Annotated in this window: 34 protein-coding genes and 2 pseudogenes; 26 read left to right on the forward strand and 10 right to left on the reverse strand. The window is 69.7% G+C overall.

Translation table 11 applies throughout. From position 1 onward, the window contains the following. Together ACIBVL_RS39455 and ACIBVL_RS39460 are read left to right on the forward strand one after the other, a co-directional pair. Positions 1-95: pseudogene (locus tag ACIBVL_RS39455) on the forward strand (carbohydrate ABC transporter permease); the annotation flags it as partial. Positions 96-142: 47 nt separating this feature from the next. Beyond that, entirely contained in the window at positions 143-2,158 is a 2,016-nt protein-coding gene (locus ACIBVL_RS39460; RefSeq protein WP_399105424.1) for a beta-galactosidase, read from the forward strand. 75 nt (positions 2,159-2,233) lie between these two features. On the opposite strand, the gene ACIBVL_RS39465 is transcribed toward ACIBVL_RS39460, so the two are convergent. The 4 genes from ACIBVL_RS39465 to ACIBVL_RS39480 form a co-directional block, all read right to left on the reverse strand. Then, entirely contained in the window at positions 2,234-2,665 is a 432-nt protein-coding gene (locus ACIBVL_RS39465) for a hemerythrin domain-containing protein (RefSeq protein WP_399105426.1), read from the reverse strand. Then, a complete protein-coding gene (locus ACIBVL_RS39470; protein WP_399105578.1) occupies positions 2,647-2,775 on the reverse strand; it encodes a hypothetical protein in 129 nt (42 codons plus the stop codon). Before ACIBVL_RS39470 ends, ACIBVL_RS39465 begins: the two co-directional genes overlap by 19 nt. A gap of 201 nt (positions 2,776-2,976) precedes the next feature. Beyond that, on the reverse strand, positions 2,977-4,506 hold the full coding sequence (locus ACIBVL_RS39475; protein WP_399105428.1) for a UDP-N-acetylglucosamine 1-carboxyvinyltransferase: 1,530 nt from the start codon (positions 4,504-4,506) through the stop codon (positions 2,977-2,979). 64 nt (positions 4,507-4,570) lie between these two features. Then, on the reverse strand, positions 4,571-4,771 hold the full coding sequence (locus tag ACIBVL_RS39480; protein ID WP_399105430.1) for a DUF4236 domain-containing protein: 201 nt from the start codon (positions 4,769-4,771) through the stop codon (positions 4,571-4,573). Between the two features lie 274 nt (positions 4,772-5,045). Here ACIBVL_RS39480 and acnA point away from each other — a divergent pair, with 274 nt between their 5' ends. Continuing rightward, the gene (acnA, locus tag ACIBVL_RS39485) at positions 5,046-7,763 is read left to right on the forward strand and encodes an aconitate hydratase AcnA (RefSeq protein WP_399105432.1); all 2,718 of its coding nucleotides are present in this window, start codon (positions 5,046-5,048) and stop codon (positions 7,761-7,763) included. 57 nt (positions 7,764-7,820) lie between these two features. Here the strand turns inward: acnA and ACIBVL_RS39490 are convergent, their stop codons facing one another. Then, positions 7,821-8,822 (reverse strand): response regulator transcription factor, encoded by a 1,002-nt coding sequence (locus ACIBVL_RS39490; protein WP_399105434.1) that lies wholly within the window; start codon positions 8,820-8,822, stop codon positions 7,821-7,823. 71 nt (positions 8,823-8,893) lie between these two features. Then, positions 8,894-12,550 (reverse strand): S8 family serine peptidase, encoded by a 3,657-nt coding sequence (locus ACIBVL_RS39495; protein ID WP_399105436.1) that lies wholly within the window; start codon positions 12,548-12,550, stop codon positions 8,894-8,896. Between the two features lie 258 nt (positions 12,551-12,808). Here ACIBVL_RS39495 and ACIBVL_RS39500 point away from each other — a divergent pair, with 258 nt between their 5' ends. The 3 genes and pseudogenes from ACIBVL_RS39500 to ACIBVL_RS39510 all read left to right on the forward strand — a co-directional run. Continuing rightward, complete coding sequence (locus ACIBVL_RS39500; RefSeq protein WP_399105438.1) at positions 12,809-13,534, forward strand: response regulator transcription factor; 726 nt, start codon at positions 12,809-12,811, stop codon at positions 13,532-13,534. Continuing rightward, complete coding sequence (locus ACIBVL_RS39505) at positions 13,531-15,045, forward strand: ATP-binding protein (protein WP_399105440.1); 1,515 nt, start codon at positions 13,531-13,533, stop codon at positions 15,043-15,045. The genes ACIBVL_RS39500 and ACIBVL_RS39505 overlap by 4 nt, the downstream gene beginning before the upstream one ends. A 120-nt stretch (positions 15,046-15,165) precedes the next feature. Next, positions 15,166-15,744: pseudogene (locus ACIBVL_RS39510) on the forward strand (zinc-binding dehydrogenase); the annotation flags it as partial. 220 nt (positions 15,745-15,964) lie between these two features. Here the strand turns inward: ACIBVL_RS39510 and ACIBVL_RS39515 are convergent. Further along, a complete protein-coding gene (locus ACIBVL_RS39515) occupies positions 15,965-16,933 on the reverse strand; it encodes an NADP-dependent oxidoreductase (protein ID WP_399105442.1) in 969 nt (322 codons plus the stop codon). A 129-nt stretch (positions 16,934-17,062) separates the two neighbouring features. On the opposite strand from ACIBVL_RS39515, the gene ACIBVL_RS39520 reads away from it, so the two are divergent. The 5 genes from ACIBVL_RS39520 to ACIBVL_RS39540 all read left to right on the forward strand — a co-directional run bounded on the left by ACIBVL_RS39520 (position 17,063) and on the right by ACIBVL_RS39540 (position 24,205). Continuing rightward, entirely contained in the window at positions 17,063-18,043 is a 981-nt protein-coding gene (locus tag ACIBVL_RS39520; RefSeq protein ID WP_399105444.1) for a GlxA family transcriptional regulator, read from the forward strand. 290 nt (positions 18,044-18,333) lie between these two features. After that, complete coding sequence (locus tag ACIBVL_RS39525) at positions 18,334-18,825, forward strand: hypothetical protein (RefSeq protein ID WP_399105446.1); 492 nt, start codon at positions 18,334-18,336, stop codon at positions 18,823-18,825. A 53-nt stretch (positions 18,826-18,878) separates the two neighbouring features. Then, positions 18,879-19,343 (forward strand): hypothetical protein, encoded by a 465-nt coding sequence (locus ACIBVL_RS39530; protein WP_399105448.1) that lies wholly within the window; start codon positions 18,879-18,881, stop codon positions 19,341-19,343. A gap of 231 nt (positions 19,344-19,574) precedes the next feature. Beyond that, positions 19,575-20,648 (forward strand): lytic polysaccharide monooxygenase, encoded by a 1,074-nt coding sequence (locus ACIBVL_RS39535; protein WP_399105449.1) that lies wholly within the window; start codon positions 19,575-19,577, stop codon positions 20,646-20,648. A 284-nt stretch (positions 20,649-20,932) separates the two neighbouring features. Beyond that, a complete protein-coding gene (locus tag ACIBVL_RS39540; protein ID WP_399105450.1) occupies positions 20,933-24,205 on the forward strand; it encodes a GH92 family glycosyl hydrolase in 3,273 nt (1,090 codons plus the stop codon). Here the strand turns inward: ACIBVL_RS39540 and ACIBVL_RS39545 are convergent. Beyond that, positions 24,186-25,190 (reverse strand): acetylxylan esterase, encoded by a 1,005-nt coding sequence (locus ACIBVL_RS39545; protein WP_399105451.1) that lies wholly within the window; start codon positions 25,188-25,190, stop codon positions 24,186-24,188. The genes ACIBVL_RS39540 and ACIBVL_RS39545 overlap by 20 nt on opposite strands. A gap of 227 nt (positions 25,191-25,417) precedes the next feature. Between ACIBVL_RS39545 and ACIBVL_RS39550 the strand changes: the two genes are divergently transcribed. The 6 genes from ACIBVL_RS39550 to ACIBVL_RS39575 are packed head-to-tail and all read left to right on the forward strand — an operon-like array spanning position 25,418 to position 33,170. Then, positions 25,418-26,335 carry an ABC transporter permease gene (locus ACIBVL_RS39550; RefSeq protein WP_399105452.1) on the forward strand — a complete coding sequence of 306 codons (918 nt, stop codon included), beginning with the start codon at positions 25,418-25,420 and terminating at the stop codon, positions 26,333-26,335. Beyond that, positions 26,329-27,210, forward strand: coding sequence for a carbohydrate ABC transporter permease (locus ACIBVL_RS39555; protein ID WP_399105454.1), 882 nt, complete (start codon positions 26,329-26,331; stop codon positions 27,208-27,210). The genes ACIBVL_RS39550 and ACIBVL_RS39555 overlap by 7 nt, the downstream gene beginning before the upstream one ends. A 41-nt stretch (positions 27,211-27,251) precedes the next feature. Next, the gene (locus ACIBVL_RS39560) at positions 27,252-28,907 is read left to right on the forward strand and encodes an extracellular solute-binding protein (RefSeq protein ID WP_399105456.1); all 1,656 of its coding nucleotides are present in this window, start codon (positions 27,252-27,254) and stop codon (positions 28,905-28,907) included. Beyond that, a complete protein-coding gene (locus tag ACIBVL_RS39565) occupies positions 28,904-30,415 on the forward strand; it encodes a xylan 1,4-beta-xylosidase (RefSeq protein ID WP_399105458.1) in 1,512 nt (503 codons plus the stop codon). The genes ACIBVL_RS39560 and ACIBVL_RS39565 overlap by 4 nt, the downstream gene beginning before the upstream one ends. Then, the gene (locus ACIBVL_RS39570) at positions 30,412-31,092 is read left to right on the forward strand and encodes a hypothetical protein (protein WP_399105459.1); all 681 of its coding nucleotides are present in this window, start codon (positions 30,412-30,414) and stop codon (positions 31,090-31,092) included. The genes ACIBVL_RS39565 and ACIBVL_RS39570 overlap by 4 nt, the downstream gene beginning before the upstream one ends. Continuing rightward, positions 31,089-33,170 (forward strand): beta-galactosidase, encoded by a 2,082-nt coding sequence (locus tag ACIBVL_RS39575; RefSeq protein WP_399105461.1) that lies wholly within the window; start codon positions 31,089-31,091, stop codon positions 33,168-33,170. The genes ACIBVL_RS39570 and ACIBVL_RS39575 overlap by 4 nt, the downstream gene beginning before the upstream one ends. On the opposite strand, the gene ACIBVL_RS39580 is transcribed toward ACIBVL_RS39575, so the two are convergent. Next, positions 33,116-35,080 (reverse strand): alpha-glucuronidase, encoded by a 1,965-nt coding sequence (locus ACIBVL_RS39580; protein WP_399105463.1) that lies wholly within the window; start codon positions 35,078-35,080, stop codon positions 33,116-33,118. The genes ACIBVL_RS39575 and ACIBVL_RS39580 overlap by 55 nt on opposite strands. Then, positions 35,077-38,850, reverse strand: coding sequence for a GH92 family glycosyl hydrolase (locus ACIBVL_RS39585; protein WP_399105465.1), 3,774 nt, complete (start codon positions 38,848-38,850; stop codon positions 35,077-35,079). The genes ACIBVL_RS39580 and ACIBVL_RS39585 overlap by 4 nt, the downstream gene beginning before the upstream one ends. 353 nt (positions 38,851-39,203) lie before the next feature. Between ACIBVL_RS39585 and ngcE the strand changes: the two genes are divergently transcribed. The 9 genes from ngcE (at position 39,204) to ACIBVL_RS39630 (ending at position 51,592) form a co-directional block, all read left to right on the forward strand. Then, on the forward strand, positions 39,204-40,667 hold the full coding sequence (gene ngcE, locus ACIBVL_RS39590) for an N-acetylglucosamine/diacetylchitobiose ABC transporter substrate-binding protein (RefSeq protein ID WP_399105467.1): 1,464 nt from the start codon (positions 39,204-39,206) through the stop codon (positions 40,665-40,667). 37 nt (positions 40,668-40,704) lie between these two features. After that, positions 40,705-41,631 carry a carbohydrate ABC transporter permease gene (locus ACIBVL_RS39595; protein ID WP_399105469.1) on the forward strand — a complete coding sequence of 309 codons (927 nt, stop codon included), beginning with the start codon at positions 40,705-40,707 and terminating at the stop codon, positions 41,629-41,631. A 2-nt stretch (positions 41,632-41,633) separates the two neighbouring features. Next, positions 41,634-42,548: a carbohydrate ABC transporter permease gene (locus ACIBVL_RS39600; RefSeq protein WP_399105471.1), complete on the forward strand. Its 915-nt coding sequence runs from the start codon at positions 41,634-41,636 to the stop codon at positions 42,546-42,548. A 318-nt stretch (positions 42,549-42,866) separates the two neighbouring features. Then, on the forward strand, positions 42,867-44,066 hold the full coding sequence (locus ACIBVL_RS39605; RefSeq protein WP_399105473.1) for an ROK family protein: 1,200 nt from the start codon (positions 42,867-42,869) through the stop codon (positions 44,064-44,066). 135 nt (positions 44,067-44,201) lie between these two features. Then, positions 44,202-45,287, forward strand: coding sequence for a sugar ABC transporter substrate-binding protein (locus ACIBVL_RS39610; protein ID WP_399105474.1), 1,086 nt, complete (start codon positions 44,202-44,204; stop codon positions 45,285-45,287). Positions 45,288-45,558: 271 nt separating this feature from the next. Continuing rightward, on the forward strand, positions 45,559-46,350 hold the full coding sequence (locus ACIBVL_RS39615; protein ID WP_358999009.1) for an ATP-binding cassette domain-containing protein: 792 nt from the start codon (positions 45,559-45,561) through the stop codon (positions 46,348-46,350). 155 nt (positions 46,351-46,505) lie between these two features. After that, the gene (locus ACIBVL_RS39620) at positions 46,506-47,792 is read left to right on the forward strand and encodes a sugar ABC transporter permease (protein WP_399105574.1); all 1,287 of its coding nucleotides are present in this window, start codon (positions 46,506-46,508) and stop codon (positions 47,790-47,792) included. Between the two features lie 193 nt (positions 47,793-47,985). Next, entirely contained in the window at positions 47,986-49,914 is a 1,929-nt protein-coding gene (dxs, locus tag ACIBVL_RS39625) for a 1-deoxy-D-xylulose-5-phosphate synthase (protein ID WP_399105477.1), read from the forward strand. 154 nt (positions 49,915-50,068) lie between these two features. Further along, positions 50,069-51,592: an amino acid permease gene (locus tag ACIBVL_RS39630; RefSeq protein ID WP_399105479.1), complete on the forward strand. Its 1,524-nt coding sequence runs from the start codon at positions 50,069-50,071 to the stop codon at positions 51,590-51,592. Positions 51,593-51,703 lie beyond the last annotated feature (111 nt).

Raw genomic sequence — 51,703 nt, forward strand, 5'->3', positions numbered from 1 at the left:
GCGCCCTGCTCACCGCGATCCCCACCCTGATCGTGTACTTCACGCTCCAGCGCCAGTTCGTCAGCGGCCTCACCCTGGGCGCCAACAAGGGCTGAGCGCTCTTCCCCTCACCACTTTCCTGCGATCTCCCGGAGCACCACCAGTGAGTACCGAACGCCGCCTTCACCTGCCCGGCATCGCCTACGGGGGCGACTACAACCCCGAGCAGTGGCCCGAGGAGGTGTGGGCCGAGGACATGCGCCTGATGCGCGAGGCCGGGGTGACCATGGTCAGCGTCGGCATCTTCTCCTGGGCGCTGCTCGAACCGGCGGACGGCGTGTACGACTTCTCCCGCATGGACCGGATCCTCGACCTCCTCCACGAGAACGGCGTCGCCGCGGACCTCGCCACCCCGACCGCCGCCCCGCCCGCCTGGTTCTTCAAGGCCCACCCGGAGGCGCTGCCGGTCGATCCCGACGGCCGCACCCTGTCGTACGGCAGCCGCCAGATCTTCTGCCCGTCCAGCCCCGCCTACCGCAAGGCGGCCCTGCGCATCGCGAACGTCCTCGCCGAGCGCTACGCCGACCATCCCGCCGTCGCCATGTGGCACATCCACAACGAATACGGCTGCCACAACGCCGCTTGCTACTGCGACACCAGCGCGGAGGCCTTCCGGGGGTGGCTGCGGGCCAAGTACGGGGATCTGCCGGCGCTGAACCAGGCCTGGGGCACCACCTTCTGGAGCCAGTGGTACTACGACTGGGACGAGATCCTGCCGCCCCGCGCCACCGGGGCTCCTCCCAACCCCACCCATCGACTCGACTGGCGCCGCTTCTGCTCCGACGAACTGCTCTCGCTGTGCACCGCCGAACGCGACGTACTGCGGAAGGCGGCGCCGGGCATCCCCGCCACCACCAACCTCATGGTCCTGCGCACCTTCGACGCGCTCGACTACTGGCGCTGGGCGCCTGAGCTGGACGTCCTCTCCAACGACCACTACCTGATGTCCGACGATCCCGAGCCGGAGGTCGACATCGCGCTCAGCGGCGATCTGATGCGCTCGCTGGCCGGCGGGCACCCCTGGCTGCTGATGGAGCACTCCACGGGGGCCGTCAACTGGCAACCCGTCAACCGTGCCAAGCGGCCCGGAGAGATGCGCCGCAACGCCCTCGCCCATGTTGCCCACGGCGCCGACGGCATCCTCTTCTTCCAGTGGCGCGCGGCCAGGGCGGGCGCCGAGCAGTGGCACTCGGCCATGCTGCCCCACGCGGGCACCGACAGCCGCATCTGGCAGGACGTCGTGCTGCTGGGTGCCGACCTGCAGTCCCTCGCCCAGGTGCGCGGCAGCACCAGCCCCGCGCAGGTCGCCGTCATCTGGGACTGGGACGCCCGCTGGGCCATGGAACTCCCTTCGCAGCCAAGTGCCGAGCTGCGCTACCAGGATCTGGTGCGCGACTGGTACACGCCCCTGTGGCGGGCAGGCGTCGCCGTGGACTTCGTGCGCCCCGACGACCCCGGTATCGACCGCTACAAGCTCCTTCTGGCGCCCAGCCTCTACCTGGTCGACGACACGAGCGCGGCCAACCTGACGGGATTCGTCGAGCGCGGCGGAACCCTGGCCGTGGGTTTCCACAGCGGCGCGGTCGACGAGAACTGCCATGTCCGCCTGGGCGGATACCCCGGCGCCTTCCGGGAGATCCTCGGCGTGCGCGGCGACGAGCTGTTCCCGCTGCTGCCCGGTCAAACGGTGAGCCTCACCGGCGAGGTCCCCCAGGACGCGACGGCCAACCTGTGGACGGAACGCATCCGCCTCACCGGCGCCGAGGCCGTCGCCACATACGCAGAGGGCCCGCTCGCCGGAGTGCCGGCCGTCACCCGGCACCCGTACGGCGCCGGAACCGCCTGGTACGTGGCCACCCGGCCGGATCCCGAAACCCTGGCCGCCCTCATGCGGCGCATCCGCGAGGAGACGGGTGTGCGGCCCGAGTGCGAGGCACCCGAGGGTATCGAGGTCGTCCGGCGCCGTGGCACGGACGCCGACTACCTGTTCCTGATCGACCACGCCGGCCAGGGCGCCGAGATACCCGCGGACGGCGTCGAACTCCTCACGGGCAAGCCGGTCTGCGGCACGGTCACCGTCCCCGCCGGAGGCGCCGCAGTCGTACGTGAGTCGCACTGACGGAGGTGCATCGAGCAGCCCCCCAGGTGTTCACATGGGGGGCTGGGTCGGCCGCCTTGACGGCTCCGGGGAATGTCAGCTCCTTCCCATGGCGTTGCGGACGGCGTCCTTCGTGCGGTCCATGAGTGCGGCCACCGGACCGAGGGCCACGTTGGCGGTGGCCGACTGGACACCGGGGTGCGGCCGGGTGGGAGCCATCGCCTCGGCGGTTTTGACCGCCCCGGCCATGGCGGCGAGGCTGGTGACGTCGGTGCTGCGGCGGATGTGCGAGAACTCGTAGCGTTCCTCCGCCCGCGCGTGCTCCTGCACCTCCGTGCGCAGCCGCATGAGCCCGGGCAGGAACTCGGGGTCGTCGGTGTCCATGTCGTCCAGCGCCGCGAGGGTCTCCTTCGCCGACTTCTCCTCCGCCAGGCGATCCCCGACGACCTGCTCGCCACCCTCGACCGCCCTGCGGACGAAGGGGTGGACCTGACCACCCTCGGCACCGGTTACGTGCGCGAGGCCCACGAACGCTTCGAGCAGCGGTCAGGGTCGATCGGCTGCACGTTCAGCTCCCGCCGGCTGCGCAGCCGGCGGTCCAGCGGGATACCGCGCTGTTCCAAGGGATTGAAGGTCATCGGGAGGCCTCCTGGGCAGGGCTTGTGCGCGGGTAGGTACCCCGCCACCGGCCCACGAGCATGGGTCCAGCTTCGAGTCTCACCGTCGTCGTCGGCTTTCAGCCACCGCTCGCGCCCCGGTGGGGGCGATTCCCCCCACCGGGTCAGCCGAGAGGACAGCGGCTGCGCGCCGTGGCAGTCCCCTTGCCGGGCCGACGTCCCTCAGATGTCCCGGAAGATCTCGATCTGCGCCCCGATCGAGTTCAGCCGCTCCGCGAGGTCCTCGTAACCCCGGTTGATGACGTAAACGTTGCGCAGCACGGACGTGCCCTCCGCCGCCATCATCGCCAGCAGGACGACCACCGCGGGGCGCAGGGCGGGCGGGCACATCATCTCGGCGGCGCGCCAGCGGGTGGGGCCCTCCACGAGAACCCGGTGCGGGTCGAGGAGCTGGAGGCGGGCGCCGAGGCGGTTGAGGTCGGTGAGGTAGATCGCGCGGTTGTCGTACACCCAGTCGTGGATGAGGGTCTTGCCCGAGGCGACGGCCGCGATGGCCGCGAAGAACGGGACGTTGTCGATGTTCAGGCCCGGGAACGGCATCGGGTGGATCTTGTCGATCGGCGCCTCCAGCTTGGAGGGCCGGACGGTGAGGTCCACCAGACGGGTACGGCCGTTGTCGGCGAAGTACTCGGGAGTGCGATCGTGGTCGAGGCCCATCTCCTCCAGGACCGCCAGCTCGATCTCCAGGAACTCGATCGGGACGCGACGCACCGTCAGCTCGGACTCGGTGACGACCGCGGCGGCCAGCAGGCTCATCGCCTCGACCGGGTCCTCGGAGGGGGAGTAGTCCACGTCGGCGTCGATGTCCGGGACGCCGTGCACGGTGAGCGTGGTGGTGCCGATGCCCTCGACCCGCACCCCCAGGGCCTCCAGGAAGAAGCAGAGGTCCTGGACCATGTAGTTGGAGGAGGCGTTGCGGATGACGGTCACCCCGTCGTGCCGGGCGGCGGCCAGCAGCGCGTTCTCGGTGACCGTGTCCCCGCGTTCGGTCAGCACGATCGGCCGGTCCGGGCGGACGGCGCGGTCGACGACGGCGTGGTACTGCCCCTCCGTCGCCGCGATGTCCAGCCCGAACCGGCGCAGCGCGATCATGTGCGGCTCGATGGTGCGCGTCCCCAGGTCGCAGCCGCCCGCGTACGGCAGCTTGAAGGCGTCCATGCGGTGCAGCAGCGGCCCGAAGAACATGATGATGGACCGGGTGCGTACGGCGGCATCGGCGTCGATCGCGCCCATGTCCAGCTCTGCGGGCGGCACGATCTCCAGGTCGACCCCGCCGTTGATCCAGCGGGTGCGGACCCCGATGGAGTTCAGCACCTCGAGCAGCCGGTAGACCTCCTCGATACGGGCGACCCGGCGCAGCACCGTGCGCCCCCGGTTCAGCAGGGAGGCGCACAGCAGCGCCACGCACGCGTTCTTGCTGGTCTTCACGTCGATGGCGCCGGACAGCCGACGGCCGCCCACGACCCGCAGATGCATCGGTCCCGCGTAGCCCAACGAGACGATCTCGCTGTCCAGCGCCTCACCGATGCGAGCGATCATCTCAAGGCTGATGTTCTGGTTGCCGCGCTCGATCCGGTTGACGGCGCTCTGACTGGTGTTGAGCGCCTCGGCCAGCTGCGCCTGTGTCCAGCCCCGGTGCTGCCGGGCGTCACGGATGAGCTTGCCGATGCGTACGAGGTAGTCGTCTGCCATGAGGCTGAGGTTATCTCAGATATGAGATGGCGCCTCTTGGGGGGTCCGTTCGGGTGACTCCCCGTCAATGACGCCTGGTCGTCCGCGTACGGCGCCACCCGAACGGACCGGGCAGGTCGACCGACGTCGTACGACGTCCGGTGCTGCTGTGTGTGTGCTTCGGGCCGTGCCGGCCGCCGCCGGTGGTGATCGACCACGAGTGCCGGTTGATGTTGAGGCGCACCCCCGGGAGGATGCGGAAGCTCTTGCGGAAGGTGAGGGGCATCGGACCTCCTTCGGTTCGGCAGTGTCCGTCCGCAGTCGTCTACCCCCGCTCGGTCACCTCATGGCAGCAGGCCCCCGGCGGCGTCACGGCGAGCCCGGGCATGACCATTCAGCCCCCATGTACTAGAGTTATCTCGACATCGAGATATCTGCCGAGGCGCACCGCAGCCGCCACCCTGGTAAGGGTTACCTAACTTAGCCTGACCTTAGCGGATCGGCCAAGCTCGCGTGGCGCAGGATGCGGTGGTACGCGCACATCAATGAAGGAGACTGTCGTGTCGGCGAACAGCTTCGACGCCCGCAGCACGCTGCAGGTGGGCGACGAGTCGTACGAGATCTTCCGGCTGGACAAGGTGGAAGGCTCGGCTCGCCTTCCGTACAGCCTGAAGGTGCTGCTGGAGAACCTGCTCCGTACCGAGGACGGCGCGAACATCACCGCCGACCACATCCGTGCCCTCGGCGACTGGGACTCGCAGGCCCAGCCCAGCCAGGAGATCCAGTTCACGCCGGCCCGCGTGATCATGCAGGACTTCACCGGCGTGCCCTGTGTCGTCGACCTCGCCACCATGCGCGAGGCCGTCAAGGAGCTCGGCGGCGACCCGGCGAAGGTCAACCCGCTCTCCCCGGCCGAGCTGGTCATCGACCACTCCGTCATCGCCGACAAGTTCGGCACCAACGAGGCGTTCGCCCAGAACGTCGAGCTGGAGTACGGCCGCAACCGCGAGCGCTACCAGTTCCTGCGCTGGGGCCAGACGGCCTTCGACGACTTCAAGGTCGTCCCGCCCGGCACCGGCATCGTCCACCAGGTGAACATCGAGCACCTGGCGCGCACGGTCATGGTCCGAGGCGGCCAGGCGTACCCTGACACCCTGGTCGGCACCGACTCGCACACCACCATGGTCAACGGCCTCGGCGTGCTGGGCTGGGGCGTCGGCGGCATCGAGGCCGAGGCCGCGATGCTGGGCCAGCCGGTCTCCATGCTCATCCCGCGCGTCGTCGGCTTCAAGCTCACCGGTGAGCTCACCCCCGGCACCACCGCCACCGACCTCGTGCTCACCATCACCGAGATGCTGCGCAAGCACGGCGTGGTCGGCAAGTTCGTCGAGTTCTACGGCGAGGGCGTCGCCGCCACCTCCCTCGCGAACCGCGCCACCATCGGCAACATGTCGCCGGAGTTCGGCTCCACCGCCGCGATCTTCCCGATCGACGACGAGACCCTGAACTACCTCAAGCTCACCGGTCGCTCCGAACAGCAGGTCGCGCTCGTCGAGGCGTACGCCAAGGAGCAGGGCCTCTGGCTGGACCCGAAGGCCGAGCCGGACTTCTCCGAGAAGCTCGAACTGGACCTGTCCACGGTCGTCCCGTCGATCGCCGGCCCGAAGCGCCCGCAGGACCGCATCGTCCTCGCGAACGCCGCCGAGCAGTTCAAGGTCGACGTGCGCAACTACGTCGACAGCGTGGACGAGGCGGGCCAGGAGTCCTTCCCGGCCTCCGACGCCCCGGCCGTCGCCCCGAACGGCGCCCCGTCCAACCCGGTCACCGTGACCGCCCCCGACGGCTCGACGTACGAGATCGACCACGGTGCGGTGACGGTCGCGGCCATCACCTCCTGCACCAACACCTCCAACCCGTACGTCATGGTCGCCGCCGCGCTCGTCGCGAAGAAGGCCGTGGAGAAGGGCCTGACCCGCAAGCCGTGGGTCAAGACCACCCTCGCCCCGGGTTCCAAGGTCGTCACCGACTACTTCGACAAGGCGGGCCTGACCCCCTACCTCGACAAGGTCGGCTTCAACCTCGTCGGCTACGGCTGCACCACCTGCATCGGCAACTCCGGCCCGCTGCCGGAGGAGGTCTCCAAGGCCGTCAACGACCACGACCTCGCGGTCACCTCGGTCCTCTCCGGCAACCGGAACTTCGAGGGCCGTATCAACCCCGACGTCAAGATGAACTACCTGGCCTCCCCGCCGCTGGTCGTCGCGTACGCCCTCGCGGGCTCCATGAAGGTGGACATCACGCGCGAGGCCCTGGGCATCGACCAGGACGGCAACCCGGTCTTCCTCAAGGACATCTGGCCCTCCGAGGCCGAGGTCAACGAGGTCGTGGCCAGCGCCATCGGCGAGGACATGTTCAACAAGTCCTACCAGGACGTCTTCGCGGGCGACGCCCAGTGGCAGGCGCTGCCGATCCCGACCGGCAACACCTTCGAGTGGGACGCGGAGTCGACCTACGTCCGCAAGCCCCCGTACTTCGAGGGCATGACGATGGAGACCACCCCGGTCTCCGACATCACCGGCGCCCGCGTCCTGGCCAAGCTCGGCGACTCGGTGACGACGGACCACATCTCGCCCGCCGGCGCCATCAAGGCCGACACCCCGGCCGGCAAGTACCTCACCGAGCACGGTGTGGAGCGTCGTGACTTCAACTCCTACGGCTCGCGCCGAGGCAACCACGAGGTCATGATCCGCGGCACGTTCGCCAACATCCGCCTGCGCAACCAGATCGCGCCGGGCACCGAGGGCGGCTACACCCGCGACTTCACCCAGGACGGCGGTCCGGTGGCGTTCATCTACGACGCCTCCCGCAACTACATCGAGCAGGGCATCCCGCTCGTCGTCCTCGCGGGCAAGGAGTACGGCTCCGGCTCGTCCCGCGACTGGGCCGCCAAGGGCACCGCGCTCCTCGGAGTCAAGGCCGTCATCGCCGAGTCGTACGAGCGCATCCACCGCTCGAACCTCATCGGCATGGGCGTCCTGCCGCTGCAGTTCCCGGAGGGCGCCTCGGCCCAGTCCCTCGGCCTGACCGGCGAGGAGACCTTCTCCTTCACCGGCGTCGAGGAGCTCAACAACGGCACCACCCCGCGTACGGTCAAGGTCACCACCGACACCGGCGTCGAGTTCGACGCGGTCGTCCGTATCGACACCCCCGGTGAGGCCGACTACTACCGCAACGGCGGCATCATGCAGTACGTGCTGCGCAGCCTGATCCGCAAGTAAGCGGTTCGGTACGGCAGTCGGGCCGCACTCCCCGTCCGGGGGTGCGGCCCTTCGCGTTCAGAGCCAGCCTCGTTGCGCCGCCCGCACCCCCAGCTGGAACCTGCTCGCCGCCCCCAGCCGCTCCTGCAGCTCACTCACCCGCCGCCGCAGGGTCCGCAGGCTCACCCCCAGATGGCGGGCCACCGCCTCGTCCTTCATCCCGGCCGCCAGCAGCCGGATCAACGTCCTCTCGCCCTCGGAGAGTTCACCGTCGTCGGCCGCCTGGCCCAGCGGCGTCGCCTGCTGCCAGGCCAGGTCGAAGAGCTTCTGCAGGGCCTCGGTCACCGCCGAGTGCCACACCACGACGGCACAGTAGCCGCCGGCCACGGAGGCGGTCAGCGGCAGCAGCGCCCGGCGTCCGTCGACCACCAGCAGCTTGAGCGGCACGGACGGCAACACCCGGGCCTGCTCGCCGAGTTCGACCATCCTGAGGGCGCGGGACAGGACCTTCGGATCCTCCAGGCCGGTCGCCGCGTAGATCCCGCGGGAGACGATCCCGCGGCTGAGCAGATCGGCCTGGAGATCCACCTGCGGAGCGGCCGGGGCGAGATACGGCGGGGTGTCGAAAAGGCACACCTCGTGCTCTGCGCGCGCGTACATCTCCTCCAGGCGTGCCGCGATGGCGCCCTCACCGGAGGCGACCTCGACCAGCCGGGTCGGCTCCTCGCGCAGCAGCCCCGCCTCGTAAGCGGTCGCCATCTCCTCGGCGGTGGCGGCCAGCAGCTCGGACTCCGTCTCACGCCGCCGGATCAGCCCGCGGATCGCCACCCGAGGGTCCACCGCCCGTAACCCGCCCATGGAGTCGGGCGGTTGCAGCAGCCCGAGGGCGAGCAGCCGGTTGCAGGCCTCGCGGACCCGGGCCGGGGAGGCACCGGTCAGCAACGCCCAGCCGGCCGTGCCGACGTCGGGTTGGTTGAGGACCGCCTGGTACACCAGCTCGTCGAACGCGGAGACCCCCACCGCGGCCCAGGGGCTCGCGGCGGGGGTCTGCCCTGCCGTGTCGTATGCCGTGTTCACCATGGCCCGGCACGGTAGACGATCTTTGTTAAGGATGTTCGTAACGGCCTGGAAGGCCGCGCACTTCAGGTCGTCTACTTCAGGCCGAACGCCCGCAGTACGGTCTGGTCGACCGCGTTGCCGTTCCGGTCGGCGGCCCGCACGCGCAGCGACACGAATTCGGCGCCCTTCGGGTGCTTGAGTTCCAGCTCGCCGTGTTTCACCTTCATCTCCTTCCAGGACGTGCCGTCGTCGTAGGAGACCCATGCCTTCAGGTCACCGGCCGCGACGCTGCCCGACTGGTTGCGTACGGAGAGTCCGATCTCCGACTTGTCCTTTCGGTCGACGCGGTTGAGGAGGTCGAGCCCGTCCACGTCGTAGTCGACCGAGAGCAGCGGCAGCGCCGTCCGCTGGTCCGTGTGCGCCGAGGCGAAGGACCACTCGGTGTGGGTGCCGGTGGAGTACGCGGCCCGGTCGGCCGTGCGCTTGGCGTCGAGCACGAAGCGGTACGAGGCCTTCGCCGCCGGGACGTCGAAGGTGCCGAGTCCGCCGAGCGCGGTGTCGCCGACCAGCTGTCCGTCCGCGTAGAGCTTGCCCTTCGCGGTGTCCTGGACGTTGTCCACCGACCCGTAGTGCCCCGGCGTGGAGTCGCTCAACTCCGGGATCGTGAAGGTGAGTTTGTCGCCGGTGCGCTGGGAGAGGCCGTACTGCTCACTGGTCGCCGGACGGACGACCTGGCGCAGCCAGTCCTCGGTGGGCAGCCTGCCCGCCTTGTCGAAGGTCCGCAGGGAGTTCCACTGCGGCTTGGTGGCGTTCGTGTCGGGATAGACGGCGTGCCAGATCCGGGTGTCGGAGACGTTGTAGTACTCGGTGCGCTCCATGCCGAGTTGCACGTTGTTGACGGTCGCGATGTCGGCGAACTGCCAAGGACGGTACCTGTACACGGCGTCCTTGCCGACCTGACCGGCCTTGGTCCCGTGATAGCGAACCGTCTGCTTCACCGTGTTGGAGCTGTTCAGGTCGTACGTCTGGTCGGCCGAGACGGCGCCAGTCTGCGGGAACATCACGCTGTACACGTACGGGCTGACCGCGGTGCCCTTCAGCTTCAGCTTGACCTTCTTCCCGCTCTTGAGCAGGGCCCCGAGCTTCGCGCCGTCCTCGCCGGTGGCGGTCATCAGCGGGATGGTCGCGCTGTCCACCCAGGAGATCCAGTACCCGGGCGTCTCGTGGTAGGCGAGGACGTAACCCGCCCCTGCCGCCGTCGCGTTGGCCAGCGCCTCGTCCGCCGTCGCACCGGCGCCCACCCGGACGACCGCCACCTTGCCCTTGACGTCGAGCCCCGCGAAGTCGGCCACGGTGCCGCTGCCCGCGTCCACCGCCCGGACCGTGCGCTCACCGTTGATCTTCACCGGGAAACCGCTGTACGTCTGCGCGTAGTCGAGGGGCAGCGCGTACTTCTCGGGGCTGGTGACGCTCGCCGTCAGCTCCTTGGCGTACAGACGGAACTTCGAGGAGAACTCGAACATGCCCTCGGTGACCTTCTCGGTGGGCGCCACGTAGACGTGGTCGGTCCACCAGCCCTGGCTGTAGGTGATGCCCCAGGCGCTGCCCGGGCCCTCCCGGTGCCAGTTGGTGCTGAAGCCCTGGAACTCGGAGTCCTGCTTGGTCTTCGGCTTGATCTCGACCGCCTTGCGGGCGTCGAGGACGACCTCGGTGTTCTTGTCGACCTTGATCTCCGGATCGCCGACGACCGAGGTGTCGACCTGCAGTCCGGCGGCGTCCATCGTCGAGATCCAGGACGCCACGTTGTACGTACCGGCGGGCACCCTGAAGGTGTAGCCCTTGCCGATGTACCCGTATGTGTCCGGGTACGCGCCGTTGATCTCCTGCAGCATGTAGATCGACGCCGAGGTGGACGGCTTGCCGTCCCGGCCCACCAGCGACACCTTCAGGTCGTAGGTCTTCGCCAGCTTCTCGAAGCCGACGGCGGTGGTGACCTGGACGCCGTCGGCGCCCGCGGTGATGTGGCCCGTGTACCGGCCCGCCTTCTCCTCGGCCGGGTCGACGGTGACGCCGATGGTGGCGGTGCCCTTCGCCGGGACGGTCACGGTGTCCGCGTTCAGGGCGGCGTCCGGGAGCGACGAGGAGACCTTCAACTCCACGGCTTTGTCGGTGGTGTTGGTGTAGGTGATGTCCTTGCTGTCGGCCTCGGTGTCGTCGTGCTTGTACGTGCCGAAGCTCAGCGTCGGCGTCGCGAAGACGCCCTGACGGACCGCCCGTACGGCGTCGACCCGGCCGTCGCCCTGCTCGAACACCGAGTTGACGGTGTTCGTCTTCGCGGTGGTCGCCAGCGCCTGCTTGATCTGCTGTCCCGTCCAGTCCGGATGGGCCTGGGCGACCAGCGCCGCGGCGCCCGCGACGTGCGGGGTCGCCATCGAGGTACCGTTCGAGCTCGTGTAGTAGCCGTCGACCGGCGTGCCCATGGAGGTGCCGGCGGCACGGGCCGCCGTGATGTTCACGCCCGGCGCGGTGATCTCCGGCTTGACCGCGGAGTCTCCGAGACGCGGGCCGCGGCTGGAGAACGACGCCAGCTTGTCCGACTTGTCGACCGCGCCCACGGTGAGCGCCGAGTCGGCGATGCCCGGGGTGCCCACGGTCTGCTCGCCCGGACCCGCGTTGCCCGACGCGATCACGAAGAGGGTGCCGGTGGACGCGGACAGCTCGTCGACCGTCTCACTCAGCACGTCCGAGGAGCCCGATGCGGTGCCGCCCAACGACATCGACACGATCTTCGCGCCCGAGTGCGCCGCCCACTCCATGCCCGCGATGATCCAGGAGTCCTGGCCGCGGCCGTCGTTGCCCAGCACCTTGCCGACCAACAGCTCCGCACCGGGCGCCACACCCTTGCGCTTGCCGTCCGAGGCCGCGCCCGAGCCGACGATCGTGGACGCCACATGGGTGCCGTGGCCGTGGCCGTCCTGCACCGACTGGTCCGGCACGAAACTCGTCGACTCCGCGATCCTGCCCGCGAGATCCGGGTGACCGGCGTCCACGCCCGTGTCCAGGACCGCGACCTTGACGCCCTTGCCGTCGTAGCCCGACCCCCAGACCTCGGGTGCGCCGATCTGCGGCACGCTGACGTCGAGCGACGCCTCGACCTTGCCGTCGAGCCAGATCTTGTCGATGCCGTCGCCGAGCTGTTTCGCGGCCTTGCTGGTGGCCCGGGTGCCGAGGGCCGGGGCGACGTCCGTCCAGAAGGCGGTGGACTTCTTCGCGCTGAGCGCGGCGCCGTCGATCCCGGGGAGAGCGAGCGTCCGGCGCGCGCCCTCGGGGATCGCGCCGCCCTTGCTGTAGGTCGCGATCACCGGAGTGGTGCCGGTCTTCGCGTCGCCGTACCCCTGCTTCACCAGCTGGGTGACATTGAACAGGGCCGGGTCGAGCCGGCCCGCCTTGATCAGCGGGATGGCGTCCGAGGGCAGGACGCTGATCTCGCCGTTCTTCTCGCTGGACAGGAAGGTGGCGGCCTCGCGGCCCTTCCCGCGCCGGACGTCGACGGCGTACTTGCCGTCCGGTCCGGTGGTGAGCGACACGGTGTCGCCGGTGATGAGGGTGACGATCTGCGGTGCGGCGGTGCGCGAGCCTGTGGGGGGTGTGGTGGCCGAGGCTCCGAATGCTGCCGTCGCGGACGGGATCGCCCCCGCGAGCAGTCCGGCGGCCGTGGCCACGGACCACAGGGCGTGGAGTCTTCGCATGGGTGGACGTCCTCCCCTGGAACGTGTCAGAGGCCTCCGCAGGTGAGCGGAAGCCGGAGTTCAGCCTGATCGCCGCACTACAGCCGACTCAAGGGAAACCAGTGGCCGAAGCGTGCCAATGCCCCCTTCGGTCACGGCAGTTGTCGAAATCCACACCCGTCCCGGAAGTCCTCCCGTGCCTGCTGGACGGCCGTTTCGCACGGCTGCGGCTCAGCCTGGACACAGCGTTCCCCCAGCCGGCCGGGACAGAATCGGGACATGACTGGCACCCCGGGGTTCGGCAGCGGACGGGTCCGCGTCCTGATCGTCGACGACGAGCCCGCGCTCAACGAAGTGCTGTCCGTGGCCGTCACGGAGGCGGGCCGGCGCCCCTGTCCGGCGCCCGACGGGCACCGCGCGCTGCGCGAGGCACGCCGGTGCGCCCCGCACGCCGTCGTCCTCGACGGCATGCTGCCCGACCTGGACGGCATCCAGGTCCTGCGCCGCCCGCGCTACGAGAGTCCCGTGCTGCCCGTCCTCATGCTCACCGCCCGCGACGCCCCGGAGTACCGCATCGACGGTCTGGCGAACGGCGCCGACGACTACGTCACCAAACCCTTCTCCCTGGAGGAGGTCGTGCTGCGGCTGCGCGGACTGCTGCGCCGCTCCGGCGCCGAACGCACCCGCGCCGACGACTCCGTGCGTGTCCTCGGCGACCTGGTCGTGGCCGCCGAGTTCGGGGAGGTCCACCGCGACGGCGCCCGTATCGCGCTCACCGCCAAGGAGTTCGACCTGCTCAGCCTGGTGATGGCACACCCGCGCCAGGTGCTGAGCAAGGCGCAGATCCTCGACCGCGTCTGGAGCGGCGGGTTCGACGGCGGCGGCAACCTCGTCGAGGTGTACATCTCCAGCCTGCGCCGCAAGCTCGACCGGGGCCGGGCGCCGGTGATCCAGACCGTGCGCGGGCTGGGTTACGCCATCAGGCCGGAGGAGGACGGGAGATGAGCGTCCGCAGGCTCGTGGGCGGTTCCCTGCGCACCCGTCTCCTCCTGTTCATCACCGCCGTCCTGGTCGCCGTCTGCGCCGCGATGGCCCTCACCACCGTCTTCGTCCAGCGCGCGTACCTCCTGGGCAACCTGGACGACCGGGTCACCGACGCCGCCGAGCGCAGCCTGGGCGTGGCCTCGCTCCACCCGGAACTCACCGGTGACCTGACCTTCCTCAGCGAGAGCGGCCACCCGGCCGGGACGCTCGCCGCCCGCCTCGACGCCGACGGCACCGTCCTCGCGGCGGCGACGGTCGGCCAGGACACCCCGCCGCAGAACCTCACCCACGCGCAGACCTCGGCGCTGTCGGGCATCGCCACCGACGGCTCGTTCCACACCAGGACGGTCCCCGGCCTGGGCACCTACCGCATCACCGCCCTCGACGACCACGGTGTCCGGGTCCTCACCGGCCTCCCGATGGGCGACGTACAGGAGATGATCAGCGGTCTGGTGGTCGTCGAGGCGGTCGTCGCGGCGCTGGGCCTGACGGCGGCGGGCTGCGTCTGCGCGGTGGTCATACGACGGCAGCTGCGCCCCCTCGGCCGGGTCGCCGCCACCGCCGTCGAGGTCTCCCGCGCGCCGCTGTGCAAGGGCGAGGTCACCGGCCTGACCCGGGTCCCCGAACGCCACACCGACCCCGGCAGCGAGGCCGGCCAGGTCGGCGCCGCCCTCAACCGCATGATCGACCACGTCGAGTCCTCGCTCGCGGAACGCCGGCGCAGCGAGGAGCGGGTGCGCCGCAGCGAGGAACGCATGCGCCGCTTCCTCGCCGACGCCAGCCACGAACTGCGCACCCCGCTGGCCTCGATCGCCGGTTACGCGGAGCTGATGAACCGCGGCACCGACCGCGTCGAACCCGGCCTGGCCTGGCGCCGGGTGACGGCCGAGTCGGCACGCATGACGGGCCTCGTCGAGGACCTGCTCCTGCTGGCCCGCCTCGACGAGGGCCGGCCGCTGGAGTCCGCCGAGGTGGACCTGGCGGCGCTGGTCGCCGAGGCGGTGTGGGACGCGCGGGCCGCGGGCGGCGGCCACGACTGGGAGCTGGAGCTCCGCCTCGACGCGTCGCCCCTGGTCCTCGGCGACCAGGCCCGCCTCCACCAGGTGGTGGCCAACCTGTTGGCCAACGCGCGGGTGCACACCCCCGTGGGCACCCGGGTGGTGGCGATGGTGGAGACCAGGGACGGCCTGGGCACGATCCGCGTCCGCGACGACGGCCCCGGCATCCCCCCCGACCTGCTCCCCACCGTCTTCGAACGCTTCACCCGGGCCGACGCCTCCCGCGCCCGCGCCACCACGGGCACCGGCTCCGGCCTCGGCCTCGCCATCGTCGCCGCGATCACCGCGGCCCACGGCGGCCGCATCGACGTCCACAGCGAACCGGGCCGCACGGAGTTCACGGTCGAACTCCCCCTGACGGGCGACCTCGGAGCCGACACACTGACGTGGAGCCCACGGGCCTCGCTGCTGTGACGGGGGCGTCGACCAGCCGGTGGACCAGGCGCGGGCCCTTGGGCCGGATCACCTCAGGGCAGCCTGCGACGAGCGGCCTTTCGCAGAGTCTGCGGGGATCCGTAGCGTTCCAGCAGCCAGGTCACCCGCATCGCCCGGCTCCGCGAGGGCGACGACCTCTTCGTCCGCCGGCGGCGTCGGCACCGCCACCGGCCGGTTCGCCCGACTGTTGGGCGTCGGCCGACTCGTGGGCAGCGCGGGCTCGCCGGCCAAGGTCGACCACCTGACCCGGGAGGTGGGCTACGACGCGGCGTTCGACCACCACGACGGCCTCGCCGCTGAACTGCTCGCCAAGGCCGCACCGGACGGCATCGACGTCTTCGTCGACAACGTCGGCGGCGAACAACTGGCCGCCGCGGTGGGCACACTGCGCGAGTTCGGGCGCATCGTCCGGATCGGCACCATCAGCCGCTACAACACCCCGGACGCGCCCCCGCCGCACTTCAACTACTCGGACGTCGTGGAGAAGAGCCTCCGCATCGAGGGCTTCCTGGTCAGCAACCACCGGGAGCTGCAGGACGAGCTGTACGAGTTCGCCGTTCCCCATCTGCAGAGCGGCCGGCTGGCGCTGGACCAGACCGTGGTGGACGGGTTCGAGCACATCGTGGACGCATTCCTGGCATGCTGCACGGCAAGAACACCGGAAAGATCATCGTGCGGGACCGTGCGCAGGCCTGGTCCGGCCGTCGCGCGCGTGCCGCATCACTTCCGGCGGCCGCTCACCGAAGCCAGGCATGCCAGATCAGAGCGAGTCCCGGACCCTGGTGGGGGCTCGTTGACGGTCAGGTGCGTGGTGCGTGGTGCGTGGTGCTGGAGCCTGCCTGACGCAGGCCAGGGAGCCGGCGGCATGGCTGACGCAGGGCAGAAGCAGTGGGGTGGGTCAGAAGGTGACGGAGAGGACGATCTTGCCGATGGTACGGCCGGTCTCACCCAGCGTGTGGGCCCGGGCGGCCTCTTCGAGGGGGAAGACCTCGTCGGCGATCACGCGCAGGCGGCCGTCCTCGACCAGGGAAGTGATCTCGCGCAACCCCGCATGATCGGGCTCGACGAGCATGAACACCGCCCGTACTCCGGCCGCTTCGGCCTCCTGGGCGGGAAAGGCGTCGTCCAGCGGCAGGATCGAGACCAGCGAGCCGCCCGGCCGCAGCGTTTGCAGGGACCGGGCCCCGTTGGCGCCGCCGAGGGCGTCCAGGACGACATCGACGTCGCGGAGGGTCTCGGCGAAGTCCTGGGTGCGGTAGTCGATCAGCTCGTCGGCGCCCAGTGAGCGCAGCAGCTCGTGCTTGGCGGCGGTGGCGGTGCCGATGACGTACGCGCCGCGGGCCTTGGCAATCTGCACGGCGAGGTGGCCGACGCCTCCGGCGGCCGCGTGGATCAGGACGCGCTGTCCGGGCTGGACGTTCGCGGTGTCCACCAAGGCCTGCCAGGCGGTCAACGAGGCCAGCGCCAGGCCACCGGCCTGGATGTGGTTCAGGCCCTTGGGACGCGGGGCGAAGTGCCGGGCCGGGGCAGCGACATATTCGGCATAGGCGCCCGCCGGGTGCGGGAAGCGCGGCATCCCGAACACCTCGTCGCCGACCTGGAAGAGTGTCACCCCGTCGCCGACCGCCTCGACCACTCCGGCGACGTCCCAGCCGAGCGTGAACGGCGGCCTGGCGCCATTGGCGAACACCCCCCGCTCACGGGTCTTCCAGTCGGCCGGGTTCACGCCCGCCGCGTGCACCCGGACCAGGATCTCGCCCCGGCCCGGCACCGGACGCTGCGTCTCGACGACCTTGAGGACGTCCGGAGCTCCGGCGGCGTCCTGGGAGATGGCGCGCATGGTCGCGGGGGTGGTGGCCTGGTCCATGATGACGTGCTCTTTTCAGCAGAGGGTTTCTGGCGGTTTGTGCCGATTCTCTACGGCACCCGCCAAGACTGCCCGGACGGACAGCCACCCAGTAGTGGCCCGATGGCCAAGGAGTGAAAGGATCGGGTCATGCATCACGTTGGCGTTCTGGCCCTGGATGGCGTGGTGCCCTTCGAGCTCGGTATCCCCGCGCGGATCTTCGGCGCCGCCCGCGACGGCACGGGCAACCGGCTCTACTCCGTGACCACGTGCAGCTTGGACGGCCGGCCCGTCCGCGCCGAGGCCGACTACCAGCTCACCGTCTCTTACGACGCCTCCCTGCTGGCCACCGTCGACACCGTCGTCATCCCGCCCTCCCACGCGCTGGGCCCCATTCGTGAGGAGGGCCGGCTGCCCGACCCCCTGCGCGAGGCCCTGGCCGCCATCCGCCCCGGAACCCGGATCGTGGCGATCTGCACCGGCACCTATGTGCTGGCCGCCGCGGGACTGCTCGACGGCCGCCCCGCCACCACACACTGGCGTGAAGCCGACCGCCTGCAGCGCATGTTCACCACCGCGCGCATCGACCCCGACGTCCTCTTCATCGACGACGGCGATGTCCTCACCTCCGCCGGGGTGGCCGCCGGCATCGACCTGTGCCTGCACATCGTCCGCCGCGACCACGGCAGCGACATCGCCAACGAGGTCGCCCGCTCCTGCGTCGTACCTCCCTGGCGCGACGGCGGCCAGGCCCAGTACATCCGGCGCCCCGTCCCCGGCCCCACTGCCTCCGGCACCGCACCCACACAGGCGTGGATCATGGAACGCCTCTCTGAACCCGTCACCCTGGCTGACATGGCCGCCCACGCCAACGTCAGCCCGCGTACCTTCACCCGCCGCTTCCGCAACGAGGTCGGCACCAGTCCCGGCCGATGGCTCATCCGCCAGCGCGTCGACCTGGCCCGGCACCTGCTGGAGACCACCGACTGGCCCGTCGACCTGGTCGCCGACCGCGCCGGATTCGGCACCGGTGTCTCCCTGCGCCGGCATCTTCATGCCGCCATCGGGGTCACACCCCAGGCATACCGCCGGACCTTCCGCCCCACTTCCGCCGACGGTTCGGCGCAGTAGCGGCGAGCACTCATCGTTGGAGGCGATCGCTATGCTGTTCCTTTCCTCACGCTCGGTGAGGACCTGAAAGAGCATTTACCCGCCGAGGATTCGGACCTCCGATCAGCGTCTCCCGCGGCACCGCCCGGCCCGGTGCCCTCCCCGGTCATCCGTTCCACAGGGGGACCGGTCATGCGGGCCCGGAGGCCGGCGGCCCTCTTGCAGGACCGCGAAGAAGATGACGGGGGACCGGAGGGCCAGACCGGGGCGGCGACACCATCCGCCGGCCCGCCCGACCGAAGGAGGCGACCGTGACGACCATCGCGGTGACCGGACACATGGACCTGACCGAGAGCACCGTTCCCCTGGTCCGTGCCGCCCTCGACGACCTGCTCCGGCGGCACACCGGCACCGGCGACCTCGTCGGCGTCTCCTGTCTCGCCCGGGGCGCCGACCGCCTCTTCGCTGAAGCGGTCCTCGCCGCCGGTGGACGCATCACCGTCGTCATCCCCTCCCAGGACTACCGTCGGAGCCAGGTCGATCCCGACCAGACGCCCCTCTTCGACCACCTCGTCGAAACCGCTCAGGAAGTCCTCGTCCTCCCGTACGAGACCGCCGGCATCCGGGCCTACGAGGCCGCCAACGCCGTACTCGTCGAACGCGCCGACCGACTGGTCGCCGTATGGAACGGCGAACCCCCCGGCGGCAGGGGCGGCGGCACCGCCGACACCGTCCTCGAAGCACGCGCGGCCGGCATCCCCGTGGATGTGGTGTGGCCGACCGGCGCCGCCCGGGCGAGCTGAACCGGCCGGGCCAACCTTCCTCGAGGACAAGAGAGTTGGACTACCGTCGAATCATGGAGTGGACAGCCCTGGTCAGCACGGTGCTCGGCGCCGCGATCGCGACGGGCTCCGCCCTGCTCCTGGACCGCCGGCGCCGGCACCAGGAGCGCCTGGACCGTGATCTGCAGATCCGGCGCAGCCTGTACGGCGAATACCTGGCCTGCCTCTCGGAGGCCCGCCACACCTGCGGAAACGTGGCCCGGGATCCGGACATGGAGCTCCCGACGCGCCGGACGACGGCCCGTGAGGCGTTCGGACCGTGCATCGGCCTGCGTTACCAGGTGACCATCACGGCGCCCGCCGACGTGGTGGCGGCCTCGGAGAACGCCTTCCGCCGCCTGCGCGACCTCCGCGACCACGTCATGGCGGGCGTCCTGGCCACCGAGCAGGTCTACCTGGAGGGACGCCTCGGTTACGACGAGGCCCTCGCCGCGCTCCGGAACGGCATGCGCAGGGACCTGAGCGTCGACCGACACTGAAGGAACCGGAAGGTGAGCATGCGACGGTCGGTCAGGAACAGGGCCATGGGAGACCGTTTACAAGTGGACCGTTGGGCGCTATCTTCCGCCACAGGTGAGGTGGGAGCGCTCCCATAGGGGGACCGGCGGACCGGAACCCGCCGGAACCCGGACCTGGAAGCGCTCCTGCCTCCCGCACCCGCACCTCCCCACCCCACCCGCACGGTCCGTACACGGAAGGACGGACTCTCCATGTCTGTCATGATCACGACAAATAGGGGGGCGGGGTTACGCTCCCGAGCCCTCCTCCTCGTCCTCCTGGCCCTGGTGGCCACCGTCCCCGCCCTCGGTCTGATCGTCACGACCGGCGGCAAGGCCGAGGCCCACGGCACGCCCATGAAACCCGGCAGCCGTACCTTCCTGTGCTGGCAGGACGGTCTGACCGACACCGGTGAGATCAAGCCGGTCAACCCGGCCTGCAAGAACGCCCAACAGGTCAGCGGGACCACGCCCTTCTACAACTGGTTCTCGGTCCTGCGCTCCGACGGCGCCGGCCGCACCCGCGGCTTCGTCCCGGACGGCGAGCTGTGCAGCGGCGGCAACACCAACTTCACCGGCTTCAACGCCCCACGCGCCGACTGGCCGTTGACCCACCTCACCTCCGGCGCGACCGTCGACTTCTCCTACAACGCCTGGGCCGCGCACCCGGGCTGGTTCTACGTCTATGTCACCAAGGACGGCTTCGACCCCACCCAGACCCTCACCTGGGACGACATGGAGGCCCAGCCGTTCCTGAGCGTCGACCACCCGCCGCTCAACGGCAGTCCGGGCACGGTCGAGGCCAACTACTCCTGGACCGGGCAGCTTCCGGCCAACAAGTCCGGGCGCCACATCATCTACATGGTCTGGCAGCGCTCGGACAGCGCGGAGACCTTCTACTCCTGCTCCGACGTCGTCTTCGACGGCGGAAACGGCGAGGTGACCGGAATCCACGAACCGGGCAACCCCGGCGACCCCGTCCCGGGCACCTGCACCGCCACCCGCAGGACGACCAACAGCTGGAGCGGCGGCTACCAGTCCGAGGTGACCGTCACCAACTCCGGTGACGTCGCGATGCTCGGCTGGATGGTCGACTGGACGCTGCCGAGCGGTCAGTCGATCGTCAGCCTGTGGAGCGGCAACGCGACCTACAACGGCCAGGCGGTGATGGTCCACAACGCCGACTGGAACGGCTCGCTGAGTCCGGGCCAGAGCGCGACGTTCGGATACGTCGTCTCCGGCTCGGGCGGCGACAGCACCACAAGCCTTCCCTGCAGGGTGGGTTGACCGCGATTTCCGCAACGAGCGGACCCGGTGGACGGCGTTTTCCACCGGGTCCGCCCGCCGGACCTCGGGTGGTGCGTGGTGCGTGGCTTGGGGCGACGCTCGCTGCGCGACAACGTGATCGAAAATTGGTCTGTACATGACTCTACCGCCTGGGTGGACAACGATGTCAAGCGCGCCGTGAAACAGGCCCGCGCTCTTCCGTGGTACCGGTGGAGCACGCTACTGTCCCTGCGGCTTGTGCGACCCGTGGTGCGCGACCCGTCCGAAGGAGGAGGGGCCGCGTCATGCGTTTCCGTCCTACGTCCCTGCTGCTGGCGGCCGTCCTCGCGGTCACCGGAGCCACCCCCGCCCTGGCGGCGTCCGCCGCCCCGCCCGGTCTCGTCGACGACCCCACCGCCCACGTCGACCCGCTCATCGGCACCAGGAACGGCGGCAACGTCTTCCCCGGCGCCGTGACCCCGTTCGGCATGTTCTCCTTCAGCCCGGAGAACACCAGAGGTGACGCCACCCGCACCGCCGCCCCCGGCGGGTACCAGTACGACGCGACCCGCATCCGCGGCTTCAGCCTCACCCACATGTCCGGTACCGGCTGCGCGGGCGGCAGCGGTGACATCCCGTTCTTCCCGTACCCCGGCGAGGTCACCTCGTCGCCCGCGAGCGACACGAAGGACGCCGTCTACGCCTCCGACTTCAGCCATGCCGACGAGACCGCCGAGCCCGGCCACTACAAGGTCGGCCTCGCCTCCGGGGTCACCGCCGACCTCACCGCGACGGTCCGCACCGGCTCGGCCCGCTTCACCTACCCGGACGGCAAGCCCGCCTCCCTGCTGATCCGCACCGCCAACTCCGAGGTGGGCTCGACCGATTCCTCGGTCACCATCGACCCCGCGACCCGCACGGTCTCCGGCTCGGTCACCTCCGGCAACTTCTGCGGCTACCTGGACCCCGAGGGCCGACGCGCCTACTACACCCTCTACTTCACCGCCCGCTTCGACCGCGCCTTCAAGTCCACCGGCACCTGGCAGGACGGCACCCTGAGCCCCGGATCGACCTCGGCGAGCGGTGGCACCGGGGGCTTCTCCAGCGGCGGCCGGCCTGTCGCCGGCAAGGGCGCCGGCGGCTACGTCGAGTTCGAGCCGGGGTCCGGCCCCGTGAACGTCAAGGTCGGCATCTCGTACGTCAGCCGGGCCGGCGCCGCCGCGAACCTGGCCGCGGAGAACCCGTCGCACCGCTCCTTCGACGCGGTCAAGGACGCGGCCCGCCGCGCCTGGCGGGACCGGCTGGACGCGATCCGGGTCGGCGGCGGGACGGACGACGAGCGCACCACCTTCTACACCGCGCTGTACCACGCGCTCCTGCACCCGAACGTGATCAGCGACGCCGACCGCAGATACCGCGGCGCCGACGGCAGGGTGCACTCCGTGAGCCGCGGCCACCAGGCCCAGTACGGCACGTTCTCCGGCTGGGACGTCTACCGGGACCAGGTGCAGCTGCTGACCCTGCTCAACCCGCGCACCGGCTCGGACATCGCACAGTCGCTGTACGAGCTCGCCCGGCAGAACGGCGGCAGATGGGACCGCTGGCTGCACGGCGCGAGCGGCACCCACGTCATGAACGGCGACCCCGCACCGGCGGCGCTGGCCGGCATCCGCGCCTTCGGCGGCACCGACTTCGACCTGCGCGGCGCCCTGGACTCGCTGGTCGAGGCGGCGACCGTGCCGACGGAGGACGATCTGTCGGCGGCGGGCAAGCCCGTGCTGTCCGTCGGGCAACGCCCGTCCCTCGACAAGTACCTGAAGCTGCACTACATGCCGTCGGTCTCCAACGCCTGGGGCGGAGCCGCCGAGACGCTGGAGATGTCCGGCGCCGACTTCGCGCTCTCCCAACTCGCCACCGCGGCGGGGGACAAGCGGACGGCCGCCGACTTCGCGCGCCGGGCCCAGTGGTGGCAGAACAACTTCAACATCGCCGCCGACCCCACCGGCGGATACATCGCCAACCGCAAGGCCGACGGCAGCTGGGTCACCGGCTTCACCCCGGCCACCGGCAACGGGTTCGTCGAGGGGACGGCCGCCCAGTACACCTGGATGGTGCAGCACAATCCCGCGGGCCTGTTCGCCGCGATGGGCGGCAGGGACAAGGCGCTCGCCCGCCTCGACGCGTTCTTCCACGACGCCGACGGCGACTGGGCCTTCACCGGCAGCGGCGGCGACAAGTCCGAGCTGGACAACGAGCCGTCGATCAACGTCCCTTACCTGTACGACTACGCGGGCGCCCCGTACCGGACACAGGAGACCGTCCGCGCGGCGATGAAGCAGCTCTGGTCGACGCAGCCCGGCGGCATCCCCGGCAACGACGACCTCGGCGCGATGTCGGCGTGGTACGTCTTCTCCGCGCTCGGCATGTACCCACAGGTGCCCTCCCGCGCCGAACTCGCCCTCGCGTCACCGCTCTTCCCCCGCATCGAGATCGACCGTCCGCACGGAAACGACATCTCCGTCCGCGCGCGGGGCGCCGGTGCCGACGCGCCGTACATCCGCTCCCTGAAGGTCAACGGCCTTAGCAGCGAACGCCCTTGGCTCCCGGCCTCCCTCGTGCGGGACGGCGGCAGGCTCGACTACACGCTCTCCGGCACGCCGGACAGGAGCTGGGGGAGCGCCCCGTCCGACGCCCCGCCCTCCTTCCGCGCGGGCGAACAGCCGTACCAGCTCGGCGTCGGCCCGACCACGGCGACTCTCGCACCGGGCGAGAGCGCGAAGGTCGGCATCCGGGCCCTGTCGCTGAGCGGCGGCGCCGGGCCCGAGGTGCGCTTCCGGGTGGAGACGCCCGACGGGATCACGGCAACTCCCGCCGAGGGCACGGTCGTCGACGGCACACGGGAGATCACCCTCGGCTCCCCCGAGGGCACGCGGCAGGGCTTCTACGACGTGAAGGTCACGGTGACCTCGGGCGAGACCTCCTACACCCAGCCCGTCGCCCTGACCGTGGCCGCCCCGGGCACGCTGCTCGCCGCCTACGACAACACCGGCGTCTCGGACGACGCGGGTGACCACGACGAGGCCGACTACGACGGCGGTGGCTGGAGCTACTCCCGCCAGGCCCTCGCGGCCGCCGGTCTCACCCCGGGCGGACAGGGGACGGTGGACGGGCTGACCTTCACCTGGCCCGACTCGCCGAGCGCCCGTCCCGACAACGCCGCTGCCACCGGCCAGACCATCCGGCTTCCGCAGCCGGCAGGATCGCTGTCCTTCATCGGCAGCGCGGTCAACGGAAACCAGCGGTCCCCGGCCACCGTCACCTACACCGACGGCACCACCGGCACGATCGACCTGGCCTTCACCGACTGGACCGTCGGCGGAGGCGGCGGGACCGTCCAGTACGGCAATGAGGTCGTCGCCCGGAGCGCGTACCGGAACGTGGCAGGCGCGGACAAGGACCCGGTGGCGACCTACGTGTTCGCCACCAAGCCGTTCGCGGCGCCCGACGGCAAGGCGATCGCGAGTGTGGAGCTGCCCGACAACGCCGATCTGCACGTGTTCACCCTCGCGACCGACTGACCCCCAACACCTCGGAAAGCCAAGCGAGTTGGCGGCGCACATGCACCGCGTCGCCGCCCTCGTGCCCGTTGAACGGGTAGGCGTGGATCTCCTTGCGGGGGTCCACGCCGGCCGATTCGCCATAGTGGTTGAAGGCGGCGTACGCCCCGCTCGGCGGGCACACGGTGTCGCGCAGGCCGACGCCGAAGTGGGCCGGGGCCCGGGCCCGCCGGGCGAAGGAGACGCCCTCCAGATAGGAGAGGGCGCGGTACGCGGCCGTCTCGGCGCCCCGGTGGACGGCCAGGTAGGCCGTGATCTCGCCGTACGGGCCCGCGTCCGTGAGGTCCAGGGCGCGGCGGATTCCGCACAGCAGCGGGGCGGTGACCAGGACCGCCGCCAGATCGGGGACGAGTCCCGCGACGGCCAGGGCGAGTGCTCCGCCCTGGCTGTTGCCGACGGCGACGGTGCGCGCGGCGTCCACACCGGGGAGGGCACGCACGGCGGCCACCGCCCGGACCGCGTCCGTGACGAGCCGGCGGTAGTGGTGGTCCTGCGGACTCGTAAGACCTCGTACGGCCGGCCCGGGGCCGCCGGGCGCGCCGGCGTGCGGGTCGGGCGTGTCGCCGCCGCAGCCGTACTGGTCGCCCTGCCCCCTGTTGTCCATCAGCAGATGCGCGTATCCGGCGTTCACCCAGGTCAGCCGCTCGTGCGGAAGGCCGCGGCCGCGGCCGTAGCCCGCGTACTCGACGACGGCGGGCAGTGGTTCGGACACTCCCGCCGGTCTGCTGAACCAGGCCCGGACCGGGTCCCCGGCGTAGCCGCGGAAGGTCACGTCCCAGGTCTTTGTCAGCCGTAGGCCGGTCTCCACCGGGCGCACGGACGCCACCGGGTCCCGCTGGGCGGCCTCCTCGAGGGTGTCCTGCCAGAACACGTCGAAGTCCGCGGGCTCTTCGGGAGCCGGACGGTAGCGCTCCAACTCGGTCAGGGGCAGGTCGAAGGCGGGCACGGGGGCACCTCGCAGGAATCGGTCGGAAGAAGGAAACTTGCGGAGACGGCGATGCCGACTTCCGGGGTCTACCCCGTCGTCATCCGATTCCAACGCGGCGCATTCGTCTCAACTCTTCGCTGCGGCACCCATTGACAGCGCTTTCTGTGAGCCCTTAAGTTGCCGCGAAGTTACCGGTAAGAGCTCGAAAGTTTCGGTTCCACTTCTCCGTCACGGGAGGACCGAGCATGAGCACCTCCACCCCGTCGGCCCGGCGCGGATCCCTGCGCCGCGACTGGCAGTTGTACTCGCTGGCCGTGCTGCCGCTGCTGTTCTTCCTGGTCTTCCGTTATCTGCCGATGATCGGCAACGTCATCGCGTTCCGCCGTTTCGAGCCGGGCGGTTCGATCCTCGGCGAGCAGTGGGTGGGGCTGCGTTATGTGCGGATGTTCCTGTCCGACCCCACCTTCTGGCAGGTGTTCCGCAACACCCTGTGGCTGGGCGCGCTCACGCTCGTCTTCTGCTTCCCGATCCCGATCGTGCTGGCGCTGCTGCTCAACGAGGTCCGCAGGCGTTCGCTGAAACGGTTCGTGCAGTCGGTGTCATATCTGCCGCACTTCCTGTCGATCGTGATCGTCGCGGGCGTCACCCTGCAGATGCTCGCCACGGACGGCCCCGTCAACCAGGCGCTCGGCTGGTTCGGCCACGACCCGATCCGGTTCATCCAGGAACCGGGGTGGTTCCGCACGATCTACGTGGGCTCGGAGATCTGGCAGACCGCGGGCTGGGGCACGATCCTGTACCTCGCCGCGCTCACCACGATCGACGAGGACCTCTACGAGGCCGCCCGCATCGACGGCGCGAGCCGCTGGCGGCAGATCTGGCACGTCACCTTGCCCGGCATCCGTCCCACGATGATCACGCTGCTGATCCTCAACACCGGCACGTTCATGGCCGTCGGTTTCGAGAAGATTCTGCTGCTCTACAACCCGCTGACCTATCCGACGGCCGACGTGGTCTCCACCTACCTCTACCGGGCCGGGGTCGAGTCCAACAGCTTCAGTTACGCCGCCGCGATCGGCCTGTTCGAGGCGGTCGTCGGGCTGGTGCTGATCACCTCCGCGAACCAGCTGTCGCGCCGCACGGTGGGGACGAGCGTGTGGTGAGCGTCGACCGGCCCACGCGGGGGCACCGCGTCTTCCAGAAGGTCAACGGGGTGATCCTGACGCTGGTCGTGGTCGTCACCCTGTACCCCTTCGTCAACATCGTCGCCCGGTCCTTCAGCGGTGAGCGGCAGATCCGCGCCGGCGACGTCACCCTGTGGCCCAGGGGGTTCAACCTCACCACCTACGACATCGTCTTCCACGACTCGATGTTCTGGCGCAACTACGGCAACACGGTCCTCTACACGGTCGTGTCCACCGTCGTGGCCATGGTCCTGACGACCTGTTACGCCTACGTCCTGTCGAAGAGGCGCCTCAGGGGCCGCGGACTCCTCATCGGGCTCGCCGTGTTCACCATGTTCTTCTCCGGCGGCCTGATCCCCCACTACGTGCTGGTCACCAGCCTCGGCCTGAAGAACAGCGTCTGGGCGATCGCCCTCCCGAACGCGATCAGTGTCTTCAACCTGCTGGTGATGAAGGCCTTCTTCGAGAGCCTGCCGACCGAGCTGGAGGAGGCCGCCGAGATCGACGGCCTGAGCACCTACGGCATCCTGCTGCGGATCGTGCTGCCGCTGTCCAAGGCGGTCGTCGCGACGATGGTGCTCTTCTACTCGGTGTCCTTCTGGAACTCCTGGTTCTCGGCGTACCTCTACATGGACCGGACCGAGCTCATGCCGGCCACCGTCTATCTGCGCAACCTCATCGCGGGCGCCACCACGGGTGCCAACGCGGGCGCGGGCACCGAGCAGCTCAGCCAGGTCGGGGCGAACATCCAGGCGGTCACGATCGTGCTCACCGCACTGCCCATCCTCTGCGTGTACCCGTTCGTCCAGCGCTACTTCGTCTCCGGCGTGATGCTCGGCGCGGTCAAGGGCTGAGAGCCGAAACCCCTTACGTCTTACGGAACAAGGGAGCCTCCGTGAAGAACGCAGGTCAGCTGTCACGACGTCGGATCCTCGCCGCGGCGGGATCCGTCGGCCTCGCCACCCTCACCGGCTGCGGCGGCGGGGACGACGGCGGGGACTCCAAGGACCTCTCCAAGAAGCAGAACGGCGCGATGAAGGAGTACCGCGCCGGCCGGCAGTTCAAGGCGTCCAGGCCGCTGTCGTTCTCGGTCCTGCACAACAACAACCCGAACTATCCGCTGAAGGACGGCTGGCTGTTCTGGAAGGAGCTGACCAGGCGCACCGGTGTCACCCTGAAGCCGGTCGCGGTCCCCCTGAGCGACTACGAGAAGAAGCGCAGCGTCCTCATCGGCGCGGGCGACGCCCCGTTCCTGATCCCCAAGACGTACCACCCCTCCGAGGTCGCCTTCGTGTCGTCCGGCGCGATCCTGCCGGTCAGCGAGTACGTGCACCTCATGCCCCACTTCCAGGACAAGGTCAAGCGGTGGAGGCTGGAACCCGAGCTCGACTCCATCCGCCAGTCCGACGGCAATTACTACCTCCTTCCCGGCCTGCACGAGAAGGTCAAGTCCGGCTACTCGCTGTCGCTGCGCACGGACGTCCTCGACAAGCTCGGCCTGAGCCCGCCCCGCACCTGGGACGAGGTGTACGACGTCTTCGCGGCGATCCGGGCCGAGTACCCCGACCGCTATCCCTTCTCCGACCGGTGGAGCACCAACACGCCCTATCCGGCCGGTGCGTTGTTCCGCTATCTCGGCCAGGCCTACGGCGTCAAGGCGGGCTGGACGTACGACAACATCAGCTATGACTCCAAGGCGGGGGAGTTCGTCTTCACGGGTGCCATGGACGGCTACCGCGCGATGGTCGAGTACCTGAGAAAGCTGGTCGCCGAGAAACTGGTGGACCCCGAGAGCTTCACCCAGACCGACGACGAGGCGCTGCAGAAACTGCTCGGCGAGAAGTCCTTCGCGATCAGCGCCAACCCCCAGGAGCTGGTCCAGAGCTACCGCTACAACCTGGAGAAACAGGTCAAGGGCTCGAAGATCGAGATGGTGCCGGTGCCGCTCGGCCCGGCCGGTCCGGTGGTGCTGGGCGGGGCACGGCTGGAGAACGGGGTCATGATCTCCAGCAAGGCGCTCAAGAGCGACACCTTCGTCGCGATGATGCAGTTCGTGGACTGGCTCTGGTACTCGGACGAGGGCCAGAGGTTCGCCAAGTGGGGTGTCCAGGGCACCACTTACACCTACGCCGGGGGCCAGTACAAGCTGGAGCCCGGCATCAGCCTGATGGGCTCCGATCCGGACGCCCCCAAGGACCTCCAGAAGGACTACGGCTTCTTCAACGGCGTCTTCACCTACGGCGGCAGCTGGGCCCTCGTCTCCTCGTCCTTCTCCCCGGACGAGAAGAAGTTCGAGGACGCCATGGCCCAGCGCCGGGAACTGCCCGTCGACCCGGCGCATCCGCTGCAGTCCGTGGAACAGGAACAGGCCACGCTCTGGGACACCCCGCTGCGCGACCACGTCATCCAGAACACCCTCAAGTTCTGCCTCGGCAAGCGTCCACTGTCCGAATGGGACGCCTACGTCGCCGAGTTGAGGGCCAAGAACATGGACCGGCTCGTCGACCTGCACAACAAGGCCCGCCAACGCTTCCAGAAGGAGAACGGGTGATCCGCGTACCCGCCGAGCCGGCCGGCCGGCTTTCCGACGCCTGGCGACACTGCGTGGGCACGGGCCGGATCGAACTCGCCCTGCGCCGTGACTACCAGGACTCCCTCGCCCTCCTCCAGCGCGACATCGGTTTCCGGTACATCCGGGGCCACGGCCTGCTCGACGACGGCATGGGCGTGTACCGCCCGTACGACCACCAGGGCTCCCGCCACATCCACCACGCCTTCACCTACCTCGACCAGGTCGTCGACGCCTACCGGGAACTCGGCATCCGTCCGTTTCTCGAACTTGGCTTCATGCCCGCCGAGTTGGCGTCCGGCGACCAGACGGTCTTCTGGTGGCGCGGCAATGTCACCCCACCCCGCTCGCACCAGGAATGGGCGGACCTGGTCCGGGCGACCCTGCGCCACCTCGTCGACCGCCACGGCCTCGAGGAGGTCCGCACCTGGCCGATCGAGGTGTGGAACGAGCCCAACCTGGCCGACTTCTGGCAGGGCGCCGACGAGCAGGCGTACCACCGGCTCTACGAGGTGACCGCGCACGCCGTGAAGGACGTGGACGCGGCACTCCAGGTCGGCGGTCCGGCGCTCTCCCCGATGTCCGACGACTGGCTGGACCGGTTCGCGGAGTTCGCCGAACGCCGCGACGTGCCCGTCGACTTCGTGTCGAAGCACGCCTACACCTCCGGCCCCGCCCAGCACGTGCCGTTCGGCGCGCACCAGACCCTGGCCCCGGCGAGTGACCTCCTCGAGCAGTTCGCCACACCCCGCGACCGCCTCAAGGGCACCCGGCTGGACGGACTGCCCGTCCACATCACGGAGTTCAACTCCTCCTACCGCCCCGACAACCCCGTCCACGACACCGCCTTCCACGCCGCCTACCTGGCACCCGTGCTGGCGTGGGGCGGCGACCTCGTCGACTCGTTCTCCTACTGGACGTTCAGCGACATGTTCGAGGAGTCCGGGGTCCCCACCGCCCTCTTCCACGGCGGCTTCGGGCTGCTCACCCACCGGCAGGTCCGCAAACCGACGTACCACCTGTACGCGTTCATGGCCCGGATGGGCCCCGAGCTGCTCGCCCGCGGCGACGACCACCTCGTCACCCGCCACCCCGACGGCCGGATCACCGTCCTGGCCTGGGCACCCGTCGATCCGACCGGCGAGACCCCCGGCCCCGACCGGCACCCGGTGCGCTTCTCCCTCCCGATCGGCGCCGCCGCCGAGGCCTTCGTCCGCCGCTCCACCGTCGACGAGGAGCACGGAAACGCCTACACGGCCTGGCGGCACATGGGCAGCCCGCGCTCACCGCGGCGCGGGCAGCTGGACGTCCTGCACGAGGCCGCCGAACCCGCCCGCACCCACCGCCGCCTCCCCGTGCACCAGGGTCGCGCCGACCTCGACCTCACCCTGGCCCGCCACGAGATCACCCTCGTCGAACTGACCCCGATCGCCGACGAGACCCCGCCCTGGTGGGACGAGGACCGACTGCTGGGCAGGGAGCCCTCATGAGCAGCGCGGCGACCGACTTCGGCACCGGTGTCCTCTCCCGTGCCGCCGCCCTCGTCCACACCCTGCTCACCGTGGAGGCCCTGTTCCTCGCCGCCGCCTCGCCCGGCCTCGTCGGCCTGCTGTTCCTGGGACCCGACCCCGCCAACCTGCCCCTCGCCGCCCTCTGCCTGCTGCCCCTCGGCCCGGCCGCCTCCGCCGCGCTGTACGCCCTGCGCCACCGCAGCCGCGACCTCACCGAGCTGCACCCGGCCCGCGTCTACGGGCGCGGCTGGCGCCTCAACGCCGTACCCGCCCTGAAGCTCTGGGCGCCCCTGCTGGCCTGGCTGACGGTCATCGCCTTCACCCTCACCCACTTCACCGCCACGGGCCTGCCCCGCTGGTGGGCGGTGCTGCTCGGGCTCATCGGCGTGACCTCGCTGCTGTGGGGCGCCCACGCCCTCCTCCTCACCTCGCTGTTCACGTTCCGCGCCCGCGACACCGCCCGCCTCGCCGCGTACTTCCTGCTCCGGCACGGCCGCGCCTCCCTGGCCGCCGCCTCCCTGCTCGTCCTCGCCACCGGCCTGACCGTCCTGCTGACCGAGGCCCTGCCCGCCCTGCTCGCCGCCCCGCTGCTGCTCTCCCTGCTGCACGCCGGCCGCCCGGTGATCGCCGAGGCCCAGGAGGACTTCACCTCATGAGCCCGCACAGCCCCCACGCCGAGCGCGGCCCGAAGATCCCGTACGGCGGCGACTACAACCCCGAGCAGTGGCCGGAGGAGGTCTGGGACGAGGACCACCGCCTCTTCACCCAGGCGGGCATCGACACCCTCACCGTCGGCGTCTTCTCCTGGTCCCTCACCCAACCCGCTGAGGAAGCACACGACTTCACGGTCCTCGACCGTGTTCTCGACCGCGCCGCGGCCGAGGGCCGGCAGGTCTGCCTGGCCACCGGCACCGCCGCCCTCCCGCCCTGGCTCGCCACGAAGTACCCCGAGGTCAACCGCACCGACTTCGAGGGCCGCCGGCACCGTTACGGCCAGCGCCACAACTTCTGCCCCAGCTCACCCGCCTACCGCCGGCTGTCCACCGCGATGGCGGGCCGCCTCGCCGAACGCTATGCCCACCACCCCGCGCTGCTCGCCTGGCATGTCAACAACGAGTACGGCGGCGCCTGTTACTGCGATCTGTGCGCCGGTGCCTTCCGTGACTGGCTGCGCGACGGGCACGGCACCCTGGACGCCCTCAACGACGCCTGGTGGACCACCTTCTGGTCGCACCGCTACACCGACTGGGACCAGATCGAACCGCCCAGCGCCCTCACCGAGCACTGGCGCGGCCCCGACCACACCGCCTTCCAGGGCATCACCCTCGACTACCGGCGCTTCATGACCGACGCCCTGCTCGGCTGCTTCACCGCCGAGAAGGAGGCCCTGCGCGCCCACGACCCGGACACTCCCGTCACGACGAACCTCATGGGCGCGTACCGCCCGCTGGACTACCACCGCTGGGCGCCCCACCTCGACTTCGCCTCCTGGGACAACTACCCGCCCCTCGACGCCCCGCCCACCCGTCCGGCCCTCGCGCACGACCTCATGCGCGGCCTCAAGGACGGCGCCCCCTTCTGGCTCATGGAGCAGACCCCGTCCACCACCGCCTGCCGCGACGTCAACCCGCTGCGCAGGCCGGGCGAGCTGCGCCTGGCCACCTTCCAGGCGATCGCGCACGGCGCGGACGCGGCCCTCTACTTCCAGATGCGCGCCTCACGCGGCGCCTGCGAGAAGTACCACGGCGCCGTGATCGGCCACGCGGGCCGCGACGACACCCGCGTCTTCCGTGAAGCAGCCGAACTGGGCAGGGAGTTGCGGGACCTCGGCGGTGCCTCGCTGGGCGCCCGCACCCCTGCCCGCACCGCCCTCCTCTTCGACTGGGACAGCTGGTGGGCCCTGGAGATCTCCGACGGCCCCTCCCGCCTGGTCCGGTACCTGGACGTCGTCCACGCCTACTACCGGGCCGCCCGTGAGGCGGGCGCCGACGTGGACGTCGTACCGGTCACCGCCGACCTCACGCCGTACGACGTGGTCCTCGCTCCCGTCCTCCACCTTCTCAAGGGAGATCTGGCCGAGCGCCTGGAGACGGTGGCACGGCGCGGCGGCAGCGTCCTCGCGACCTTCCTCACCGCGCGCTCCGACGCCCACGACCGCGCCTTCCTCACCGACGTCCCCGGCCCCCTGGGCCCCCTGCTCGGCATCCGCGTCGACGAATGGGACGCCCGCCCCGAGGACGTCGTACAGCCCGTGGAACTGGAGGACTCGACCTACGAGGCCCGCCTCGTCTTCGAGCTCGTCCGGCTCCGGGGCGCCGAACCGGTCGCGGCCTACGGCGCCGACTTCTACGCGGGCACCCCGGCCGTGACCCGCCACTCCTACGGCGCGGGGGAGGCCTGGTACGTGGCCACCGCCCTCGACCAGCCGGGCGTCGCCCACGTCGTCCGCCGCGTCCTCGCCCGCCACGACCTGATCGGTCCCTACGCCGACCACTTCGGGGTGGAGACCGCGACCCGCGCCGCCCCGGACGGCACCCACCTGCTCTTCCTGCTCAACCACGTTCCCGAGCCGGCCCACCTGACCGCCCACGCCCCGGCCACCGACCTCCTCACCGGCAAGCGGTTCGACCGGGGCGAGCCCCTGACCCTGGAGCCGCTCGGAGTCGTCGTCCTGCGTCTTCAGCAGATGAGCCGGCCGTACGCATCCGGTACCCCCGACTTGCGCAGGAAGTAGCTGTTGATCTGGTCCCGCCACTCCCGGGCGCCGCGTAGCTGCTCCTCGTACCGCTCCGCGACACGCGCGTGCCGTGCCGGCTCCATCAGGTCCGCGAGGCCCGCCCACACCCGGCGGGCCTCCTCCACCTCCTCGACACCCTCGAAGTGGGTGTCGTAGATGTGCTGGATCACGGTCTTCCCGCTGCGGAGCACATGACCGTAGGGCACGTGGTGGAAGAACAGCAGCAGCTCGTCCGGGCAGGTTTCGGCGGACTCGTACACCTCGGCCCACGGCTTGGCGTACTGCGCCGCGTACCCCGTCCCCGTCGCCGCGCTGCGGTCGACGCCGATGCCGTCGCGGTCGGCGAAGTGGTACGTCCCCCACGGGCTGTACTCGTAGCCGTCCACGCTCGGCCCGTAGTGGTGGCCGGGCTGCACCATGAACCCCACGCCGAGCGGGGCGGTGTACTTCTCGTACGTCCGCCAGGAGCCGGCCAGCACCGCCCGCAACCCGGTGACCAGCCGCTCGGGGGCGGACGGGAAGGTGAGGCCGATCCACTCGTCCAGGACGCGGTGCGGGTCGGCGTCCGGCTGCCAGGCCAGTCGTCCGAAGGTGTAGAGGTTCGCCTGGGCCAAGGGGTGGCCGGTCCAGAACGGGTCGTCGCCCACGTTGGAGACGGCGACCAGATCACGGGCCGCCTCGCCGACGCTCGGGCCGGCTTCGCCCTCGGGCCGGAAGCCCAGCACCTCGCTCCACATGGGACCCAGCCAGCACACGTGCCGCTGCTGCCCGGTGTACTCCTGCGTGGCCTGCACCTCCACCGCTACCCGGGTGCGCGGCAGCGCCCCGAGCAACGGTGAGACCGGCTCCCGCACCTGGAAGTCCATCGGCCCGTGCTTGACCTGGAGCACCGCGTTGTCGGCGAACTCCCCGTCCAGCGGGGCGAAATGCTCGTACGCGGCCCGCGCCCGGTCCGTCGACCGGTCCCGCCAGTCCTGCCGGTGGTCGTAGACGAAGGCGCGCCAGTGGACCGTGCCGCCGTACGGGGCGAGCGCGGCCGCCAGCATGTTCGCGCCGTCCGCGTGACCGCGCCCGTACGTGAACGGCCCTGGTTGTCCCTCCGAGTCGGCCTTCACCACGAAGCCGCCGAAGTCCGGGATCGTCTCGTACACCGCGTCGACGGCCCGTGCCCACCAGCCGCGCACGGCCTCGTCCAGCGGATCGGCGGTGGCCGGCCCCCCGAGCAGGACCGGCGCGGCGAAGGTCACCGACAGATGCGTCCGGATGCCGTACGGCCGCAACGCCTCCGCGATCGCGGCCACTTCACCGATCCGGTCGGTGAGCAGCCGCGCCTCGGCCCCGTGCACGTTGACGTTGTTGACGGAGACGGCGTTGATCCCGCAGGCCGCGAGCAGTCTGCCGTACGCCCGGACCCGCCCGAACTCGCCCCGTGCCCGCCCGTCCCGCCAGAACAGCGAGCCTCCGGCGTACCCGCGCTCGACCTGGCCCATGACCGGATGCACGGCCACGTTGTCCCAGTGATCGAGCATCCGCAGGACCTTCGCCGGCCGGTGGACCTCCCGCGCGCGGGTCCCGGTGAAAGCCGCCTCCCCGAGGCGGACCACGTGGAACAGGCCGTACAGCAGCCCGCGTCCGCCGGAGGCGGAGACCGTCGTCGTACCGCCGTCCCGCGCGTACGCGAACCCCTCCTCGCCGAGTCCGCCGTCGGTCACCTCGAGCAGGAGGTCGTACGAGCCGTCCCGTACGACCTCCCCGCCGAACCGCGCGCAGGCGTCGGCCACTTCATCGCGCACGGTCTCGACGAGCGGACCCGCCCCCCGGATCCGGGTGCGCCGGGCCCCCAGCGGCCGGAAGGCCTCGGGGGGCAGCCAGGCGGGGTCGGTCCCGGGCGGGTCCGCTCGGTTCACGACAGCAACTCCACTTCCGACACCTCGGCCTGGCCGTCGAAGACCAGGCGGTACTTCCGGTAGGTACCCGGCGCCGCCACGCTGAACGCCCGCGTCTGCAGGTCCCAGGCGAAGGTCTGCCCGGAGCGGCGGTCCAGCGTCTTCCACGTCGTCCCGTCGGACGAGCCCTCCAGCCGCCAGCTCGTGGGAGCCTGCGCATGGTCGGAGGAGGTAAGGGTGTACTGCACGGCCTTCGTGGCGCCGCCGACCGGCAGGCCGACCGTGTCCGACACCGTCGCGTCCGTCTGCGACGTGTTGTCGAAGAGGGCACCGCCGGGCGTCAGTACGTCCTTCCTGGGCGTCGGCACCTTGTCGTCCCGCGTGATCGACACGGGGGCCGCGTTCTTCCCGCTTCCCCACGCCGACGGCCGCGACCCCATGTCGAACTCCAGGACCCCGCCCTTGGCGAGGAGCGAGTGGGGGAGCGAAGTCGACGTCCAGGCCCGGCCGTTGACCTTCAGGCCCTGCACATGGACATTCCGCGCGCTGTTCTTCGGGGCCTTGATCACCAGGTCCTCACCGTTCTCCAGGTGCACCGTCGCCTTGCGGAACAGCGGAGAGCCGACGGCGTACTCGCCGCTGCCCATCACCAGCGGGTAGAAGCCGAGCGCGGAGAACAGGTACCAGGCCGACTGCTCGCCGTTGTCCTCGTCACCGTGGTAGCCCTGCCCGATGGAGCTGCCGGTGTACAGACGCGACAGCGCCTCGCGGACCTTCGCCTGCGTCTTCCAGGGCTGCCCGGCCGCGTCGTACATGTAGATCGCGTGGTGGGCGACCTGGTTGGAGTGCCCGTACATGCCCATCCGGACGTCCCGCGCCTCCGTCATCTCGTGGATGACCCCGCCGTAGGAGCCCACGAATGCGGGGGAGGCGGTCTCGGGGGTCGCGAAGTAGGTGTCGAGCTTCTGCGCCAGACCGGCCCGGCCGCCGTACAGGTTGGCCAGGCCCCGGCTGTCCTGCGGGGCGGTGAAGGCGTAGCCCCAGCCGTTGGTCTCGGTGTAGTCGTAGCCCCATACGCGCGGGTCGTACTTCGACGACTCGACGCGCCAGGCGCCGTCGTCGTCACGGCCCTGGAAGAAGCCGGCGTCGGAGTCGAAGAGGTTCACGTACCCCTGGGCCCGGTTGAGGAAGTAGGCGGATTCCTCCGCGTACCGCTTCTCGCCCGTCTTCTTGTACAGAGCCTGGCCCATGCGGGCGATGCCGTAGTCGTTGAGGTAGCCCTCCAGCGCCCAGGACAGACCCTCGTGGGTGGTCGTGCTGGTGTAGCCGAGGAAGGGGGAGGTCGCCATGCCCTTGCGGCCCACGCCCGAGGCCGGGGGCACCACCGTCGCGTTCTTCAGGGCCGCCTCGTAGGCCGCCTTCGCGTCGAAGCCGACTCCCTTGACGTAGGCGTCGGCGAAGGCGACGTCCGACGAGGTGCCGGTCATCAGGTCGGCGTACCCGGGCGAGGACCAGCGCGAGGTCCAGCCGCCGTCCTTGTACTGCTGCACGAAACCGTCCGTCAGCTCGCCCGCCTGAGTGGGTGTCAGCAGCGCGTAGGCGGGCCAGCTCGTCCGGTAGGTGTCCCAGAAACCGTTGTTGACGTACACCTTGCCGTCCACGATCTTCGCGCCGGTGTGCGTCGGGGTGTCGGGGCTCTCCATGGGAGAGAAGGGGGAGGCGTACCGGTAGGCCGAACCGACCTTCTCGAAGCCCGAGTTGGGGTACAGGTACAGCCGGTAGAGGCTGGAGTACAGCGTCGTCAGCTGGTCCGCCGTCGCGCCCTCCACCTCGACCGTGCCGAGGAGTTCGTCCCACTGCCGCTGAGCCCGCAGCTTCACGGTGTCGAAGTCCGTGTCCCGCGGGATCTCCTGGCGCAGGTTGTCCTTCGCCTGGTCGACGCTGATCAGCGAGGTCGCCAGACGCAGGGTGACCGTCCGGTCGGCGCCCGCGTCGAAGCGCAGGTAGCCCTTCTCCCCGCTCGACGCCCCGTCCGTCACCGGCGCGTCGAACTCGCCGTACACGAAGAGCCTGGTCGCACCCGCCGACAGCCCGGACTTCACGTCCGAGTAGCCGGTGACGACCCCGGAGTCCTTGTCGAGCGTCAGCCCCGCCTGGTCGGTGACGTTGTCGAAGAGGACGCTCGCGTCCGAGCCCGGATAGGTGAAGCGGAGGGCGGCCGCGTGGTCGGTCGGCGCCATCTCCGCCCTGAGCCCGTTCTCGAAACGCACCCCGTAGTAGTACGGCCGCGCGGTCTCGTTCGAGTGACGGAAGGCCAGTGCCCGTGCCGTCCGTCCGGTGTCCGGGGTGCCCCCCGCCGCCGACGGCATCACCTGGAACGTCTGCCGGTCGCCCATCCAGGGACTCGGCTCATGGCTCGCGCTGAACGCCTGGATCGTGGGCAGATTGTCCGCGTTGTTCCCGCGGGAGTAGTCGTACAGCCAGCTCAGCGAGCCCGCGTTCGTCACCGGGGTCCAGAAGTTGAACCCGTGCGGCACGGCCGTCGCCGGGAAGTTGTTGCCCCGCGAGAAACTCCCGCTGGAGTTGGTCCCGCGGGTGGTCAGCGCGTAGTCCGACAGGTGTGCCTTTTTCGGCTCCGCGGCGGCCGTGCGCAGCGCGATGTCGTCCACCCAGCCCCGGAACTGCTCCGGGCCGCCGGGGGAGTCGTACGCCACCAGGATCCGGTCGACCGTCTTCCCGGCCGCCACCGCCCCGATCCCCGACACCACGTCGTTCCACTGGTTGACGTACAGCACCTTCGCCGCGCCCTGCCCGCGCGGCGACAGCGGGAAGCCGTACTGGTCCACCGCGCCCAGCCCGCTCAGATACGTCCCGTCGGTGAAGGCCAGGTCCACCGAGACGTTCGTCGCCGCGTAGCCCAGTTCGCCGTGCACCATCTGGGGGAAGATCCGGTACGCCAGCTGTGTCCGCGCGCCGACCCGCACGTTCACGTCGAAGACCTTGTTGTACGAGTACGCCCGGCCGTCGGCCGGGTGCCGTCCGGCGTAGCGCAGCGCTTGCAGGCCGGTGAACCCGGCCCGCGCCTTCGCGGTCGGCGAACTGGTCGGGCCGCGGTCGACGACGGTGAGCATGTCCGGTGGCACCGGCTCGCCGCTCCCGCCGGTGCCGAACCGCACGTCGGCCAGTTGGAGGATGGTGGCCCCGTGGTTCTTGGTGAAGTCCAGCCGGAGGTGCCGGTACTCGGCCGTGGCGGCGAGGGTGTACGTCTTCGTCAGGAAGCGCTCGGAGAACGATTCCCCGGAGCGGCTGTCGAGCGTCGTCCAGGTGGTGCCGTCCACCGACCCCTTCAGGGTCCAGTCGGCCGGGTCGCGGGTGGCGAAGTCGTTGGCCGAGGTCAGCGCGTACGTGCTGACCGCGGCCGGGGTGGCCAGGTCGAACTCCACCCAGCCGGTGGAGGCGAAGGTCAGCCATTTGCTGTCGGCGTCGCGGTCGACGAGGTTCTCCTTCCCCTCGAAGGAGGCGTCGTTCTCCGCGCTCGCCCGGAGGCCCGACACCCGGTCGGTCACATCACCGGCAAGTCTGCCGGTGTCGTAGCCGCCGTCGACCCCCGAGGCGCGTTCCGGCGTGCTGACCCAGTCGGGGGCGGGCTGGCCGGCCTCGAACGACGAGGCGAACGCCCGGGCGGGCAACCGCACGGACGCCGGCTCGGCGACCGCCACGCCCGGAGCGCCGACCGTCAGGACTAGGGCGGCCGTGACCGCGATCGCGCGTAACCGTCCGAACCACTGCATGCGTGAGCATCCTCCCCGCCCGGCCAAGGGCCTCGGACAACGTTGTCCTACTCAGTGCGCAGCCAACAGTAGGTGGCCAAGTGGTGGCCGATGTCAAGGAGGTTGATTGCGCCAGGCGGGGCACATGTCGTGCGATTTTCCGGCAAGACCACCGCGGACGGCTCATATTTCCGGGAGGTCTCAACTCGGAAAAGACCAACGGTCAACCGTGCATTCGATCTTGCCCCGTTGGCGGGAAGTGGACTATACCTGTCGGCGATTCATGCGATCCGCACGACCCTGCTTGACCTGACCGCGGTGCCGGGCAGAATCCGGTGCACCGCCCGAGTCCTGGAGAAGGCGAGAACTTGAGCATGGGATCCAGCTCCGAGAACGACGGCGCGGTGAACGGCACCTCGGTGGGCGTCGGCCGACGCGATCTGATCAGACGGTCTGCCGCACTCGGCCTGATCTCCGTCCCCACGATGAGCTTTCTGGCCGCCTGTGCCAGCAGCGGCGGCGGGGGCGAGGAGAAGGCCAAGGCCGGAAAGAAGACGGCGAAGAACCCCCTTGCGGTCAATGAGACCGCCCCGATGGAATTCGTCCTGTTCGACGGCGGTTTCGGCAAGGAGTACGCCGAGGACGCGGTGCAGATCTACGAGAAGAACTTCCCGAAAGCGAAGGTGAAGTTCTCGGCCACCCAGAAGATCCAGTCCACGCTCCAGCCCCGCTTCAACCAGGGCACCCCGCCCGACCTCATCGACAACTCCGGCGCCGAGCAGATGGACATGGGCGTCCTGGTCGGCAAGAAGCAGCTCGCCGACCTCACCCCGCTGCTCGACGCCCCCTCCTACGACGACCCCGCCAAGAAGGTCCGCGACACCCTGCGGCCCGGCATCGTGGAGATGGGCCAGTTCGACGGCGACCCGGTCTGGATCCTGTACTACGCCTACACCGTCTACGGCGTCTGGTACTCGCAGAAGGCCCTGGACTCCCTGGACGCCGCTTATCCGGAGACCTGGGACGAGATGCTCGCGGTCTGCGAGAAGGCCAAGAAGAAGGGCATCGCCGGCTGGACGTACGCGGGCAAATACCCTTATTACCTCCCCTTCTCGCTCTATCCGATGATCGGCAAGGTCGGCGGCCGGGAAGTCCTCGACGCCATCGACAACCTGGAGCCGAACGCCTGGAAGCACCCGGCGGTCAAGGCCTGTTTCGAGGCGTACTACGAGCTCTACAAGAAGGGGTACATCCTGCGGGGCACCCCGGGCCTGGACCACATCCAGTCACAGACGGCGTGGGCCCAGGGCAAGGCGCTGTTCATCCCCAACGGCTCCTGGGTGGAGAACGAGTCGGCCAAGGTCATCCCGGCCGACTTCGACCTCGCGGTCTCCGCGCCCACCGGCATCGACTCCTCCGACAAGATGCCCTTCGGTACCATCTGGGCCTCCGGCGGCGAGCCCTTCATCGTCCCCGCCAAGGCGAAGAACACCGCGGGCGGCATGGAGCAGCTGCGCATCATGCTCAGCGAGGCCTCCTCCAAGAACTTCACCGCCAAGGTCAAGTCCCTCACCGCCTACGACGGCGGCACCGACGGCCTGACCCTCACCCCCGGCCTGAAGTCGGGCGTCGCCGCGCTGGAGAAGGCCGGCGACAACGTGGTGAACCCGCGCATGCAGGACTGGTACGTCCAGTTGCAGAAGGAACAGATCGGCGTCGGCGGTCTCGGCGAGTTGATGGCCGGGCGGCTCACCCCGGTGGAGGCCATCAACAAGATCCAGGGCTACGCCGACGCGGCGGCGAAGGACACGTCCATCAAGCACTACAAGCACCCGTAGCACCAGCAACCGTATTCACGACGGCACCGGAGTGGGGATGCAGCACGGCAAGTACCGGTTCATCGTGGGGTTCCTGGCGCTCCCCCTCGGACTGTACGCACTCTTCGTGGTCTGGCCGTTCATCCAGTCCATCTACTACTCGTTCACGGACTGGACCGGTCTGAGCCCGGAATTCAAGATGGTCGGCCTGGACAATTACCGCAGGATGCTGGACGACGACATCTTCTGGAAGTCGTTGTGGCACAGCCTGCTGTTCGCGCTCCTGGTGCCGCTGGTGACGCTCGGTCTGGCGCTGTTCCTGGCCTTCATGATCAATGTCGGGGGGCGGAGAAGGAAAGGGGGCCCGGCCGTTTCCGGCGTGCGGGGCTCCTCCTTCTACAAGATCGTGTATTTCTTTCCGCAGGTGCTGTCGATCGCCATCGTCGCCCTGTTGTTCGCCTTCGCGTACAACCCGGACAGCGGCGCGATCAATTCGTTCCTGCGGGGCATCGGACTCGACCATGTCCAGCCCCTCTGGCTCGGCGATCCGGATCTCGCCCTGTGGTGCGTGATGGCCGTCCTCGTCTGGTCCACGGTCGGTTTCTTCGTGGTCCTTTTCACCGCGGGCATGGCCTCCATTCCGGCCGATCTGTACGAGGCCGCCCTCCTCGACGGCGCGGACCGGGCCACCACGTTCTTCCGCGTCACCCTGCCGCTGCTCTGGGACACCGTGCAGTCGGGCTGGGTCTACCTGGGCATCCTCGCCCTCGGCGCCGAGTCGTTCGCGGTCGTACAGATCATGACGACCGGCCCCGGCGGCCCCGACTACTCGACCACCGTCATGGTCCTGTACGTGTACCAGAAGGCGTTCCGTGACGGTCAGGCCGCCTACGCCACCACCATCGGAGTCGCCCTCCTCGTCGTGACGCTGGCCTTCGCCGCCGTCGTGATGCGCCTCGGGCGGCGCGAGCGGCTGGAGTACTGACCATGAAGACGATCGAACCCCCCGTCCCCGCCCCCGCGCCCGTCACGAAGGGTGAGATCCCGGCCGGCAGGGGGCCCGCGGCGCCGAGGACCGAAGGCAGGGTCCTCAACGTCTTCTCGCACGGTGTGCTGGTCCTCTGGGCCGTCATGGTGGTGCTGCCGCTGCTGTGGGCGGTGATGACCTCATTCAAGGACGACGGCTCCATCTTCGGCTCGCCCTGGTCGCTGCCGGACCGGCTGCACCTCGACAACTGGTCACGGGCCTGGACCGAGGCCAACATGAGCGACTACTTCCTCAACACCGTGCTGGTGGTGGGCGGTTCGCTGATCGGCACCCTGGTCCTCGGCTCCATGGCGGCCTATGTCCTCGCCCGCTTCGACTTCCCCGGCAACCGGTTCGTCTACTACCTGTTCGTCGGCGGCATGAGCTTCCCGATCATGCTGGCGCTGGTCCCGCTGTTCTACGTGGTGAACAACATGGGCCTGCTGAACACCCTGCACGGGCTGATCCTGGTCTACATCGCCTACTCGCTGCCGTTCACGGTGTTCTTCCTGACGGCGTTCTTCCGCACGCTGCCGACCTCGGTCGCGGAGGCCGCGTTCGTCGACGGCGCCTCGCACAGCCGGATCTTCTTCCAGATCATGCTGCCGATGGCGAAACCCGGCCTGATCAGTGTGGGTATCTTCAACTTCCTCGGCCAGTGGAACCAGTACATGCTGCCCACGGTCCTCAACACCGACCCGGACAAACGGGTCCTCACCCAGGGTCTGGTCCAGCTGGCCGTCAGCCAGGGCTACAAGGGTGACTGGTCGGGCCTCTTCGCCGGCCTGGTCATGGCCATGCTCCCGGTGCTCGCGGCGTACGTCGTCTTCCAGCGGCAGGTCGTGCAGGGATTGACAGCGGGGGCGCTGAAGTAAACCCCCCGCCTTCACGCGGCGTACACGGACTTCCGGCGCACGGGCTGTCCGCGTACGCCGCTTTTCGTAACGCTCCGTCCCTTTTCGCGCCCCCGTACACCCATGCGCCCCGCCCCGGAATCACGCTTTCCGCAACGCGCCGCATCCGGCTCCGCACACCGCGCAACCCTGGACCGGACCAAGCCGGCCGGTTGTGTACGACCACGCGGATAGTGTTCAACCTCTTGACGGGAGCGGACCCGAACGGCTCAGCTTAGAGTTCACTAGTTGGACATAGACGGGGCCTCATTGAAGCGGTCCCGCGCGCAGGAGGTCGTCGTGGAGACTCCGGGGTCGCAGTCGTCGCTGCATCGGGCCAACCTGGAGCGAGTCGTACGCGCCGTGCGTCTGGCCGGGTCCCTCACGCAGGCGGAGATCGCCCGGGCGACCGGTCTGTCCGCCGCCACCGTCTCCAACATCGTGCGCGAGCTCAAGGACGGCGGAACCGTCGAGGTCACGCCCACCTCGGCGGGCGGGCGCAGGGCGCGCAGTGTCTCACTCAGCGGCGACGCCGGCATCGTCATCGGGGTGGATTTCGGCCACACCCATCTACGGGTCGCCCTGGGCAACCTCGCCCATCAGGTGCTCGCCGAGGAGTCCGAGCCGCTGGATGTGGACGCCTCCTCGAGCCAGGGCTTCGACCGTGCGGAACAACTGGTCACCCGTTTGATCGAAGTCACCGGGGTGGATCGTACGAAGATCGCGGGGGTCGGGCTCGGCGTCCCCGGGCCGATCGATCTGGAGTCCGGCACGCTCGGCTCGTCGGCCATCCTGCCCGGCTGGATCGGCACCAGACCCGCCGAGGAGCTCAGGGGCCGGCTGGGGGTGCCGGTGCACGTGGACAACGACGCCAACCTCGGCGCCCTCGGCGAACTGGTCTGGGGCAGCGGCCGGGGCGTTCGTGATCTTGCTTACATCAAGGTGGCGAGCGGTGTCGGTGCCGGACTGGTGATCGACGGGAAGATCTACCGAGGCCCCGGTGGCACTGCGGGAGAAATCGGACATATTACACTTGATGAATCCGGACCGGTCTGCCGCTGCGGAAACCGGGGCTGCCTGGAGACCTTCGCGGCCGCGCGCTACGTGCTGCCGCTCCTCCAGTCCAGTCACGGCACGGATCTGACGATGGAAGGCGTCGTGCGGCTGGCCAGGGAAGGAGACCCGGGCTGTCGTCGGGTGATCGCCGACGTCGGCCGCCACATCGGCAGTGGAGTCGCCAATCTCTGCAACCTGTTGAACCCGAGCAGAGTGGTCCTGGGCGGTGATCTCGCCGAGGCCGGTGAGCTGGTGCTCGGTCCGATCAGGGAGTCCGTCGGCCGCTATGCGATCCCCAGTGCGGCGCGTCAACTCTCCGTTCTCCCGGGGGCACTCGGGGGCCGTGCGGAGGTGCTCGGAGCGCTCGCTCTCGCACTCAGCGAGATGGGCGATTCGACCCTTTTGGACGGCACCCTGTCCACCGCGACACCTGCCTTCACTTAGAGAACGAATGACGCCGTTGCCATCTCGTTAAGTATTTACTTCTTGACGTCGAACTTGCGGCCGAGTTGACTTCGAGCCACCTCGGCCGCAGCGTTGCGGCCCTGTCAGGGAGGCACACCCCAAATGAACGCAACGATGCGTAGAGTCGTGATCGGCGCCACCGCCGTCTCCATGGCGCTGTCCATTGCCGCGTGCGGCAAGGCCGGCGACGACAATGACAACGACTCCGGCAGCAGCTCGGACAGCAAGTCCATCGGCCTGCTGCTCCCCGACAACGTCACCGCGCGCTACGAGAAGTTCGACAAGCCGTACTTCGAGGCCAAGGTCAAGGAGCTCTGCTCCGACTGTGACGTGCAGTACGCGAACGCCGCTGCCGACCCGGCCAAGCAGGCCCAGCAGATGAGCAGCATGGTGACCAAGGGTGTGAAGGTCATCGTGATCTCCGCCCAGGACTCCGCCGCGATCAAGTCCTCCATCACGTCCGCGGTGGACAAGGGCGTCAAGGTCGTCGCGTACGACCGCCTCGCCCAGGGTCCGGTCTCGGCCTACGTCTCCTTCGACAACGTCAAGGTCGGCGAGCTCCAGGGCCAGGCCCTGCTCGACGCCCTCGGCTCCAAGGCGACCACCAAGTCCAAGGTCGTCATGATCAACGGTGACGACGCCGACCCGAACGCCGGCCAGTTCAAGGAAGGCGCCCACAAGGTCCTCGACGGCAAGGTCGACATCGCCTACGAGCAGTCGGGTCTGTGGAAGGACACCGTCGCCGCCCAGAAGATGTCCGCGGCCATCACCCAGCTCGGTGCCAAGAACATCGCGGGCGTCTACGCCGCCAACGACGGCATGGCCGGTGGCATCGCCAACACCCTCAAGGGTGCGAAGATCAGCGGCATCCCGCTGACCGGTCAGGACGCCGAGCTCGCCGCCATCCAGCGGATCGTCGCCGGCACCCAGGCCGCCACGGTCTACAAGGCCTACAAGCCCGAGGCCGACACCGCCGCCGAGCTCGCGGTCAACCTGCTGAACGGCAAGGACATCAAGTCCCTGGCCGACACCACGGTGACCAGCGGCTCCGGTGACAAGGTGCAGGCCAAGCTGCTGACCCCGGTCTCGGTCACCAAGGCCAACATCAAGGACACGGTCGTCAAGGACGGTCTGTACACGGTCGCGGACATCTGCACCGCCGAGTACGCCGCCGCCTGCAAGTCCGCGGGCCTGCAGTAACCACACGCGCAACCCGCGCATCACGGTCCGGGTCCCGGTACGGGACTCGGACCCAGACCGCCGAGCGGTCCCGCGAACCCCTCCGACGCCTGCCCCACCTTCACACCCCGCTGCCGGGGCGGGCGTCGGACGGAACCGTTGCCAAGTGCAGCGGATTCGCGCATGTTCATCTTGTAAACCTCGTGCGTCGAGCGGCCTCGCGCCGCGTCCCGCACGTCCCTCCGCGCACACCCCCAAGCGCGGCATCCCCGCCGGTCAGGCGGCGAAGGAGATGGTTCACGTGTCCGCTACGCCCGTGCTGGCGTTGCGCGGAGTCTCCAAGCGATTCGGTGCGGTGCAGGCACTCACCGACGTCGATCTGGAGGTCCACGCCGGAGAAGTGGTCGCCCTGGTGGGCGACAACGGCGCAGGTAAGTCGACCCTGGTCAAGACGATCGCGGGTGTCCACCCCATCGATGAGGGCGTCATCGAGTGGGAGGGCAAGCCGGTCAGCATCACCAAGCCGCACGACGCCCAGGGACTCGGCGTCGCGACGGTCTACCAGGACCTCGCGCTCTGCGACAACCTCGACGTGGTCGGCAACCTCTACCTCGGCCGCGAGCTGCTGCACCGGGGCGTCATCGACGAGGTGACGATGGAGAAGAACGCCCGCGAACTGCTGTCCACGCTCTCCATCCGCATCCCGAGCGTGCGCATCCCGATCGCGAGCCTCTCCGGCGGTCAGCGCCAGGTCGTCGCCATCGCCCGCGCCCTGATCGGCGACCCGAAGGTCGTCATCCTCGACGAGCCCACCGCGGCCCTCGGTGTCGAGCAGACCGCGCAGGTCCTCGACCTGGTCGAGCGGCTGCGCGAGCGCGACCTCGGCGTCATCCTCATCAGCCACAACATGGCCGACGTCAAGGCGGTCGCGGACACCGTGGCCGTGCTGCGCCTGGGCAAGAACAACGGCTCCTTCCCCGTGAAGGACACCAGCCACGAAGAGATCATCGCCGCGATCACGGGTGCCACGGACAACGCCGTGACCCGTCGTGCGGGGCGTCGCACCGCGGAGGCGGCAAAGTGAGCGACACGTCGAAGACCGTGAAGAGCGACTCCTCGGAGCCGGAGAAGACCGGGAAGGCCCAGACGGCCGACGCGGAGCAGGCCGCGAAGACCGAGGTGACCAAGGCGGAGACGACCGCGAAGGCCGAGTCCGCGAGGGCCGGCAAGAGCGGCGGCGTGGTCGAGGGCCAGGAGACCGTCGCCCCCGCCGACGACCCGACGGCCGCGCCGGTCGCCGTCGTCGACCCGCGTCTGCTGGTCCGTGAAGAGGGCCTCAAGGGGTACCTCACCGAGTTCAAGCGCAAGGTGAAGGGCGGCGAGCTGGGCTCGCTGCCGGTGGTCATCGGCCTGATCGTCATCTGGACGATCTTCCAGCTGCAGAACGACCGCTTCCTGAGCGCCGACAACCTCTCCAACATCAGCTACTACCTGTCGGCCACCGGCATGCTCGCCATCGGCCTGGTGTTCGTCCTGCTGCTCGGCGAGATCGACCTGTCGGTCGGCTCGGTCAGCGGTCTGGCCTCCACCCTCTTCGCCGTGTTCGTGGTGACCCACGGCATGAACCCCTGGTTGTCGCTGGTTCTCGCGATCCTCACCGGCATCGCCATCGGTGCGTTGCAGGGCTGGTTCTTCGCCAGGATCGGCGTACCGGCGTTCGTGGTCACCCTGGCCGGCTTCCTCGGCTGGAACGGCCTGATGCTGTGGCTGCTGGGTGACAGCGGCACGATCAACATCCCGTCCGACACGGGTCCGGTCCACCTGCTCGGCCAGAGCTCCTTCTTCATGGACCAGGCCATCATCGGCGCCTACCTGCTGGCCGGCCTCGCCGTCGTGCTCTCCCTGGTCGGCAACTTCAACGAGCAGCGCCGCCGCCGGGCGGCGGGCGTGCCGTTCCGGGCGACCGGCGAGATCCTGCTGCGCGTCGGCGCGCTCGCCGTCGCGTCCTTCGCCGCCGCCGTCGTCCTCAACGACGCGGCCGGTGTCTCCAACGCGCTGGTGATCTTCCTGGCGGCGCTGGTGATCGTCGACTTCGTGCTCCGCCGCACGACGTACGGCCGCAAGGTGTTCGCGGTCGGCGGCGGCATCGAGGCCGCCCGCCGTGCCGGTATCAACGTGCCGATGATCCGTATCACCGTGTTCGCCATCTCCGGCGGCTTCGCGGCGGTCGGCGGTATGTTCTTCGCCGGTCAGACCGCGAGTGCGACGCTGAGTGCCGGTGGCGGCAACACGCTGATGCTCGCCATCGCGGCGGCCGTCATCGGTGGCACCAGCCTCTTCGGTGGCCGGGGTACCGTCTGGTCCGCCCTCCTGGGCATGCTGGTCATCCAGTCCATCCAGACCGGTCTGGACCTGCTGAACATGAACACCTCGATCCAGTACATGATCACTGGTGGCGTTCTGCTCGGCGCGGTCGTCATCGACTCGGTCTCCCGCAAGAGCCAGAAGGCCGCCGGCCGAGGCTGACCTGCGGCAGAACCGTCACTGTGCCCGGTGCCCCCGAGGTGCCGGGCACAGTCATGTCATAGGCAGGGCCCATCCTGGGTACGGCCGACGCGTGACCCACGACGCGAGGGCCGGGATCGGTCCGTTCCGGCGGAACATTAGACTCGACGAGCCCGGCAACAGATCGAACAGCTTTTACTGCAAGGAGGCACGGGTGCCGCTGCTGACCCGCATCAGGGGACCGCGCGATCTGGACCGGCTCAGCCTGGAGGAGCTGGACCAGCTGGCAGGGGAGATCCGCACCTTCCTCGTCGACGCCGTGTCCAAGACCGGCGGCCACCTCGGTCCCAACCTGGGTGTGGTCGAGCTCACCATCGCCCTGCACCGGGTCTTCGAGTCCCCCCGGGACAAGGTCCTCTGGGACACCGGCCACCAGTCGTACGTGCACAAGCTGCTCACCGGCCGGCAGGACTTCTCGAGGCTGAAGATGAAGGGCGGCCTGTCCGGCTACCCCTCGCAGGCCGAGTCCGAGCACGACGTCATCGAGAACAGTCACGCCTCCACGGTGCTCGGCTGGGCCGACGGCATCGCGAAGGCCAACGAGATCCTCCACCGCGACAGCCACGTCGTCGCGGTCATCGGCGACGGCGCGCTCACCGGCGGTATGGCCTGGGAGGCGCTCAACAACATCGCCGACGCCAAGGACCGCCCACTGGTCATCGTCGTCAACGACAACGAGCGTTCGTACGCGCCGACCATCGGCGGCCTCGCCAACCACCTCGCCACCCTCAGGACCACCGAGGGCTACGAGCGCTTCCTGGCCCGCACCAAGGAGGTCCTGGAGCGGACCCCCGTCGTCGGCAAGCCTCTCTTCGACACCCTGCACGGCGCCAAGAAGGGCCTGAAGGACTTCATCGCGCCCCAGGGCATGTTCGAGGACCTCGGCCTGAAGTACGTCGGTCCGATCGACGGCCACGACATCGAGGCCCTGGAGTCCGCGCTGGTGCGCGCCAAGCGGTTCGGCGGCCCGGTGATCGTGCACTGCCTCACCGAGAAGGGCCGCGGCTACCAGCCCGCCCTCCAGGACGAGGCGGACCGCTTCCACGCCGTCGGCAAGATCCACCCCGACACCGGTCTCCCGATCGCCAGCTCCGGAGCCGACTGGACCTCCGTCTTCGGCGAGGAGATGGTGAAGCTCGGCGAGGAGCGCGAGGACATCGTCGCCATCACGGCCGCGATGCTCCAGCCCGTCGGACTCGACAGGTTCGCCAAGCGCTTCCCGGAGCGGGTCTACGACGTCGGCATCGCGGAGCAGCACGGCGCCGTCTCCGCCGCGGGCCTCGCCCACGCCGGGGTGCACCCGGTCTTCGCCGTGTACGCCACCTTCCTCAATCGTGCCTTCGACCAGGTCCTCATGGATGTCGCCCTCCACAAGTGCGGTGTGACCTTCGTACTGGACCGGGCCGGTGTCACGGGCACCGACGGCGCCTCCCACAACGGCATGTGGGACATGTCGATCCTCCAGGTCGTGCCCGGCCTCAGGCTCGCCGCCCCGCGCGACGCCGACCAGGTCCGCGCCCAGCTGCGCGAGGCCGTCGCCGTCGACGACGCGCCGACCGTGGTCAGGTTCTCCAAGGGCGCCGTCGGCCCCGCCGTACCCGCCGTGGGCCGCGTCGGCGGCATGGACGTGCTGCGCGAGCCCGGTACGGCCACCCCGGACGTGCTGCTCGTCTCCGTGGGCGCCCTCGCGCCGATGTGCCTGGAGATCGCCGGCCTGCTCGACAAACAGGGCATCTCCACCACCGTCGTCGACCCGCGCTGGGTCAAGCCCGTCGACGAGGCCATGGCCCCGCTCGCCGAGCGGCACCGCGTGGTCGTCACCGTCGAGGACAACAGCCGGGTCGGCGGGGTCGGCTCGGCCGTCGCCCAGGCCCTGCGGGACGCGGGCGTCGACGTCCCGCTGCGCGACTTCGGCATCCCGCCCCGCTTCCTCGACCACGCCTCCCGCGCCGAGGTCATGGCGGAGATCGGACTGACCGCCCCGGACATCGCCCGCCAGGTCACCGGACTGGTCGCCAAGCTCGACGGCAAGTACGGCACCCAGGCCGCCGAGGTGGACTCCGTGGAGCCCGCCCGCGACTGAGTCCGCGTCGGCAACACGACACGCCCGGATGGGTCGGTTCCCCACTGTGAGGAGTGGTGAAACCGGCCCATTCGCGTTAACCGGCCCGCGCCGGGGCATACGACCTACGCCCCCTCTCGATCATGTCGAGGACGAGACAGCGTGGGAGGTACCAGTGAGCAGCACCCTCTTCAGGACGAAGAAGGTCGAGCAGTCCATCCTCGATACCGAGGAGCCAGAGCACGCGCTCAAGAAATCCTTGTCCGCGCTGGATCTGACCGTCTTCGGCGTCGGTGTCATCATCGGCACCGGCATCTTCGTCCTGACCGGCACCGTCGCCAAGAACAACGCCGGACCCGCCGTCGCCCTGGCCTTCATCGCGGCCGGGGTCGCCTGCGCGCTCGCCGCGCTCTGCTATGCCGAGTTCGCCTCCACCGTCCCGGTGGCCGGCTCCGCGTACACCTTCTCGTACGCCTCCCTCGGTGAACTGCCCGCCTGGATCATCGGCTGGGACCTGGTCCTGGAGTTCGCGCTCGGCACGGCGGTGGTGGCCGTCGGCTGGTCGGGGTACATCGCCTCGCTCCTGGACAACGCCGGCTGGCACCTGCCGGAGGCGCTCAGCGGCAGAGAGGGGGCCGACGGCTTCGGCTTCGACATCCTCGCCGCCGCCCTCGTCCTGGTGCTCACCGCCATCCTCGTGCTCGGCACCAAGCTCTCCGCGCGGGTCACCTCGCTCGTCGTCGCCATCAAGGTGACCGTCGTCCTGACCGTGATCATCGCGGGCGCCTTCTTCATCCACGGCGACAACTACGACCCGTTCATCCCGAAGGCGAAGGCCGTGGAGGCGGGCAACAGTCTCCAGTCGCCGCTCATCCAGCTGATGTTCGGCTGGGCGCCCTCCAACTTCGGCGTGATGGGCATCTTCACCGCCGCCTCCGTCGTCTTCTTCGCCTTCATCGGCTTCGACGTCGTCGCGACCGCCGCCGAGGAGACCCGCAACCCGCAGCGCGACATGCCCCGCGGCATCCTCGGCTCACTGATCATCTGTACGGTCCTGTACGTCGCCGTGTCGATCGTCGTCACCGGGATGGAGCACTACACCAGGCTCTCCGTGAGCGCCCCGCTCGCCGACGCCTTCAAGGCCACCGGGCACCCCTGGTACGCGGGCTTCATCAGCTTCGGCGCCGCCGTCGGCCTGACGACGGTCTGCATGATCCTGCTCCTCGGCCAGACCCGGGTCTTCTTCGCGATGAGCCGCGACGGACTGCTGCCGCGCTTCTTCTCCCACGTCCACCCGCGGTTCAAGACCCCGCACCGGCCGACCATCCTGCTCGGAGTGCTCATCGCGATCCTGGCCGGCTTCACCAGCCTCAGCGAACTCGCCGAGCTGGTGAACATCGGCACGCTGTTCGCCTTCGTGGTCGTCGCCATCGGAGTGATTATCCTCCGCCGCACCCGCCCGGACCTGCCCCGCGCCTTCCGCACCCCCTGGGTGCCGGTCATCCCGATCCTGTCGGTGTGCGCCTCGCTGTGGCTGATGCTCAACCTGCCCGCGGAGACCTGGCTCCGCTTCGGCATCTGGATGGTCGTCGGCTTCTTCGTGTACTTCCTCTACGGCCGCTCCCACAGCCGGCTCGGACGCCACGAGGAGACGACGGCGGACGAGGTGCAGGGGGGAGGGAACACCGCCCAGGGCTAGGGCGTGTGGTGAAAGTCCCGCCTGCCCGGCGGCGGCGGGGCCCCCCCCCCCCCGCGGGGGGGGGGGGGGGGGCCCGCCCCCCCCCCCCCGCGGGCCCCCCCCCGCCCCCCG

Origin of the sequence: Streptomyces sp. NPDC049687 (genome assembly GCF_044465285.1) — a bacterium.
Lineage (GTDB): Bacteria > Actinomycetota > Actinomycetes > Streptomycetales > Streptomycetaceae > Streptomyces.

What these genes read in the sequence shown, in the direction of transcription:
- ACIBVL_RS39575 (WP_399105461.1), top strand. Translation starts at nt 31,089, where the DNA reads ATGAGCCCGCACAGCCCCCACGCCGAGCGCGGCCCGAAGATCCCGTAC.
- ACIBVL_RS39615 (WP_358999009.1), top strand. Translation starts at nt 45,559, where the DNA reads ATGGTTCACGTGTCCGCTACGCCCGTGCTGGCGTTGCGCGGAGTCTCC.
- ACIBVL_RS39495 (WP_399105436.1), bottom strand. Translation starts at nt 12,550, where the DNA reads ATGCGAAGACTCCACGCCCTGTGGTCCGTGGCCACGGCCGCCGGACTG.
- ACIBVL_RS39595 (WP_399105469.1), top strand. Translation starts at nt 40,705, where the DNA reads ATGCAGCACGGCAAGTACCGGTTCATCGTGGGGTTCCTGGCGCTCCCC.
- ACIBVL_RS39505 (WP_399105440.1), top strand. Translation starts at nt 13,531, where the DNA reads ATGAGCGTCCGCAGGCTCGTGGGCGGTTCCCTGCGCACCCGTCTCCTC.
- ACIBVL_RS39585 (WP_399105465.1), bottom strand. Translation starts at nt 38,850, where the DNA reads ATGCAGTGGTTCGGACGGTTACGCGCGATCGCGGTCACGGCCGCCCTA.
- ACIBVL_RS39535 (WP_399105449.1), top strand. Translation starts at nt 19,575, where the DNA reads ATGTCTGTCATGATCACGACAAATAGGGGGGCGGGGTTACGCTCCCGA.
- ACIBVL_RS39600 (WP_399105471.1), top strand. Translation starts at nt 41,634, where the DNA reads ATGAAGACGATCGAACCCCCCGTCCCCGCCCCCGCGCCCGTCACGAAG.
- ACIBVL_RS39480 (WP_399105430.1), bottom strand. Translation starts at nt 4,771, where the DNA reads ATGCCCCTCACCTTCCGCAAGAGCTTCCGCATCCTCCCGGGGGTGCGC.
- ACIBVL_RS39610 (WP_399105474.1), top strand. Translation starts at nt 44,202, where the DNA reads ATGCGTAGAGTCGTGATCGGCGCCACCGCCGTCTCCATGGCGCTGTCC.
- ACIBVL_RS39550 (WP_399105452.1), top strand. Translation starts at nt 25,418, where the DNA reads ATGAGCACCTCCACCCCGTCGGCCCGGCGCGGATCCCTGCGCCGCGAC.
- ACIBVL_RS39530 (WP_399105448.1), top strand. Translation starts at nt 18,879, where the DNA reads ATGGAGTGGACAGCCCTGGTCAGCACGGTGCTCGGCGCCGCGATCGCG.
- ACIBVL_RS39540 (WP_399105450.1), top strand. Translation starts at nt 20,933, where the DNA reads ATGCGTTTCCGTCCTACGTCCCTGCTGCTGGCGGCCGTCCTCGCGGTC.
- ACIBVL_RS39515 (WP_399105442.1), bottom strand. Translation starts at nt 16,933, where the DNA reads ATGGACCAGGCCACCACCCCCGCGACCATGCGCGCCATCTCCCAGGAC.
- ACIBVL_RS39520 (WP_399105444.1), top strand. Translation starts at nt 17,063, where the DNA reads ATGCATCACGTTGGCGTTCTGGCCCTGGATGGCGTGGTGCCCTTCGAG.
- ACIBVL_RS39475 (WP_399105428.1), bottom strand. Translation starts at nt 4,506, where the DNA reads ATGGCAGACGACTACCTCGTACGCATCGGCAAGCTCATCCGTGACGCC.
- ACIBVL_RS39500 (WP_399105438.1), top strand. Translation starts at nt 12,809, where the DNA reads ATGACTGGCACCCCGGGGTTCGGCAGCGGACGGGTCCGCGTCCTGATC.
- ngcE (WP_399105467.1), top strand. Translation starts at nt 39,204, where the DNA reads ATGGGATCCAGCTCCGAGAACGACGGCGCGGTGAACGGCACCTCGGTG.
- ACIBVL_RS39470 (WP_399105578.1), bottom strand. Translation starts at nt 2,775, where the DNA reads ATGACCTTCAATCCCTTGGAACAGCGCGGTATCCCGCTGGACCGCCGG.
- ACIBVL_RS39490 (WP_399105434.1), bottom strand. Translation starts at nt 8,822, where the DNA reads ATGGTGAACACGGCATACGACACGGCAGGGCAGACCCCCGCCGCGAGC.
- ACIBVL_RS39570 (WP_399105459.1), top strand. Translation starts at nt 30,412, where the DNA reads ATGAGCAGCGCGGCGACCGACTTCGGCACCGGTGTCCTCTCCCGTGCC.